Source organism: Alkalinema pantanalense CENA528, assembly GCF_050753345.1.
Lineage (GTDB): Bacteria > Cyanobacteriota > Cyanobacteriia > Leptolyngbyales > Leptolyngbyaceae > Alkalinema > Alkalinema pantanalense.
In genome coordinates this window covers 1-55,641 of sequence record NZ_JBLZFX010000035.1, presented here as the reverse complement: position 1 = coordinate 55,641, position 55,641 = coordinate 1, and the positions used below count along the sequence as shown (strand labels likewise).

At 49.8% G+C, this 55,641-nt stretch carries 53 protein-coding genes; 23 read left to right on the top strand and 30 right to left on the bottom strand.

The window, feature by feature from the left end:
- Positions 1-235: 235 nt before the first annotated feature.
- The 6 genes from ACN4EG_RS13400 to ilvA form a co-directional block, all read right to left on the bottom strand.
- Positions 236-982 (bottom strand): MORN repeat-containing protein, encoded by a 747-nt coding sequence (locus ACN4EG_RS13400; protein ID WP_431630087.1) that lies wholly within the window; start codon positions 980-982, stop codon positions 236-238.
- A 259-nt stretch (positions 983-1,241) separates the two neighbouring features.
- Positions 1,242-2,066 (bottom strand): M48 family metallopeptidase, encoded by an 825-nt coding sequence (locus ACN4EG_RS13395; protein ID WP_431630086.1) that lies wholly within the window; start codon positions 2,064-2,066, stop codon positions 1,242-1,244.
- 52 nt (positions 2,067-2,118) lie between these two features.
- The gene (locus tag ACN4EG_RS13390; protein WP_431630084.1) at positions 2,119-2,814 is read right to left on the bottom strand and encodes a TIGR00266 family protein; all 696 of its coding nucleotides are present in this window, start codon (positions 2,812-2,814) and stop codon (positions 2,119-2,121) included.
- A 54-nt stretch (positions 2,815-2,868) separates the two neighbouring features.
- The gene (locus tag ACN4EG_RS13385) at positions 2,869-3,546 is read right to left on the bottom strand and encodes a TIGR00266 family protein (RefSeq protein ID WP_431630082.1); all 678 of its coding nucleotides are present in this window, start codon (positions 3,544-3,546) and stop codon (positions 2,869-2,871) included.
- 111 nt (positions 3,547-3,657) lie between these two features.
- Positions 3,658-4,323 carry a TIGR00266 family protein gene (locus ACN4EG_RS13380; RefSeq protein ID WP_431630080.1) on the bottom strand — a complete coding sequence of 222 codons (666 nt, stop codon included), beginning with the start codon at positions 4,321-4,323 and terminating at the stop codon, positions 3,658-3,660.
- A gap of 266 nt (positions 4,324-4,589) precedes the next feature.
- Positions 4,590-6,152: a threonine ammonia-lyase, biosynthetic gene (gene ilvA / locus ACN4EG_RS13375; protein ID WP_431630089.1), complete on the bottom strand. Its 1,563-nt coding sequence runs from the start codon at positions 6,150-6,152 to the stop codon at positions 4,590-4,592.
- Between the two features lie 812 nt (positions 6,153-6,964).
- Here ilvA and ACN4EG_RS13370 point away from each other — a divergent pair.
- From ACN4EG_RS13370 to ACN4EG_RS13360, 3 genes are all read left to right on the top strand, one after another.
- Positions 6,965-8,092 (top strand): GH25 family lysozyme, encoded by a 1,128-nt coding sequence (locus ACN4EG_RS13370; protein WP_431630079.1) that lies wholly within the window; start codon positions 6,965-6,967, stop codon positions 8,090-8,092.
- 204 nt (positions 8,093-8,296) lie between these two features.
- Complete coding sequence (locus ACN4EG_RS13365; RefSeq protein ID WP_431630078.1) at positions 8,297-9,559, top strand: BaiN/RdsA family NAD(P)/FAD-dependent oxidoreductase; 1,263 nt, start codon at positions 8,297-8,299, stop codon at positions 9,557-9,559.
- Between the two features lie 149 nt (positions 9,560-9,708).
- Positions 9,709-10,170 (top strand): hypothetical protein, encoded by a 462-nt coding sequence (locus tag ACN4EG_RS13360; protein WP_431630076.1) that lies wholly within the window; start codon positions 9,709-9,711, stop codon positions 10,168-10,170.
- A gap of 37 nt (positions 10,171-10,207) precedes the next feature.
- Here the strand turns inward: ACN4EG_RS13360 and ACN4EG_RS13355 are convergent, their stop codons facing one another.
- Positions 10,208-10,969, bottom strand: coding sequence for a HEAT repeat domain-containing protein (locus ACN4EG_RS13355; protein WP_431630074.1), 762 nt, complete (start codon positions 10,967-10,969; stop codon positions 10,208-10,210).
- A gap of 195 nt (positions 10,970-11,164) precedes the next feature.
- Positions 11,165-11,539, bottom strand: a complete 375-nt coding sequence (locus ACN4EG_RS13350; RefSeq protein ID WP_431630073.1) for a c-type cytochrome — start codon at positions 11,537-11,539, stop codon at positions 11,165-11,167.
- A 331-nt stretch (positions 11,540-11,870) separates the two neighbouring features.
- On the opposite strand from ACN4EG_RS13350, the gene petG reads away from it, so the two are divergent.
- Complete coding sequence (petG, locus tag ACN4EG_RS13345; RefSeq protein ID WP_190572098.1) at positions 11,871-11,981, top strand: cytochrome b6-f complex subunit V; 111 nt, start codon at positions 11,871-11,873, stop codon at positions 11,979-11,981.
- Positions 11,982-12,398: 417 nt separating this feature from the next.
- Complete coding sequence (locus ACN4EG_RS13340) at positions 12,399-13,205, top strand: DUF1361 domain-containing protein (RefSeq protein ID WP_431630071.1); 807 nt, start codon at positions 12,399-12,401, stop codon at positions 13,203-13,205.
- Between the two features lie 37 nt (positions 13,206-13,242).
- On the opposite strand, the gene ACN4EG_RS13335 is transcribed toward ACN4EG_RS13340, so the two are convergent.
- The gene (locus tag ACN4EG_RS13335; protein ID WP_431630069.1) at positions 13,243-15,687 is read right to left on the bottom strand and encodes a putative PEP-binding protein; all 2,445 of its coding nucleotides are present in this window, start codon (positions 15,685-15,687) and stop codon (positions 13,243-13,245) included.
- Positions 15,688-15,998: 311 nt separating this feature from the next.
- Here ACN4EG_RS13335 and ACN4EG_RS13330 point away from each other — a divergent pair, with 311 nt between their 5' ends.
- Entirely contained in the window at positions 15,999-16,679 is a 681-nt protein-coding gene (locus ACN4EG_RS13330; RefSeq protein ID WP_431630067.1) for a ComF family protein, read from the top strand.
- Here ACN4EG_RS13330 and ACN4EG_RS13325 read toward each other — a convergent pair.
- The 3 genes from ACN4EG_RS13325 to ACN4EG_RS13315 form a co-directional block, all read right to left on the bottom strand.
- The gene (locus ACN4EG_RS13325) at positions 16,660-17,040 is read right to left on the bottom strand and encodes a hypothetical protein (RefSeq protein ID WP_431630065.1); all 381 of its coding nucleotides are present in this window, start codon (positions 17,038-17,040) and stop codon (positions 16,660-16,662) included. The two genes, ACN4EG_RS13330 and ACN4EG_RS13325, sit on opposite strands and share 20 nt — an antisense overlap.
- A 92-nt stretch (positions 17,041-17,132) precedes the next feature.
- Positions 17,133-18,665 carry a mercuric reductase gene (locus ACN4EG_RS13320; RefSeq protein ID WP_431630063.1) on the bottom strand — a complete coding sequence of 511 codons (1,533 nt, stop codon included), beginning with the start codon at positions 18,663-18,665 and terminating at the stop codon, positions 17,133-17,135.
- 70 nt (positions 18,666-18,735) lie between these two features.
- Positions 18,736-19,437: a TVP38/TMEM64 family protein gene (locus ACN4EG_RS13315; protein ID WP_431630062.1), complete on the bottom strand. Its 702-nt coding sequence runs from the start codon at positions 19,435-19,437 to the stop codon at positions 18,736-18,738.
- 96 nt (positions 19,438-19,533) lie between these two features.
- Between ACN4EG_RS13315 and ureE the strand changes: the two genes are divergently transcribed.
- From ureE to ACN4EG_RS13290, 5 genes are all read left to right on the top strand, one after another.
- A complete protein-coding gene (gene ureE, locus ACN4EG_RS13310; RefSeq protein WP_431630060.1) occupies positions 19,534-19,974 on the top strand; it encodes an urease accessory protein UreE in 441 nt (146 codons plus the stop codon).
- 40 nt (positions 19,975-20,014) lie between these two features.
- Positions 20,015-20,725 carry an urease accessory protein UreF gene (locus ACN4EG_RS13305; RefSeq protein ID WP_431630058.1) on the top strand — a complete coding sequence of 237 codons (711 nt, stop codon included), beginning with the start codon at positions 20,015-20,017 and terminating at the stop codon, positions 20,723-20,725.
- Positions 20,726-20,923: 198 nt separating this feature from the next.
- Positions 20,924-21,199 (top strand): hypothetical protein, encoded by a 276-nt coding sequence (locus ACN4EG_RS13300; protein WP_431630057.1) that lies wholly within the window; start codon positions 20,924-20,926, stop codon positions 21,197-21,199.
- Between the two features lie 41 nt (positions 21,200-21,240).
- A complete protein-coding gene (locus ACN4EG_RS13295) occupies positions 21,241-21,564 on the top strand; it encodes a clan AA aspartic protease (RefSeq protein WP_431630056.1) in 324 nt (107 codons plus the stop codon).
- Positions 21,565-21,580: 16 nt separating this feature from the next.
- Positions 21,581-22,513 (top strand): alpha/beta hydrolase, encoded by a 933-nt coding sequence (locus tag ACN4EG_RS13290; protein WP_431630055.1) that lies wholly within the window; start codon positions 21,581-21,583, stop codon positions 22,511-22,513.
- 47 nt (positions 22,514-22,560) lie between these two features.
- On the opposite strand, the gene ACN4EG_RS13285 is transcribed toward ACN4EG_RS13290, so the two are convergent.
- The gene (locus tag ACN4EG_RS13285; RefSeq protein WP_431630054.1) at positions 22,561-23,253 is read right to left on the bottom strand and encodes a hypothetical protein; all 693 of its coding nucleotides are present in this window, start codon (positions 23,251-23,253) and stop codon (positions 22,561-22,563) included.
- A 180-nt stretch (positions 23,254-23,433) separates the two neighbouring features.
- Here ACN4EG_RS13285 and ACN4EG_RS13280 point away from each other — a divergent pair, with 180 nt between their 5' ends.
- On the top strand, positions 23,434-24,633 hold the full coding sequence (locus tag ACN4EG_RS13280) for a sigma-70 family RNA polymerase sigma factor (RefSeq protein WP_431630053.1): 1,200 nt from the start codon (positions 23,434-23,436) through the stop codon (positions 24,631-24,633).
- Positions 24,634-24,729: 96 nt separating this feature from the next.
- Complete coding sequence (locus ACN4EG_RS13275; RefSeq protein WP_431630051.1) at positions 24,730-25,857, top strand: DUF1822 family protein; 1,128 nt, start codon at positions 24,730-24,732, stop codon at positions 25,855-25,857.
- Between the two features lie 271 nt (positions 25,858-26,128).
- Here the strand turns inward: ACN4EG_RS13275 and ACN4EG_RS13270 are convergent, their stop codons facing one another.
- The 3 genes from ACN4EG_RS13270 to ACN4EG_RS13260 all read right to left on the bottom strand — a co-directional run bounded on the left by ACN4EG_RS13270 (position 26,129) and on the right by ACN4EG_RS13260 (position 30,345).
- Positions 26,129-26,314, bottom strand: coding sequence for a hypothetical protein (locus ACN4EG_RS13270; protein WP_431630049.1), 186 nt, complete (start codon positions 26,312-26,314; stop codon positions 26,129-26,131).
- Positions 26,315-26,993: 679 nt separating this feature from the next.
- Positions 26,994-29,591: a DNA gyrase subunit A gene (gene gyrA, locus ACN4EG_RS13265; RefSeq protein ID WP_431630047.1), complete on the bottom strand. Its 2,598-nt coding sequence runs from the start codon at positions 29,589-29,591 to the stop codon at positions 26,994-26,996.
- Positions 29,592-30,186: 595 nt separating this feature from the next.
- The gene (locus ACN4EG_RS13260; protein WP_431630046.1) at positions 30,187-30,345 is read right to left on the bottom strand and encodes a hypothetical protein; all 159 of its coding nucleotides are present in this window, start codon (positions 30,343-30,345) and stop codon (positions 30,187-30,189) included.
- A 662-nt stretch (positions 30,346-31,007) separates the two neighbouring features.
- Between ACN4EG_RS13260 and ACN4EG_RS13255 the strand changes: the two genes are divergently transcribed.
- The gene (locus ACN4EG_RS13255) at positions 31,008-31,934 is read left to right on the top strand and encodes a histone deacetylase family protein (RefSeq protein ID WP_431630045.1); all 927 of its coding nucleotides are present in this window, start codon (positions 31,008-31,010) and stop codon (positions 31,932-31,934) included.
- A gap of 133 nt (positions 31,935-32,067) precedes the next feature.
- Here ACN4EG_RS13255 and ACN4EG_RS13250 read toward each other — a convergent pair whose 3' ends face one another.
- The 3 genes from ACN4EG_RS13250 to glyQ all read right to left on the bottom strand — a co-directional run bounded on the left by ACN4EG_RS13250 (position 32,068) and on the right by glyQ (position 35,376).
- Positions 32,068-33,108: an adenosine deaminase gene (locus ACN4EG_RS13250; protein WP_431630043.1), complete on the bottom strand. Its 1,041-nt coding sequence runs from the start codon at positions 33,106-33,108 to the stop codon at positions 32,068-32,070.
- A gap of 388 nt (positions 33,109-33,496) precedes the next feature.
- On the bottom strand, positions 33,497-34,438 hold the full coding sequence (locus tag ACN4EG_RS13245) for an ADP-ribosylglycohydrolase family protein (protein WP_431630042.1): 942 nt from the start codon (positions 34,436-34,438) through the stop codon (positions 33,497-33,499).
- 53 nt (positions 34,439-34,491) lie between these two features.
- On the bottom strand, positions 34,492-35,376 hold the full coding sequence (glyQ, locus tag ACN4EG_RS13240; RefSeq protein WP_431630040.1) for a glycine--tRNA ligase subunit alpha: 885 nt from the start codon (positions 35,374-35,376) through the stop codon (positions 34,492-34,494).
- Between the two features lie 343 nt (positions 35,377-35,719).
- Here glyQ and ACN4EG_RS13235 point away from each other — a divergent pair, with 343 nt between their 5' ends.
- Positions 35,720-36,445 (top strand): DUF1995 family protein, encoded by a 726-nt coding sequence (locus ACN4EG_RS13235; RefSeq protein ID WP_431630038.1) that lies wholly within the window; start codon positions 35,720-35,722, stop codon positions 36,443-36,445.
- A gap of 250 nt (positions 36,446-36,695) precedes the next feature.
- Entirely contained in the window at positions 36,696-37,451 is a 756-nt protein-coding gene (locus ACN4EG_RS13230; RefSeq protein ID WP_431630037.1) for a metallophosphoesterase family protein, read from the top strand.
- Positions 37,452-37,783: 332 nt separating this feature from the next.
- On the opposite strand, the gene ACN4EG_RS13225 is transcribed toward ACN4EG_RS13230, so the two are convergent.
- Positions 37,784-38,626, bottom strand: coding sequence for a M48 family metallopeptidase (locus ACN4EG_RS13225; protein WP_431630035.1), 843 nt, complete (start codon positions 38,624-38,626; stop codon positions 37,784-37,786).
- 261 nt (positions 38,627-38,887) lie between these two features.
- Between ACN4EG_RS13225 and ACN4EG_RS13220 the strand changes: the two genes are divergently transcribed.
- Both ACN4EG_RS13220 and ACN4EG_RS13215 read left to right on the top strand, forming a co-directional pair.
- Entirely contained in the window at positions 38,888-39,391 is a 504-nt protein-coding gene (locus tag ACN4EG_RS13220) for a DUF4330 domain-containing protein (RefSeq protein ID WP_431630034.1), read from the top strand.
- 42 nt (positions 39,392-39,433) lie between these two features.
- Entirely contained in the window at positions 39,434-40,384 is a 951-nt protein-coding gene (locus ACN4EG_RS13215) for a hypothetical protein (RefSeq protein ID WP_431630032.1), read from the top strand.
- A 105-nt stretch (positions 40,385-40,489) separates the two neighbouring features.
- Here the strand turns inward: ACN4EG_RS13215 and gndA are convergent, their stop codons facing one another.
- Entirely contained in the window at positions 40,490-41,899 is a 1,410-nt protein-coding gene (gene gndA, locus ACN4EG_RS13210; protein ID WP_431630030.1) for an NADP-dependent phosphogluconate dehydrogenase, read from the bottom strand.
- Between the two features lie 215 nt (positions 41,900-42,114).
- On the opposite strand from gndA, the gene ACN4EG_RS13205 reads away from it, so the two are divergent.
- Positions 42,115-43,146, top strand: a complete 1,032-nt coding sequence (locus tag ACN4EG_RS13205; protein WP_431630029.1) for a Ycf66 family protein — start codon at positions 42,115-42,117, stop codon at positions 43,144-43,146.
- A 143-nt stretch (positions 43,147-43,289) separates the two neighbouring features.
- On the opposite strand, the gene ACN4EG_RS13200 is transcribed toward ACN4EG_RS13205, so the two are convergent.
- Positions 43,290-43,673 (bottom strand): hypothetical protein, encoded by a 384-nt coding sequence (locus ACN4EG_RS13200; protein WP_431630028.1) that lies wholly within the window; start codon positions 43,671-43,673, stop codon positions 43,290-43,292.
- Positions 43,674-43,939: 266 nt separating this feature from the next.
- Here ACN4EG_RS13200 and ACN4EG_RS13195 point away from each other — a divergent pair, with 266 nt between their 5' ends.
- From ACN4EG_RS13195 to ACN4EG_RS13185, 3 genes are all read left to right on the top strand, one after another.
- On the top strand, positions 43,940-44,533 hold the full coding sequence (locus ACN4EG_RS13195; protein WP_431630027.1) for a Uma2 family endonuclease: 594 nt from the start codon (positions 43,940-43,942) through the stop codon (positions 44,531-44,533).
- Between the two features lie 143 nt (positions 44,534-44,676).
- Complete coding sequence (locus tag ACN4EG_RS13190) at positions 44,677-45,267, top strand: Uma2 family endonuclease (protein WP_431630026.1); 591 nt, start codon at positions 44,677-44,679, stop codon at positions 45,265-45,267.
- Positions 45,260-46,048, top strand: a complete 789-nt coding sequence (locus ACN4EG_RS13185; RefSeq protein ID WP_431630025.1) for a peroxiredoxin-like family protein — start codon at positions 45,260-45,262, stop codon at positions 46,046-46,048. The genes ACN4EG_RS13190 and ACN4EG_RS13185 overlap by 8 nt, the downstream gene beginning before the upstream one ends.
- A gap of 26 nt (positions 46,049-46,074) precedes the next feature.
- On the opposite strand, the gene ACN4EG_RS13180 is transcribed toward ACN4EG_RS13185, so the two are convergent.
- The 4 genes from ACN4EG_RS13180 to ACN4EG_RS13165 all read right to left on the bottom strand — a co-directional run bounded on the left by ACN4EG_RS13180 (position 46,075) and on the right by ACN4EG_RS13165 (position 48,167).
- Positions 46,075-46,977 (bottom strand): 2-hydroxy-3-oxopropionate reductase, encoded by a 903-nt coding sequence (locus ACN4EG_RS13180; protein WP_431630023.1) that lies wholly within the window; start codon positions 46,975-46,977, stop codon positions 46,075-46,077.
- 42 nt (positions 46,978-47,019) lie between these two features.
- Entirely contained in the window at positions 47,020-47,523 is a 504-nt protein-coding gene (locus ACN4EG_RS13175; protein ID WP_431630021.1) for a DinB family protein, read from the bottom strand.
- 62 nt (positions 47,524-47,585) lie between these two features.
- The gene (locus ACN4EG_RS13170; RefSeq protein ID WP_431630020.1) at positions 47,586-47,942 is read right to left on the bottom strand and encodes a nuclear transport factor 2 family protein; all 357 of its coding nucleotides are present in this window, start codon (positions 47,940-47,942) and stop codon (positions 47,586-47,588) included.
- A gap of 36 nt (positions 47,943-47,978) precedes the next feature.
- Positions 47,979-48,167 carry a hypothetical protein gene (locus tag ACN4EG_RS13165; RefSeq protein ID WP_431630019.1) on the bottom strand — a complete coding sequence of 63 codons (189 nt, stop codon included), beginning with the start codon at positions 48,165-48,167 and terminating at the stop codon, positions 47,979-47,981.
- A gap of 234 nt (positions 48,168-48,401) precedes the next feature.
- Between ACN4EG_RS13165 and ACN4EG_RS13160 the strand changes: the two genes are divergently transcribed.
- On the top strand, positions 48,402-49,847 hold the full coding sequence (locus ACN4EG_RS13160; RefSeq protein ID WP_431630018.1) for an aminotransferase-like domain-containing protein: 1,446 nt from the start codon (positions 48,402-48,404) through the stop codon (positions 49,845-49,847).
- 29 nt (positions 49,848-49,876) lie between these two features.
- Here ACN4EG_RS13160 and ACN4EG_RS13155 read toward each other — a convergent pair whose 3' ends face one another.
- The 4 genes from ACN4EG_RS13155 to ACN4EG_RS13140 all read right to left on the bottom strand — a co-directional run bounded on the left by ACN4EG_RS13155 (position 49,877) and on the right by ACN4EG_RS13140 (position 55,256).
- Positions 49,877-51,403, bottom strand: a complete 1,527-nt coding sequence (locus ACN4EG_RS13155) for a sensor histidine kinase (RefSeq protein ID WP_431630017.1) — start codon at positions 51,401-51,403, stop codon at positions 49,877-49,879.
- Between the two features lie 194 nt (positions 51,404-51,597).
- A complete protein-coding gene (gene nblB / locus ACN4EG_RS13150) occupies positions 51,598-52,260 on the bottom strand; it encodes a phycobilisome degradation protein NblB (protein ID WP_431630015.1) in 663 nt (220 codons plus the stop codon).
- A gap of 118 nt (positions 52,261-52,378) precedes the next feature.
- Positions 52,379-52,858 (bottom strand): CBS domain-containing protein, encoded by a 480-nt coding sequence (locus tag ACN4EG_RS13145; protein ID WP_431630014.1) that lies wholly within the window; start codon positions 52,856-52,858, stop codon positions 52,379-52,381.
- Positions 52,859-53,891: 1,033 nt separating this feature from the next.
- Positions 53,892-55,256 (bottom strand): GAF domain-containing sensor histidine kinase, encoded by a 1,365-nt coding sequence (locus ACN4EG_RS13140; protein ID WP_431630013.1) that lies wholly within the window; start codon positions 55,254-55,256, stop codon positions 53,892-53,894.
- Positions 55,257-55,641: the final 385 nt, after the last annotated feature.

Genomic DNA, 55,641 nt, shown 5'->3' with positions numbered 1-55,641 from the left:
ACCCAGGCTTGGTACACTGAACGTAATCAATTGCAAAAGGCAGTAGATTGGCAGTTTACTACTGCCGATGCTCGGATTCGACTGAAGCGCCTCTATCCACAAATTGAAAACTGACAGTCCACTAGTCTAGTCACTGAAAAACCTGAGTGATTGAAAAACCACGGGAAGAGATGCAGACCCATTTCTCCCGTGGTTTTTAATATTTAGCGGCTGAGTTGTCGCGATTGCTGGCCCATTATTTCTGAGTATTAGCCTCAGGCACAAAGGGTGTACCGTTGCGGAACTCTCCAGCAAAGCGTTTGCCGTTGGAGAAAACCATGACTCCTCGGCCTTCAGGCTGTCCACTCCGGAACTCCCCAGAATAGCTGCGATAGACGGATCCGGCAGGATAGGAACAGTTGCCTCGCCCCGAAAGTTGACTACTAAAAAAGACGCCCTGGCAACGGATCCCTTTAGATACAAAAACACCTTGGCCTTTGGCTTGCCCTAAATAGAAGGTACCGGAATAAATATTTCCGTCATTAAATGTAAAAACACCTTGCCCGTGGGGGCTACCTTCTTTAACAGAGCCAGTGTAGCGATCGCCATTTGCCATGGTAAATGCCCCTTGACCGTGGGGTTGGCCGTTTTTCATGCCCCCTTCGTAGCGATCGTTGTTGGCAAACAGAAACATTCCTTGTCCATTGGGAATACCATTCCGCACTTGGCCTTCATAGCGATCGTCATTGCTGTAGACAATCACCCCCCGACCGTTAGGCATGCCATTGCGCACTTGCCCCTCATAGGATTTGTAGGGAGAAGAGCCGGGATTTTCCTTAGTATAGGCGCAAATCCAGGTATCTCCGCCTCGGCGTTCACAGCGGGGTTTGACCATATCATCACTGGACTGGGCCTGGGCAATTCCCGCCCAACCACTCATCATCCCCACCCCTGCCAATGTCAGGAGCGAAACCCTAAACAGTTGCTTTTTCTGTGTAACCATAACGGTATCAACTCTTAATCAAGTAAACAGTGCTAACAAAAATCAAGGAATGGTGGAGTTGATTGAATGGGGTGATCTGGACGATTTTGCCCTAGTCAATCGCCGATTTTTTTAGCCAGGAGCGAACCCAGTTCACGGGTATAAGCTTCTTTCAGGGTACCCGCTCTCATCTTTCTGCGTACAAAAGATTTTATGCCCCATAGATTTTGTGCCCTAGGATTTGATGCCTCAACTTGGGTGCATCAATTTTGATGCACTATTACCGAAGGTCAGCGGGTAAAGGGGTTTTAGCCTCGACCTTATAGCCCCTTTGTTGAATCAGTTGCTGCAAGCGATCAACCCGACTTTTGGGTGCAGGGTGAGTTGCCAGAAAGTCGATTTGTTTGCGATCTTTCTTGCTGACCCGATCGAAGAAATCAACCGCTCCCGCTACATGACCATAGTAGGTATTCAATAACTGAAGTCCGACTTCGTCAGCCTGGGTTTCTTGGGATTGGGAAAACTGGGCGCGACTAAGGGCTGCGATGCTGGAGGCCCCGAGGGACACCAAGGATCCCCCATCTCCTGTAAATGCAGTAAAAGCAAGTTGAATCAGGAGCGCATTGCCCAAACCTCGCAGGTGATCCCGATTGGTAAAGTGACCCAATTCATGCCCCAGTACCATGACTAACTCATTTTCCGACTCTGCCTGGTTCAGTAATCCTTTATAAATCAGAATGCGATCGCCAGGAATGGCCGCCGCATTCACGATCGATTGGGGAATATAGAGGACTTGGTAATTGCGGCCTTTACGTTTGTCCGTAGGCAGTTTGGCTTCTAGCTGATCCAGAATTTGATTCAGCTTTTCTTGGGTGGCTCCCGCTTCGGCCATACGTTCATAGGTCGGCACGATTGCAGCTCCCAACCTTTGCTCAACGCTGGGAGGAATCCACCAGATAATTAAGTGGACAATCACAGAAATTAGCCAGATTGTGCCAATCACGAAGCCAATACCCAGCACTGCCAGCTTAAAGAGATCAAACCCGCTAGACTCGGGATTGCGATCGCTGTGGGAGGCGGTACCAGAGGGAATTTCGATCGGCATACAACAAGCACTCCTTCAGAACCTCGGGCTGGTTAAGGGATATCAAGCAGTCTTAGTCGCTCTTGACGGGACGGAAGGCATTGAGAAAGTTCAGTAAAGGATTGAGATGGCGGGATTGAATCCACAATTTTCCTTGGCCGCTAAATCGGCAAACCAAGCCTTCTCCACCAAAAATGCTGGTTTTCAAGTTTTTAAAGGACAAGCCCCCTAGCATTTCGACGTTGTAACTCAGGGTATCTTCAAAAGCAACAACATAACCGGTATCTACAACATAGGATCCATTGATAGGAATTTCCAGAATGGCCCCATAGGAACTAAACCAGATATCCCCAGGGCCGATCGCCTGCACTAGGAATAACGATTCGCCACTGAAGAAACCTTTAAAGCCTTGAAACTTGGTATTCAGTTCCACTGTAGGGCTACAGGCTACAAATCCTGAAGACTGCACCATGAGCGATCGGCCACTTTCCACGCGATAATAACAAATATCACCGGGAACGCCAGGGGCAATGTAGATTTCGCCCGGTTTGCCTTGGGCAGTAAATTCGCTAATGAACAGTGATTCGCCGCTGAACATGCGACCAATACTTTTCATCATGCCCCCCCGCATTTTGGATTTCATTTCGAGGTTGGCATCCATTGCGGCCATAGCACCCGCTTCCACTAGAATGGTTTGGTTCGTTTGGAGGTTGACGGTAAGCCCTGCGTAGGCTGGAGCATGTTCAATTTCGTAGGTATAGTCACTCATGACGTTTCAAACAGTAGGGTTGGCGATGGAAAAGCTGTAGCGAGGAGGAAAGCTTTAGCGAGGCGGAAGTTGACTGCCCACCATGCGACCAAAGGCACCGGGATTGTGGGTTTGGCAGTAGAGTTTGCCCCGGCCTTTGAAACGACAAATCAAGCCTTCTCCGCCAAAAAATGCGCCCATCCAACTTTGGTTGGCTTTTCCGATCGTGAAACTCAGATTTTTTTCAAAGGCAACAATATGCCCCGTGTCTACCACGTATTCCCCATCTACATCAATTTCGTAAATTCCTCCAAAGGCACTCAGCAGAACAAGTCCCGAACCGCTAGCAGTTAACCAAAAAATCGATTCGCCGGAAAATATTGACTTCAAACCTTGAAATCCCAATTCAATATCCACACCGGGCGTACTCGCCATGTAGCCCGTCGATTGGATCACCAGTTCAATCCCTTTGAGCTGGTAGGGCAGGATGTCCCCCATTAACTTAGGTGCTAGGTAGATTTCCCCCGGCTCCCCATAGGTGCGGAAGACGCTGAGAAAGAGCGATTCACCTGCCAGCATCCGCTTGAGCCCTCCCATGATGCCGCCGCCCTTGCCTTTACGCAGGGTCGTGCTGACGTTGAGGTTGCTGCTCATGGCCACCATCGATCCCGCTTCGGCAACCAATTCCTCATTGGGAGCCATGTCGATTTTGGCGATCGCGCTATCCGGTTGGTGCAAAATATCCAGTTTCATAGTGAATTACGCTAGACAACTTAATCATTGTGATTGGGTCAAATCATGGCTCCAGAAGGGATTGAGATGAACAATCCGTTTATTTATTGTCTGGATGCCTTACCTTGGGGACTACCAACGAATCTTGCTGCGGAGGAAACCTACTAAGCCACTGATGCTGCGGGACTGTAGATAGACTTCGCCCTTACCCGTTAGGCGGTTAACCAGCCCTTCTCCCGAGGTAACAGAGCCAATCAGTCCCCCGGCTAGCTTGATGTTCATTTTGATGCTGGGATCGTAGGCAACGAGGTGACCAGAATCGACAATGTATTCTCCATTGACTTGTCGCTTGCTGAGTCCTCCGTAGGCTCCCAGAAAGACAATGCCATTGCCACCAACCTTGAGTTTGAATAGTCCCTCGCCCGCTAACCAACTGGAAAATCCTGCCCAGTGCACGCCCAAATGCACATTTCCAGCATGGGCAATGTAGGCTCCGGGTTGGAGACAGAGTTCACGATTTTTCAGTTCAATACAGGTAACGTCCCCGATCGTGGATTGAGTTAGCACCACTTGGCAGGGCTTTTGGGTGGGATTGCTAAAGGTATTAATAAAGAGCGATTCCCCCCCTAAAAACGTCTTTAATAATGCCGGGATCAGTCCACCGGAAAAGGAAGTTGCGATCGTCACGCCACCGTCCATGCTGGCCATCGCTCCGGCTTCAGCGACCAGGCGTTCACCCGGATTGAGGGTAATAAAAACGGTGGCAAAGGTGGGTTTATAGCGAATGTCATATTTCACAAAGGGCACTCCTTCAGATGAATGAACCAGTGTGCATAAAAATTGCGCGGGGTACTGACTGCGCGGGGTACTGAGAGATCTCTAGCGAAGGTTGGCGAAGGTTATGCACTTAAACTCAGGCTACCCAACGCTACATTAGCGATAACTTCAGTGGTCAATTGTTAACTTCCCGATCGAATCCGAAGGTCGCTTCAATTGCGCCTTAGATTTTTTGATAATGGTATCCCTCTAGCTATATCGTCTGAGCTCAAGATGACTGTGGGAGATCAGCCTAAAAAAAGCTTGTAGGCCGGATTTTGGCTCTCGTCCCAATAGCGATAACCGAGGGTGTCTAGAAAAGCCTGCCACTCAGGCATTTCCTGCGGCGGGACTTGCATCCCTACTAGAATGCGTCCATAGTCAGCACCATGATTGCGGTAGTGGAACAGGCTGATGTTCCAGTTGGGACTCATGCAACTGAGGAACTTAATCAACGCGCCGGGACGTTCTGGGAACTCGAAGCGATAGAGCAGTTCGTGATCGGCCAAAGTAGAGTGACCGCCCACCATATGGCGCAGGTGCAGCTTGGCCAGCTCATCATCGGTTAGATCGATCGTTTCAAAGTGGTTCTGTTCAAAGATTTCCTTGATTTGCACCGCATCCGATCGCTGGCTAATCTGTACCCCAACAAAAATGTGGGCTTCCTTTGCATCGGAAATACGGTAATTAAATTCGGTAATGTTGCGAGTGCCTAAGCATTCACAAAACCGCCGAAAGCTGCCCCGTTCTTCGGGAATCGTCACTACAAAAACAGCCTCCCGCCGTTCACCCAGTTCCGCACGCTCCGCCACAAATCGCAACCGATCGAAATTCATATTGGCCCCACAGGCCACGGCTACCAGGGTTTGATCGCGAATGCCCGTTTTTTCCACGTAGGCTTTGACTCCGGCGATCGCTAACGCTCCAGCGGGTTCCAGGATCGATCGAGTATCTTCAAAGACATCTTTGATCGCCGCACAGGTAGCATCAGTGTCTACCAAAATAATGTCGTCCACGTATTGCTGGCAGAGCCGGAAGGTTTCTTCACCCACTTCCCGCACCGCCACACCATCGGCAAACAGCCCCACCTGTGGCAACCGAATCCGGTGCCCTGCTTTCAGTGATTGGCACATGGCATCGGCATCCACGGGTTCCACTCCGATAATTTTGGTTTCCGGGGATAGCCGTTTGATATAGGCCGCAATACCGGAAATCAGTCCCCCACCTCCGATCGCCACAAAAATAGCGTGGATGGGCTTTTGGTACTGGCGGAGAATTTCCATCCCGATCGTGCCCTGACCCGCAATCACATCGGGATCATCAAAGGGATGGATAAAGGTTAGGCCCTTTTCCTGCTCCAGTTGCCGAGCATGGGCATAGGCATCATCGTAGGTGTCCCCATAGAGCACCACTTCTCCCCCCCGTGCCGCCACTGCATTGACCTTCACCTGGGGCGTGGTCACGGGCATGACAATAATGGCTTTAGTTCCCAACTGTTTTGCACCCAGAGCCACGCCTTGGGCATGGTTACCAGCAGAGGCCGCAATGACGCCCTGAGATAACACCTCCGGCGACAGTTTTGCCATTTTGTTATAGGCCCCCCGCAACTTGAAGGAAAAGACCGACTGCATATCTTCCCGTTTCAGCAGGATAGTATTGTTCAACCGTGCCGATAGGTTATGCGCAACTTCCAGGGGAGTTTCCTGGGCAACATCGTAAACACGGGCAGTCAGGATGCGTTCTAAATAGTCGGTGTGCATTGTTGAAGAAAGCGCAGTTGAAGAAAGCGCAGGTAGAAAAAGGTGGCCGATCAAAGATGGTATGGGAACGGCAGTTCTTGAAAAGGAACCTTTCTTACTCTACAACTGCAAAGCGCCCACCTTAGGAGCGCAACCTTAAGGATAAACCCCTCATCAGCATGGCTGGATAGAGCCAAGGAGCAGAGAATGTCTCGTCACTACGGACAAACACTATCCCATCCCAAGACAAGCAGAGAACTGTAGAACCCCTAGAGAAGCACTCAACAAATATGTTAAAAAACATTAAAAAACTCAGCCAATGAATCGAAGTTCGAAACTAGCTGAGTTTTGTCAGAATTACCACTTGGGCGAAACCACCCTCGTACTAGAGAGCCTAACATTGAGGATTTTGAGGATTTATTCTTCCTCCGGAACTTCATACAATCTTTTTACCAGCTCCCTCGATCGATCAAGGACAATCAGGCGCTTGAAAATGGGAAGAAATGACGAAGATAGCAACAAATTCTGCGCTCTTTTCCCTAGGGTCTAGGAGCCTAGCTTTATAGTATTTCTAAATAATTTTTTATCTTAGACTTACATCCTAAGTGCCAATCCTAAAGCACCAATCCTAAAGCACCAATCCTAGTCTGTTGCAAGTTAGACAGGCCATAATTGCCAGTATCTTGTCCTGTCTGCAATCCATCAAGCAAATCATGTAGAGGTTATCGGCAGGAGCCCTGTAAGACAACCGTCAAAGCCCCTTCATGAAATTCTGACCCGAGTGTGGCTCTGACCCGAGGTGGAACCCGGATATGGCTCTAGCCTGGATGGCTCTAGTCCGATGACAAGCCGATCACAGCAGTAAACTTTATACAGAAATTATTATGGTGCTTCAAGGAATCGATATCTCAGAATATCAAGGTGAGATTAACTGGTCAGCCGTCAGCACAACCAATACCGTCTTTGGGGTGGCTAAAGCATCCGAGGGCGTCCAGTCTCGGGATCCTATGTTTCTGCGGAACTGGGCTGGGATGAAGTCCGCAGGTTTGATGCGCAGTGCCTACCATTTTTTCGTGGCGAATAAAGATCCCTTGCTGCAAGCCAAAAACTTTCTAGGGCTCACCCAATCGGTTTGGGAAGAGAGCGACCTCCCCCCTGTATTGGATTTAGAAAAAAGTTATGGCTTGGATCCCAACACGGTCATCGATCGGGCGGGCCAGTGGCTAGATGCGGTGGAAGCAGCTTTGGGGCGGCAACCGATTATCTACACCTTCCCGAGCTTTTGGCATGATGCCTTAGGAAATTCACCTCGCCTTGCCCATTACAAGCTGTGGATTGCCCACTACGAAACCAGTAATCCTTGGGTTCCCGGTGGGTGGAATACGTGGACATTTCATCAATATACGGAGTCTGGAAAGGTGTCTGGGATTGCCGGAGCCGTCGATCGCAATACCTTTAACGGCGATTTAGACTCCCTAGCCAAATTTCTCAAAGGCAAACCGCCCCTACGTCAGAGCTACGAAGGGCAAATTGTCTTGGAATTACAAAAATTATTGAAGACTAAAGGCTTTGATGTTGGCTCCCTAGATGGAGATTTTGGAGCAAAGACAAAAAGTGCTGTTCTTGCTTTTCAAACCGCGCAACAACTGGGAGCCGATGGCATTGTCGGTACTAAAACTTGGAATGCGTTACTGACGAGTAGTGGCATGGCTACGCCCCAGCCGCCTTCCAACTCGACGATGATTAATGTTTGTCGTAGTTATAAAGCTTTAGCCCACCAAGATAAAGCACTGCAATGGTTGCAAGCCAATATTGCACAGCCCATTCTCGATCAATTTACCCTGCAATGGCGACAAACCCAGTCTCTTGCAGGGCCACCGCTACTATTGATCAATGTTTGTAAAAGTTACAACGCCCTCCCTCACCAACAGCAAGCCTTGCAACAACTCCAACAAAAATTGACCCAAGCCACATTGTCCCAGTTCCTAACAATTTGGCGGAACCAAGGATGACATTAGGCCAGGAGGAGAGGGAGAGAACCCTGGGTCAAGTCGATGATTTCCGTCAATTTCTACCCAATATTCTGGGCTCTGCTCAAGATTCTGGTGAAGGGGACTGGGCCTAAAAGCGATAGAATCAAGGCCAATTCTAAAAAGCAACGCACTCCAGAAGGAGTCGATCGGTTTGCTTTCGTTTAAGTGAAGGAGCGATCGCGGTTGGTCATTCAAACACAGCAAACGGATAAGCCCCTCAGAGTAGTTGTGATTGGGGGTGGAGCAGCGGGCTTTTTCGGCGCGATCGCCTGTGCAGAAGCCAATCCCTCAGCCCAAGTCACTGTGCTAGAAACCAGTCGGGAAGTCCTTGCCAAAGTCCGCATTTCCGGTGGGGGACGCTGTAATGTGACCCATCACTGCTTCGACCCCACTGCCTTGGTGCAGCATTATCCACGGGGGGCAAAAGCGTTGCGTGGGGCTTTTTCCCGGTTCCAACCAAAGGATACGATCGCTTGGTTTGCAGCACGGGGCGTAGAACTCAAAACCGAAGCCGATGGTCGCATATTTCCTAGCACTGACGACTCTGGAACGATCGTGGATTGCTTGATGAATGCAGCTCGAAAAGCGGGCGTCAAACTGTGGTTAGGAGCCATGGTAAAAACCGTGGAAAAAGTGGGAGAGACCTTTCGGCTACAGTTGCGATCGGGAGATGAATTAGTCTGCGATCGGGTGTTAATCGCCACGGGCAGCAATCCCCAAGCCTACCAGTTGGCAAAAGCCTTAGGGCATACGATCGTGCCCCCTGTCCCTTCTCTATTCACCTTGACGATTCGAGATCCACGCCTACAGGACTTAGCAGGCGTCTCTGTCAGCCAAGCCCAGTTGAAACTGCAAATTCCGGAAGACACCACCAAACTGGAGCAAACAGGCCCTGTCTTGATTACCCATTGGGGGCTGAGTGGGCCTGCGGTGCTCAAATTATCGGCTTGGGGTGCCCGCATCCTGCATCAAACGCGGTACCAAGCCAAACTCCGCATCAATTGGCTGCCCAGTTCCACACCGGATAATCTGCGGCAAGAACTGTTGAAAGTAAAATCACAATTGGCCAAAAAAACAATTTCAGGGAATTGTCCCGTTATGTTGCCCCGACGTCTGTGGGAAAGCCTTGTGGCCCAAGTGGGAATCGCACCCCAAACCCGTTGGGCAGACTGTTCTAAAACCGCAATGAACGCTCTGATGCAGGAACTTTTTCAAGGAGAATATGTCGTTGTAGGTAAAGGTGTCTTTAAGGAAGAATTCGTGACCTGCGGGGGCGTGGAACTGAAAGAAGTGGACTTTAAAACCCTAGAAAGTCGGGTGTGTTCTGGCCTTTATTTCGCCGGGGAAGTGTTAGATATTGATGGGGTGACGGGGGGATTTAATTTCCAAAGTGCTTGGACTACGGGCTGGCTAGCTGGGCAGGCGATGGGGCAGATCTTGCATTGATCCTCTTGCATAGATCCTCTTGCATAGATCCTCTTGCACGATATGGATGCATAAATCAGCTAAATGCACCGTTAGAGTTCCGTATCAGGGTCTGTATGAGTTGAGTTTTAGTTGAATCACATCAAGACAACAGACTAGGAGGTCACTTAATGAAGGGACAAATCACGGGATTTGGCATCCTGATTGCGATCGCAGGGAGCCTGGGGGTCACCCCTATGGCACGGGCTGACTGGGCTGGGCAGATTTATTTTGACGGGGAACAACGCATTGTCGAACAATCCCGCACCATCATCATTAACGGTCAAAATAGCGAACCCACCATTATCTACGAAAAGTCGCAGCAATTACAACCTAGTCGCTGGGGGGGCACTGCCACGTATTATTCCCATGGAAATCGTCATGGGAATCGTGACAATTGGCCACAGCGCAGATTCCCAGTCAGTACTCCCTTCCCAAGCTATCCATCGGTGGTCTATCCTGCTGTCGGGCAACCGATCGTCATTAACAATCCCCAGAATGTCTATATTGCGCCCCGTCGACACTCAGGCTACCACTTCCGCACAAGAGTCTGTACGACTAGCTTTGAGGGCATTCGTACCTGTAATGACTGATCCAGTCGTGTTGATTTAGGTAGGCTGAATCCAGCTTTTACAGACCCCAGCCCTCCTGTTCTAGGTCTTCAATCACTTGCATTCCACGGGTATCCCCGAGCTTCAGCATGGCAGATTTAGCATCCTCTCGCACGCTGAGATCGTCATCTTCTGCAAACGCTTCGATCAGAGCGTCCACCGCCGTGGCATAGATGACATTAGAGGGCAGTTCCCGACACAGTTCCCCGATCGACCAAGCACAATTACTGCGCACCGCAGACACCGGATCCCGCCGTAACCCTTCAATCAGCAGGGGGATGGTAGCAATCATTTCCTCATAGCCGATCGAGGCCATCTGAGCTAGGGAACTCGCTGCCCACAGTCGCACCGCAGAGATGTCATTTTTGAGCGCTTCTAATAAGGTCGGCAGAGTTCGCTTGTCCCGACAGTTACCTAATGCCCAGACAATGCCTTTGCGCACATACCCATTCCAATCCTGGTTGTACTGATTAATCAACGGTTCCACCACATCTGGACTGGTATTGCGCCCCAGACCATAGGCAGCACTGACCCTTACCAAGGCACACCGATCGTTCAGTAATTGAATCAGAGGGGCGATCGCGCGAGTATCTTGCAGTTCACAAAAAACCCGTGCCGCAGTCATGCGCTGCTGGACATCGGGGGAACTGAGCAGTGGCAAAACCTCCTCAGGATTGGGCTTGGGAACCACTTCTTCTGGGGAGATAACCGGGAGCCGATCTAACGGATCTTCTAAATCGGCTTCTAAATCGAGAACGCTTAAATCATCATTGCTATACATAACTTTTAAGGGTATCGGGTAAAGGGTGCCTGGGTAAAGAGGCATTCAGTTCGCCGATGGCCAATGATAGACTCTAACCAGGGTAGGTCAGGAATGGTGACTCGATCATTGCGACTTGGTCACCACAACTTAGTAACTACACAACCTAGCAATTACACAACTTAGTAATTACAACTTAATAATTACAAGCAGTAACTACAAGCTTTCGAGGTAGCTTAGGAGATCTGCCATTTCCTGAGGACTGGGCTGAAACTGTGGCATGGGTGGCGTGTTGCCGCTAATGACTTGCTCAATCAGAGCTTGGCGGGATTTGTGGCTAGAAACCCCTTTTAAACTAGGGCCAACCTTGCCATCTGCCATTAAGCCATGACAGCCGGAGCAGTTCATTTGAAAAATGGCGTGACCTTGAACAATATTCCCTGGGCGAGTCAGGACACTGCGGATGTAGGGGTCAGGACGCTTGAAAGGAACCATTCCCATTAAGGCACAGCCACAGACTAGCAGTAACGCCAGAAGCCCTAGCGCCGCCTTACGATTAAAGCCTTCAGTTTTGACCAATTGCTCGTTCAAAGGTCTTCGCTATATATCGACAATCTAAAAGGAAAGTTACAAGACTCTCTACACAAACAGTAACAAATTTTAGTCGCCCCAGTCCATGCAAATCTACGGATAGCAATCAGGCGAAGCTTTATAGGGCTATATTCGATCGCTGCTTGATCACTATAAAGAGTATGGTTTTATGGGAATTTCTTCACACAAGGTGATGTTTTGACTGCGAAACAGATTACCATAGGACAGGGTCATGAATTGATACAAATCTGCTGCTCAAAAGCGGCATGATTGTGCAGTGTTTTTGTGCGGCATTTGTTGTTGTGTGGCATTGTTGTTAGGAGACAAGAACATGGTTGAACCGATTTTGTTGGGTATTGTCCTGGGTTTAGTTCCTGTAACGATCGCAGGTTTATTTGTGGCGGCTTACACGCAGTATCGCCGTTCTAACCAGTTTGAATAGTTTTGAGTGAGTTATTTCACTCAGGTGCTTTCACTGAGGTCAGAAAAATTTTCCTTAGGAATCTTGCTTTTTGTCAGGGTTCCCGTGAGTTATTGGAATTGGCAAATCCCTCTAGTTTGAAGCTTGGGAATGAAGGATCCTTAACCTCATTCAAACGGTTCTACTTGAGGGATCAAGACACCTAATTCAGCCCTCTCACCCCCTAGGGACAATATCGAGTCAAGGAAGCTTGACGATCGCGCTACAGATCGTCAAGCTTCGTTTTTAAGGGCCTAAGCCCAGTCAGCCTGCCTGGATCAACCTGTCCGTCATCACTAAAAATGTGAGAGTTTCGAAATAGAGTTGTCATGACCTTGCCATATGACCTGCCTAAGCTAGAAGGACTAAGCTAGAGCAGTGCACCTTTGGGACAATGTCATGGAACCCTCGCTAATTAAGTTTTTATTGTGGGATACCTTTCACATCATTTATGTCAATCGAACTTGGATGGGCTGGAATTTGTTTTTAGCCATTATTCCATTGGTTTTAAGTGTTGTCTTATTTCGGGGAGATGAGTCAGGTGCTGCGATCGTCAGGCGATCGCAGGTCACTCAGGAAAGGCTTGTTTCTCAACGAATACCATCACAAACTCGAACGAGAAACGATCGTCCTGCAGTTTTTTGGCAGCAATATACCGCAAAATTATCCACCTTAATTCAGAGTCATTCTGGGCTTTGGTGGGTAGGGTTCATCATCTTTGTAGCATTTCTACCGAACGCACCTTATATATTGACTGATGTGATTCACTTAGTAGAAGCAATTCGAGGTGAATCTTCCATTTGGCGTAGCTCGTTAGTGTTTATTCCTGTGTTTTTAGGATTTATGTTTTTAGGTTTCGAATCCTATGTTTTAAGTCTTATCAATTTAGGGTTCTATTTACATAAATCTGGAAGAGGTCGTTATATCTACTGTGCAGAGCTTATTTTACATTTCATGAGTGCGATCGGAATTTATTTAGGTCGTTTTGTTCGATTTAATAGCTGGGATATTGTGACTAATCCAGACGGTCTCGTTAGTTATGTGCTTGATGATTTACTTCGACATCAACCGATCTTGGCGATTGGGTATACCTTCATCATCATCACAATATTGTATTTACCTATGAAGGAAGTAACACTGGCCATGATCGCCTACCGTCAACTTAATCGTTCCAAAAAGTTCCACGATCGCTTGATTTTAGAATAAGTCATCAATTTTGAAAAACTAGCCTCAGAGGGATAAATTAGGGAGAGGATTGCGTAGGATGAGGGTGGAGGAGGAGTCGTTTTTCAATGCGGGCGATCGTGCGCCACGTTACTGCCAAGGCATCGGGATTGATGGACACACCTCTAATCCCATGGGCAATCGCTGTTTCCATCAGAATTTCATCCGGTTGGTACGAATGCAAACATAGAATAGTCGGAACCTGCTTTTGATTGGTAACGTGTAATAGATCAGTCATCACTTTGAGCATCACTGGATGATGGAGTGGATAGAACTGGTTAAGGTATACATCATCCCGATCGATGGCAAACAGCAATTGATGCAAATCGCCAGTCCCCATCAGTAAACCTTGAACACCAGCCTCAATAAACGATTCCAAGGCAAATAAGACGGACGGCACTTCTGCCATCATCCACAACTCCACCTGGGGTAACTGGAGTAAACCCAGGGCACTGATTTTTTGGCGACAAGCTCGAAACTCCTCCACAGTGCGCACAAAGGGAAGCACCAGTCTAAAGGGAGCAGCAGACTGCCGACAGACTTGGTCGATCGCCCGCAGTTCCAAATCAAACCAATCGGGGAATAACTGGTATCCCAGAGTTCCATGGGCTGTAAAGACTGATTCCAACGCTTCCCGTCGATAATCCAGGGTGCGATAAAACAGGGGTCGATCGCCCAACGCTTTCGTAAAGGCGGTTAACCGATCGACCATTAGATTATGCAATGCCTGTAGATCTGCCTGGGCCATAAGGTTCGGCAGCGAAGTATCCCTTAGCCAAGACGCCAGCATCAGTTCCGATCGCACCAAGCCAATTCCATCGATCGGCAATGCCGCAATTTCATCTAAGCCATCGCCTTGACTAAGACTGACAAACAATTGGGTTGCTGTGACGGGATAGCGCAGGGGATAGAGAGCAGGATCGACAAAGAGCGGAGAAGGAGAAAAGGGTGGCTCATCCCGCTTGTCTATCCCCTCTGGGCGATCGATTTGATACACCTGTTGATCCTCAATGCACAGCCAATCCCCCGTGCGAAACACTTGGCTGGCTCGAGGAACATTGACCACAATAGGAATGCCGATTTCCCTTGCCAAGATTGCTCCATGACTGGTGAGACTCCCTTCCTCTGTGACAAAGGCGATCGCGTGATTGAGTTGAGGAACCCAGCTAGGCTGTAACTTTGCAGTCACAATAATGCTACCTGGAGGGATATCCACTGGCAAAACATCTTGGGTAATGACCACCGCCGGCCCCCGACAGCGCTGTTGTCCAGTGGTTATTCCCATTAGTTTAATCGGTAGTCTAATCGGCGTTGCAGGACGAACTTGATCAACGCTTGCCTGTGGGGTAGACACTAAATCAATGATAGGAGGCTCGATCGAACTTGCAAGGGCAGTGGAGAGAGAGCAAACCGGGAAATCACTGGCGGCCCCATTGGCTACCGTAGCAAACCCTGACCGAACATCTACAATCCATTGGGGATCCATCTGACCGGGAAAGTGACTGGGCAAGTGACTGGGCGAGGGCATGCCCCATAGCAAATCCAGTCGTAGATTATCCCCCCACTCCCTTTGCAGCCGCAGTCCTAGATCGATCGTGCTGTGCAGTTGACTAGGAGATAACGTGCAGGGTTCTGGATCGGCACTGGACAGACCTAACAGGGATTGAGGCTTCAGATTAATGCTGAATTCTTCAACCACCCCATCCAACCGAGGATCGAGTGTTGGATCCCGCAGCAGAATCAATCCCTGGCTGGATCTGAGATCTAAAGTTCCGTAGGCTGCGATCGACGGTAACGCTTGCACCACTACAGACAGGGGAAGAGCCCTCAAGTCATCTTCCCGTGCGTGCCAATACAGGAGGTTTCTGGCCCGGAAGGCTTCTGACCAAAGTTCCTTCAGCGGTCGCAGGAGACTAGACAAGCTCCCATCGCACTGCACCACTTGGAATGGGAATAAATCTTCCTCAGCTTGGGCCCTGACAGAACAGGTGCGGGCAATAGAACTCCGCAACCAGAGCTGTTGAGGCGGAACAGATGCTGGAACACGATGTTCTGAAGCTGATGTTGAGATGGGTTGGCTGGCTGTTCCTTCGATCGAGCTTTGTGAGACCTGCTGTTGTGAGACCTGCTGTTGTGAGACCTGCTGTTGTGATAACTGTTGCAGCGCAGACTGTAATTCTGTCTGCCAGACATCTTTTAAAGAGGCGTTGAGAATGTGTTGACGACAACGTTGCGCTAAAGATTGCAGTTGCCTGGGATCGGAAATACCGTCGGAGATTGTCTGCCCGATCGTGGATAGCTCCATCGCCCCTAGCAAGTCCTGGAAAACACAGCTAGGAATCACAAAGCCGGGAAGACTAGGATATCCTCGCTGTTGTAAATCGTGCAACTGCCACGCCCGATCGCCGACGAAGTCCTGATCGTCTGGTGCAAGTTGACCCAACCAGTAAAATGCTTTAGACACGGGCAGAAGCTCAAAAAGGACAAGAATCGGAGATTCAGCACTTACTAAGATTCACTTGCTAAGATTCACTTGTTAAGATTCGCTTGCTAAGATTCAACCACTTTAAAACTCGATCGCTGGAAAACTCAATGCCTTTCAAAATCTCGATCGCTTAAAACTATGTCGATCTTAAACACTTAAGCCCTTTTATTCAGCATTGATTTGACAATCCTTGGAAGATTAGGTCTAGGATGTCACAAGCATGTCACAGAACTGGGCATCCTAACACAAGACAGGAGATCAGTCGCAACGGCAATAGGAAACTCAGGCCAGTGCAAATTAGCAATTTTCTCAATCTGTTTCTCCACAATACCTGTGGACTCTGCGATCGCGCGACGGCAGGTGCGCTCTGTTCCGCCTGTCAAAACCAAGTGTTAAACGATCGGGGCCGGAAGCAGTTGACCGAGATGGGGGGGCGAGTATTTGCCTGGGGAAGCTACGATCGCAGTGTCAAACGGGCGATCGCGCAGTTGAAGTATGGCAACCAGCCGCAGATCGGAAATTGGCTAGGCCTGCAACTGGCCGAGGCTTGGATCGACCATGGACTCTTTGCAGCCTATCCTCGGTTAATTGCGGTACCCATTCCACTAGCCCCCGATCGTCGCAAACAGCGGGGCTACAACCAAGCAGAACATATTGCCCGAGCCTTTTGCCAGCAAGTCGGATACCCGTTGCAGCCCCAAGGCTTGTTACGGGTGCGGGAAACGCAGGCGCAATACCAACTATCTGGACAAGATCGAGAACGCAATTTGGCCCAAGCCTTTGCCCTCAGTCCCCGGTGGCAACAATCGCTGCCCCAACATTCAGTCATACTCGTAGATGATATTTATACGACGGGAGCGACCATTCAGGCTGCAACTGATGTGCTACGGCGATCGGGCATTCGGGTATGGGGTTGTGCCGTGGTGGCACGGGCAGGTGATGGCTCGTTTACTAGGGACGGCGTAGGATAGTCGGTGGGGGAGAGTCGAGGGATTGGAAGACAGGCAGCGGATCTAGCCCGGTAATGTGATGAAATTCCTCTGGGGTGAGGGTTCGGGTAATGCCGTCCAGGGCCCAAGATTGGAGGCGATCGTCTAAACAACTGAGGAATTCGATGCCTCGGGGCATGGGAACTCTGAGCCACACTGCGGCCAAAGTTTCCGCTAAAGCCAACTCAATGATGGGAGGAGCATACACATCCATCAGTTCTTCTAAGCAACTCGTGAAGGCATCTGCTTCGGTGCCATCCAGTTGATAGCTACTGACAATATGCTTCACTCTCTGATAGCTGATTTTTTCCTCCAGCGCCATGGAAACCCCAGTTTTGGCCAATCCAATTTTCTCGTCTTTTTCCCAGCTTATACCAGCTTTCGGAAATCAGGACAATTTTCTGGAATCTCTCCATGGCCCGGGTTAAACCCTTGCTAACTCAACTTCGACAACACTTTAAGTAACTGTTGACTGCTGGGGGTCAGTAACGTCTTGCGGTAAGCATCAGCTGCTTTTTTGATGCCTTCCGCTTGGGTGGGATAGGGATGAATCACTGTAGACAGAGTATTTAAGCCTTTGCCAGCCACGATCGCCAACGTGATTTCATTAATCATCTCCCCGGCATGACGCGCCACGATCGTGGCTCCGAGAATTTGATCGGAACCTTTTTTATGGAGAATTTTGACAAACCCTGTGGTTTCGCTGTCGGTCATGGCGCGATCGACGCGATCGAACGGAATGGTAATGCTATCGGTAGCGATGCCCTGTTGCGCGGCATCCGCTTCGTATAAGCCAACATGGGCAACTTCCGGATCGGTATAGGTCACCCAAGGCATGACCAATTGGCTCAACCGCGATCGGCCCAAGCCAAAGGGGGAAAACAACATATTTTTGATAACAATTCGCGCCGCTGCATCCGCCGCATGGGTAAATTTCCAATCCATGCAAATGTCACCAGCTGCGTAAATGTTGGATTGAGTCGTTTGCAGGTAGTCATTAACCCGCACCCCCCGACGGGCATCATACTCCACCCCTACAGCTTCTAAATTGAGGCCCTCAAGATTAGGTTGCCGTCCCGCTGCCACCAGAATTTCATCGACTGTTAATTCCAACAATTTTTCTGATGATTGTAATTGCAAGACCTTGCCAGTTTCGGTTTGCTGAACGTGCTGAATTTTGCACCCTAAATGGAGTTCGACCCCTTCCGCAATTAAGGCATTTTGAACGATCTCGGCGGCGGCGGGATCTTCCCGATCGAGGACATGATCGTTTTTATGGAGCAGAATGACTTGGCTCCCCAATCGTTGGAAGGCTTGGGCGAGTTCACACCCGATCGGCCCTCCTCCTACAATCGCAAACCGACGGGGACGCTCCGTTAAGGAAAAGACCGTTTCGTTGGTTAAATAACCCGCTTCAGCGAGTCCTGGGACTTCGGGTTGAGCCGCCCGCGTGCCGGTCGCAATCACTGCTTTTTTGAACTTGAGCGCTTGGTTCTCCACAGAGATCGTGTGTTCAGACGTAAAGCAAGCATTGCCCAGAAAGACATCAATTCCTAAATCACGAAAGCGGGCAGCGGAATCATGGTGGCTAATGGTCGATCGAATGCTGCGTAACCGCTCCATGACGGCGCTAAAGTCCACCTCAATCCCCTCAGGAACATGGACGCCAAATTCTTGGGATTCCCGGACATCAAAGACCGATCGAGCGGCACGAATTAATGCTTTTGACGGAACACAGCCAAAATTCAGACAATCGCCTCCCATCAAATGCCGTTCCACTAAGGCCACCCGCAAGCCAAGTCCTAGCCCCGCTGCGCCTGCCGCCACCACCAAGCCCGCTGTGCCTGCACCAATCACTACCAAGTCATAGGTTGATTGGGGTTGGGGATTTTGCCAATCTGCGGGATGGACTTGATTGAGTAGTTCTTGATTATAGCGATCGTGGGGAAACAGTTGAGGGGAGGTCATGGGTTGTGGTCGCTCGGATGAAACATTGGATGAAACAACAGGAAAAACGGGCAGATCATCACCGGGGAAATTACGTCTCGATCGCCTCGTTTAAGGCCGTTTTGGCAAGGCGGGTAATATAAAGCGTGACGGCAACGGTGGCGGCAAAACCCACAATCCGAATTACCCATTGGGCAACTTGAGCTTCTCGATTCATGGCCACATCTCCCACCAGCGAGCCAATGTAGACGTACATTACCGTACCAGGAATCATCCCGATCGACGCTAAGGCATAGTCTTTTAAAGAGACCTTGGTTAGCGAGAGAGCATAGTTCAGTAAACTAAAGGGAAATACGGGAGAAAGGCGCGTCAGTAAGACAATTTTGAACCCAGCTTGGCCGATCGCACGATCAATGGCGACAAATTTAGCATTATCTGCAATCTTATGCGCAATCCACTGGCGGGCTAGGGAACGGCCCAAGAGAAATGCCAGCACCGCTCCCAGCGTTGCCCCTGCAAAGACGTAGAGAGAACCCAAGATGACCCCAAAGAAGGCCCCTGCCCCCACCGTGAGTACGGCTCCAGGAATGACCAAAACAGTGGCGATTGCGTAGATGGCAATAAACACTAGACCGCCCACAAACCCTAAATTCTGCGACCACTGTAAAATCTGTTCAAAAAATCCATTCATAGATAGATGGGTGGTAATGACGATCAGAACAGTCAGGATCAACAGTCCGATGAACCATTGTAACGTTGCAGACTGAGAAATTCGATGGCGAGGAGACGGCATGGGCTTGGCAGCGGACACTACACTCTATGTACGCCTTACCGCTATGCTTGGATTAAATTACCTTTGCAAGTTGTCTAGTCAAGCTGTAGTAAGCCTGTGTTGCCTGTTTTTACCCATCGATTAAAGGATACCCCTGCAAGAGATCCTGACTGGATCCTCTCCCTGACAGCAGCGGAGCGCACCCGATCGCGCCTCCACTGCACAACAGATGAAGGGCAAGCCATCTATCTACAATTGCCGCGTGGCACAGTTCTGCAAGAAGGAGATTGGTTGCAAACGGCCAATGGTCATCTTCTGCAAATTCTCGCTAAGCCCGAACCCGTCCTGACAGTAAAAGCGCAATTTCCCTTGGCGCTCTTACAAGCAGCCTACCATCTCGGTAATCGCCATGTGCCATTGGAAATTACCGCCACCTACCTACGGCTAGCACCGGATCCAGTGCTACAGCATTTATTAGAACATCGAGGTTTAACGATCGTGGAAGAGATTGCACCGTTCCAACCAGAAACCGGAGCCTACGGCGAGCATTCCCATTAACCCCCCTACCCCGCTACCCTCCTACCCCGCTACCCAAAAGATGCAAACTTCCGGATTACTACGGTTAATGCAATTAGTGAGTCCAAGTTTACCCGTGGGAGCCTATAGCTATTCCGAGGGGCTGGAAACGCTGGTGCAAACGGGAACGATCGCGCAGGTTGGGCAATTGCAGCATTGGCTGACCCAGGAGTTGACCTATGGGGCCGTACGCTTGGAGGCAGCGGTGATGCTGCGATCGTACCAAGCCAGCCAATCGGGCGATCGGGCAGCCGTCCAATACTGGAACCAATGGTTGACAGCGGCACGGGAAACGGAGGAACTACGATCGCAGAGTTTACAAATGGGTCGATCGTTATTGCGGTTATTTCAAGACGTGCAAGAGAGTTTAGAGAGCAATCAGATAACAGATACAGAACCCGTTTTAACAACACTGAAGGGTTTAAAATCCCAAGGTTGTCACTTTGCAGTCGCCTTCGGATTAGTGGCTGCAAGCTGGGACGTGGAAGAAACATCGGCGTTATTGGGATATTTGCATAGTTGGGCCAGTAATTTAGTCAGTGCCGCTATTAAATTAGTCCCCCTAGGACAAACGGAAGGGCAACGGTTATTGCTAACACTCAATCCCAAGATCGAACAGGCAGCACAAACGATCGTTCAGTTGGCTGATGACGATTTGGTGAGTTGCGGTTGGGGCTTATCCCTGGCCAGTATGCACCACGAGACCCTCTACAGTCGCCTCTTTCGCAGTTAGGTTTGCGAGGCTAAGTAACGAGGCTAACTAACAGTGATTGATTGCCACCAGCCAAACCCAGCGGGCCAAACTGTGTGAGAAGTGCTTCTGTCTCGTTGCCTAGAAAAAATTGAACGGATCTGATATCGGCAAATGCAGCTTCGCTTAAGTTTGGGTGGTTATAATGATAGTGACCATTACTGGTTGGAGGGAGTGAGCATGTCTGTACGATCGCCTCGCTACAGTAAAGAAGAATTTGCCAAACGGGGAAATGAGATCTACGAGTCTCAGGTGCGATCTCAAGTGGAACCCAAGAATCATGGCAAAATCGTAGCGATCGATATCGAAACAGGAGCCTTTGAAGTCGCTGATAATGTTGTTATGGCCTCAGAGAAACTCCTAGCGAAATATCCAGATGCCCAAACTTGGTTTATCAGAATCGGCTATCCCGCTGTCTATCATTTTGGTGCACGGAGCTTAAAACTTCAGCCATGATGTACGGTTCAGTGAATCAGAACTGCGAGGCAATACTTCCAGTGGTAGTAAAGAATAATACCCAGACAGAGGTTATTGATGCAGTCATCGATACAGGTTTTTCAGGATTTCTGACGCTTCCTTCTAATACGATCGCGGCTCTCGACCTAGTATGGAAAGGGCGGGATACAGCGACCTTAGGCGATGGGACATTCTGTATTTTTGAGGTTTACATTGCAACGGTAATTTGGGATGGGCAATATTGCACCATTGATATCAATGAGTCTGAAACAATTCCGTTAATTGGAATGCGATTGTTAAGAGGCTATGATCTGCACATTCAGGCGATAGAGGGTGGCTCTGTTAAACTCGAAGCATTAATGTAATGCAACGTAGAAAGTTGTGATTAGCCGATTAGGTCAGTATGCTAGGCAACGTAACAAACGGTTGATTGCGGTAGTGGGAGTCCTGACGATCGCCTATTGCTCAACCTGCCTATTTTTATTTCTGCGGCAACGGCACCTGATTTATCGTCCGGCTCCAGACTTCTCCCTGCACCCCGACGCCCCAGCCTTTAACCTGCCCTACGAAGACATTTGGATGCCGATCGCGAATTCTTCAGACACCCTCCATGGTTGGTGGATTCCTGCGCCACCCCCCCAAGAATCCTTTGCACCCTTATCCAATGAACCACAACGGATTCTCACCCGGCCCAAAGTCATGTTGTACCTCTGTGGCGTTGGCCGCAACATGGGGGACTACAATTACCTGGCTCGTGTATCGGCCTTTCGACAATTGGGCTTTTCGGTCTTGGTGTTTGACTATCTAGGCTACGGGCGCAGCAAAGGCGACTTTCCCACCGAAGCGCAACTGTATCAGGATAGCCAAGCCGCCTGGTATTACCTCCGCACCGTGCGCCAGATCCCCGCAGAAGACATTGTGATTTATGGCGAATCCTTGGGCGGCGCGATCGCCTTGGATTTGGCCATTCGCAATCCAACCGCAGCAGGTTTAATCATGCAGAGTTCCTTTACCTCCATGGCAGCGGTCATTCAATCCAAACCAGGGTTGAAACTGTTTCCGATTGATCTGCTTTTGACAGAACGTTTTGACTCGCTGACCAAACTGCGATCGCTGCGGATTCCTGTTCTCTTTATCCACGGCAGTGCTGATTCTGTAGTGCCCGTTGAAATGAGCCAACGTCTCTACACGGCAGCCCCTGATCCCAAACAAGTCTTATTCATTGCTGGAGCAGACCATGTCAGGATTTATCAACCCGGCAATCAGTCTTATCTGCAAGCAATTCAGAAATTTGTTGGGCAACTCTCGAAGTAAGGCCAATTGCGCGATCGTCGAGATTGGCAATGACAGGCGATCGGGTATCACTTAATTGGGCTTATGAATTCCTGGGGATAGGAATAAACTTGATTCGTGCGAAAGCTGGGAACGGTTTGGTTAGGCGTTGTTGAATTGGGAGAATTTGGGTTGGGGTTATACGTGCCTGGGCGTTGGGGTGGTGTTAGCACTTGTGGCGGTTGTAGCGGCGGCAATTCCACCGAAGGCACATGAGGTTGCGGCGGTTGCGGAACAACCACTTTTTCCTGAATCACCCGAGGCCGAATATTGATGAACAAAATATTGCGCTGGCTATCCACACAGCCCACGATATCCGGTTGCTGGGTGCCTTGGGGCAGTTGAAAAGTGCTAGCTGTCCCGATCGGGGCGGGATATCCCAACGAAGACGTCGCTCCACCCGGTCGGGGAAAATCAAAGGAACCCATGACGCCACCGGGTTTCGGAAAATCAAAGCCATCACTCAGGCCCACCTGGTTGAGGCTGAAGCGATTGCCACAGGTATCCTTGCCATCACCGATCGTGATGACAATTCGGCTATCTCCCGTGCGACTGACCGCTTGGGAAATTTGGGAAATTTGCGACAGCGATCGGGTTTCAAATCCTTGGGTTTGGGCTTGGGCAGTGGGCACCCATCCCAGCAGGGTCGTCAGAATTAGCCCCATTACGGTTCCATTACGAAGTTCACTCGTCCAATGCCGCGTCGCCACTGTAGACTTCATACAAGACTCCTCGTACTTTCAAAGTTAGGTCTTACGGCCTGCATAGGAGTCAAACTGAGAAATTATGCAAATCCGGAACAGAGGTCTGTGGCTGCGTAATTTCCATCAATGCTGGCATTTATAATCCCTGTAGCGGCAACTTACCGATCACAAGCTACTGGCTAACCCCCTCTGACAACTATGCGATCGCGTCCAACTCTCACTGACCGATTCTCGACCTTTTTGCAATTTGAAGGCGATCACCCCCAAACCTGGGTGCCCGATGGTCGGCTTCAGCGCAGTATGCAACGGTCATTGCAGCAGCACCCCAAGGAACTTTCGGAGAATTTCTGGGCGCTGTTTTGGTACAAAGTCTGGCACCAGGAAAAGGCTAAAGCCACGCCGAGTCGGTTGCTGTCTCGATCGCTCTCCACCAATCACCTAGCAGCCTACCTACAAGAAAGCTGCTACTGGGCTGCCAAGCGCATGTTGACCCAGTTTAGTGCGGTGCAGTATACCGTGGCCGATTGCTTCCAAGGAGCGATCGTGCGGATGCAGAAAATTCTGGAGGGGTTTGACCCCAATCAAGGCTTTAGCTTAGAAAGTTATGCCAGCGCCATTTTTAGCAGTACGATTCGCGATACCCTGCGCCAACGCCAGGAAATCGACATTTGCAGTAATTGGGCGTTGCTGCGGAAAGTGAGCCAGAAGCGCGTAATTGAAGCCCTGCAAACCGCTGGACAAACGGGCAATACCATTCAGTCCTATGTGTTGGCGTGGCAAGAGTTTAAGCGGCTCTACGTTCCCGTCCAAGCAACAGGCACCCGCAAACTCCCCCCTCCCAGCCCTGAAATTTGGCAAGCGATCGCCCAAACCTACGATCGTGAGCGGGGGAACCTCCCGGAAGCCTCGGCAGCCACCCTCGAACGCTGGCTCAATGCCACCGCCCAAGCAGTGCGGACGTATTTAAACCCCAACGTGGTTTCCATTAATACCCCCAAGCCAGGGCAGGACTCCGGGGAATTACTGGACGATCTCACCGATGAGGTTCGGGGTTCGTTGATGAATGACCTGATTGCCCAGGAGGAGGCCGAAGAGCGTAAAACCCAGCAGCAGGACGTGAATCAGGTGCTCATCGCCGCGATCGCGGATTGTGATGGCGAAATCCAGCAAATTCTGCAACTGTACTACGGCGAAGGGCAAACCCAGCAGCAAATGGCCGCTCAACTGGGCATCAAGCAGTACACCATTTCCCGCCGCCTCACCCGGGCCAAGGAGATTTTGCTCAAAAAACTTATCCTCTGGAGCCGAGATACCCTGCATATCGAGATCACCCCGGACGTAATAGACACCATGGGAACGGTGCTGGAAGAGTGGCTCCAAAAGCACTACCAAGCTTAGCAACCGCTGAATGAGCCATCCCATAGCCTATCCCAGGTTCGATCCCACCCATCCCTAACCCTGTTCAGTCTGATCTCAGCGAAGGAGTCGCCTGTTATGTTCTCAACTGCTACCCCGTTATCCCTTCCCCAACCGGAACAAGTTTGGCGACAAACCGATCGCTTTCGTGTCTCTCCCGATCGCTGGACGGCCTATCTCAATCAACTGGCGATCGCGGCAATTCAACCTTGGCTGCAAGCGGAATTTTCCCAGGTCAAGCCCGCCCTCAATCGCGCAGCTCAAACTAGTCTCTGGAGCTGCACCACCGGGACACCCTTACTGATTAACGGTCAACGCTGGGTGGTGATTCCGACGGAAACGATCGACCAGGATGAATGGAGCATTCCCCAGGAATGGATTGATATTCCCGATTGGGCAGCGGATTATTATGTGGCAGTGGATATCAATCCCGATGACGCAGGTGCAGAGATTTGGGGCTTTGCCAGCCATTACCAAATCAAAACCCTGGGAATTTACGAAGCCAGCGATCGTAGCTATCGCCTCAGTGCTAACCATCTCATCACAGATTTGGCCACCCTCCGCCTGCGCCAGGAATTCTGTCCCCAGCCCCTGCGAGCAGCCATTACAGACATTCCCAAACTGACGATCGCCCATGCCCAAAATTTAATCACCCGACTCGCTAACCTAAATCCTACGATCGCCCTACGGTTGGAGTTACCTTTCCCCACTTGGGCGGGCCTGATTGCCCACGGCGGCTGGCGGCAAGACCTACACCAACAACGACAAGGCTTGGAACGTCAACCGTCGATCGGGCAATGGCTACGGCAAGGCTTAGATCAACTGAGCAGTGAACTCGGCTGGCAGCAGGTAGACTTGCAATTTGCCGCTGTGGGAGCCAGGGGCAATGGCGAAGAACCCTCGGAGACAGTGGCCTTTGCGCGGCAGTTAACGATCGCGGGGCAATCCTACGAATTACAAATCTTCCCATTGGCTGATTCGCTCCGCTTTGAACTGCGCAATACTAATCCCGGTGGTTTGATTCCTGGCGGCTTTCGGCTTACGCTGCTAACAGAAGATTTGGAAATGTTTGAGGGAAATCAAGCATTTGCTGAATCGGCTATAGAAGCTATCACATTAGAAGTCGAATTAGATAATGGTGAAGGCATCGTTTGGGAGATTGAGCCCACACCCGATGCCTTTGAACGAGAAATTATTCGGTTTTAGGCAATATTTCGGTGGAGCGGGTGCTTCCCAGCAACCAAAATACTTTGGAAACGTATCAGCAAAATCAGCTTCCCTCACAGGGATTTAAGAGGCAGTTCAAGCGATCGTTGAATCTGTTAAACGGAATTCTAAATCGCTGAATGGGCTTTATACAATAGATTGTTTAGAGAGATTTTTACCAAGTAGCGTTTTGACAAACTAGACCGTTATTTTAGTTTGGCTGCTCCCTCATAAGGGATGACTTCACTGAACCTTGACTTCGTTCAATCGATTATTTCGATCGGTGGGCCTGCCGTTTCACATGGCCAAACACCAAAGCCTGCTTCAACATGACGACCGCTTCGAGATCGTCTCCATTGCACCCTTGACCCACAAGATTACGTAGCTGCCCCTCATGTTCTTTAGAGAGATAGCCCATTTCTAGTACACGATGAACTAGTAAATAGATTGCAGACATGCACAGACTCCCTTAGCTCGGTCGATCGGCTCACTCTGACTGAGTCTAGAGATTAGGGATCGATCGTGGAGAACTTGTGAAGAGTTCAACATTTATTTAAACTTTAAGTAAATAATATTGAGATCATCTAGTGAAATTGCAAACTCATACGAATAGATGTAACACAGACTACATATTTACAAGACTTAGGTTTTATTTGCAAAATTTTATTTTTTGATTTAAATAAAATTTCATTTTCCGCTGTGGGCTGCGGTGTGAGGGAGATTGCATCACCTCCCAACTTCACCCCGTATAAGAAAGTGACTTTTGGATGAGTCACCAGCCCTGCCAACTTGGCAGATGTAGGAACTCGCATCCCTGAGAACCAATGATCACAGTTAAAAGCCCATAAGAAAGAGGGTCAGCAGTCATGCTTCCCCTCCTTTCAAGTGACTCGTGAATTTTTGACTTACGTCTAATACCAAATCAACTGGTAATTGCAACACATAACGATCCCCCTAAATCCCCCTTAAAAAGGGGGACTTTGAAAGAATTTGCCTGAATTCCCCCCTTTTTAAGGGGGGCTAGGGGGGATCGGATCTGTAGCATTAATGAATCAATTTGGTCTAAGGGAGCGAGCTTGAGGGCGATCGCATCTACGATCTCACTCAAGCCTCGCGGAATCAACCTCGCGGTTCCATCACGACTCAGTGATTTCGCCCAGTTCCTCATCCCCTTCTGATAACTCGGCGGCTTCTCCCGTGACCGGAACCACAGCAACTGCTGTAATGGCATCATCTTCATCGAGCCGTTGTAACCGGACTCCAGTAGCTGGGCGAGATTGGGCCGAAATCGCATCCACTGCTTGACGAATAATAATGCCTCGATTCGTCACTAGCATCAGTTCTTCCCCTTCATTCACCATGATCAGTGCCGACAAGGTATCCCCTTTCCTGCGGAATTTTGTTGCAATAATGCCCATGCCACCCCGATTTTGTAGTCGGAATTGCCCCACAGGAACCCGCTTACCGAGGCCACCGGTGGTCACTACCAAAATCCAAGGGCCTTGGTTCTTGCCGTCGGTCAGTTCCTCGGAATCATCATCACTATCGGATTCCAGTAGGGCCGCCTGCTCCGCTAGGATTTGGCTGGAGACGATCGCCATTCCAACTAAGCGATCGCCTTCCTTCAGGTTCATCGATCGCACCCCACGGGTGGCGCGGCCCAGCGGACGTAGTTGTTCGTTGTTCACCCGGAAATGGATAGCACGACCTTGGCTAGAACCGATAATGATACTGTCGTGTACTGTTGCCAGTCGCACCCAACGTAACTGGTCTGCTTCTTCCAAGGAAATGGCAATCAATCCATTGGCACGAATATTACTAAAGGCAGACAGTACGGTCTTTTTAATAAAGCCCTTTTGGGTGAGCATCACAAGATAGACATCATCTCGGAACTCACTCACGGGTACGACAGAAGTAATTTTTTCTTCGTGGGTGACTTGCAGGAGCTGAACGATCGGGGTGCCCCGCGCCGTCCGGGAACAGGTGGGAATTTGGTACGCCTTAATGGCATAAACCACACCACGATCGCTAAACATCATCACCACATCGTGATCACAACAGGTGACAAAGTGATCAACTGCATCATCTTCTTTCATCTTTGCGCCAGCTTTGCCGCGAGTGTTGCGGCTTTGGGCTTCAAAGGAATCTACAGGCATCCGTTTGACGTATCCCTGTTCTGTAATCAGGATGATCGACTTTTCATTGGCGATCAAATCCTCATCCATTAACTCATCTTCACCTTGCTCAATATGAGTTCGGCGGGGTGTAGCATGAACTTTTTTGAGTTCGCTAACTTCTTCTTCAATGATCGCTAGAATGCGTTCGCGTTTTGCCAGGATATCTTGCAAATCGATAATTTGCCGTTGCAAGTCCTCATGTTCTCGCTGGATCTTTTCCGCTTCCAACGCCGTTAAGCGACGCAATTGCATTTGCAAAATTGCATCGGATTGATTTTCCGATAGATTGTAGGTATCGATCAGTTCCTGTTTCGCGATCGCGGCATCGGCGGCATGGCGAATCAGATCAATAATTGCATCCAAATTAGCCAAAGCTGTCAGCAAGCCCTGCAACAGGTGATCCCGTTCTTCAGCTTTACGCAGCAGATAACGGGTACGACGGGTAATGGTTTCAACCCGGAAGTCGAGGAAGGTTTTTAGGAAGACCCGCAGCGTTAGAGTTTGCGGTTCATTATTCACTAGGGCCAGCATGTTTGCCCCAAAGGTGTTTTGAAGGGGGGTTTGCTTATAGAGATTGTTCAAAACCACCCGAGGATAGGCATCCCGCTTCAGTTCAATAACGATCCGCATGCCATCCCGATCGCTTTCATCGCGAATATCAGAAATTCCATCTAATTTCTTGTCATTGACCAACTCAGCAATTTTTTCGATCAACGCTGCTTTGTTCGTCTGGTAGGGGAGTTCTGTAACGATGATAGCGTCTTTGTCCGGTGCACCCCGCCGCTCGATCGTTTCAATACTCGCGACCCCCCGCATGGTAATGGAACCACGGCCACTGGTGTAGGCTTCCCGAATTCCAGATTTCCCAACAATTAACGCCCCCGTAGGGAAGTCAGGGCCAAGGATATACTCCATCAAACCAGTATCGGTAATCTCTGGATTGTGAATCATGGCGACCAATCCATCAATCAACTCACCCAGATTGTGGGGTGGAATGTTGGTCGCCATCCCAACCGCAATTCCAGCGGAACCGTTGAGTAATAACTGAGGGATCCGAGACGGCAATACGGTGGGTTCTTGCTGAGATCCATCAAAGTTATCAGCAAAATCAACGGTCTCTGATTCGATATCCTGCAACAGGGCATTCATCGTCAGCGCAGTCAGCCGCGACTCCGTGTACCGCATAGCAGCAGGGGGGTCGTTATCGATCGACCCAAAGTTTCCATGGCCATCAATCAAGGGCGATCGCATGGAGAAATCCTGTGCCATCCGCACCAAGGCATCATAGACAGCCGTGTCGCCATGGGGGTGGTATTTACCCAAGACTTCCCCCACCACACGGGCACATTTCCGGAAGGGCCGATCGTGGGTTAATCCTAACTCGTGCATTGCATAGAGAATCCGGCGGTGAACAGGCTTCAGCCCATCCCGCGCATCCGGCAGAGCACGACCCACAATCACGCTCATGGCGTATTCCAGGTAAGACCGCTGCATCTCGTTACGCAAATCAGTCGGAACAATGCGCTCCTCGTTCGGCGGCTCTTGAGAAAAGGTCATAGCGTGAAATACTCCAAAAGCAGCAATTTTTCGTGACACCCAGGTCGGGCGATTAATTATAACCGACTAGGGATAAGTTGACTCATAAATTTTAGCACAAAATCCTCTTTTTAGAGACCCCTCAAACCCAAGCAAAGTGAGCTTTTGAAGGACTTTTTGGGTTATGCATTGTTAGGCTCTCAGAATTCATTACGTCCTGGTATTATCAATTTACTAATGTGCATATTGTCATAGCTGTTTTCTCGATTTTGAATGATTCAAGTTTTGAATTCTATTTTATTTTAATTCTTATGATTATTTTTTGATTTCTTATTGATATTTAAATTGATTTTATTTCTTTATTTTTTTGATTCTATTATTAATCTAAAAGCTATATGGTAAAGCATTGGAACTATCAGCTAGATGACCTTTCATAGTTTTTTTGAGTGATGGGACGGAGCACAATCTTGTAGAAAAGGCTTTCCTAGATCACTCGTCAGTTTCCCAAATCAAAGAGTTCTCAAGATCACACTTTTTCAGAAAAAAGACAATTAAAAAGGCGATCGAATCGATCGCCCCGTCACAACTCGAAAATATTAACAATCCAACTTCATTCTCAACGCCAACTCATTAAGTTCTGGGTGAAGGAGCGCGTCTCCGATGTAGTCAAATTCACCGCAGACATCATCGCCGTTCCAGACAGAAACAATCCACTAATGACCACAAACACCAGCAGTACTTTTAAATCTGCTTCAGACGAAGGACATTTACGCATAGAGCTTAACTCCTAACAGAGGATCAAAGGGGGTAACGATCGTATTGGATGGGAATCCTATAGAATGGCCAGGTAATTTACAGGGGCAGCCTGCGCAATCTATGCAGATGGCAAGGTTTGGAGGGATTTTTACACCCCCCTACCCCCGCGAATCACCCAATCAATCACTCAATGTCGTGAGACGATTAGCGTCGTAAGACGATTAGCAGAGTGCTGTCAAATGTAGTGTTGTCAAATGTAGTGTTGTCAAATGTAGTGTTGTCAAATGTAGTGTTATCAAAGTGTTGTCAAACTCAGCGAGCGCCCCAAACAGCCGTTAGGCAACGCTAACCATCCCAACCAACATCCACCTAGACCAGATTTCTCTACAGGTGGATGGGTATTCAGAATACGTCTTATACCGGGGTATAGATTCGGGTAAGGCATACTTTTTTACAAATATGCAATCTTTCTTTACAGAAAGATTATGGGAATTGTACCTGCCCAATTTTTCCAAGCGACCTCAAGGTTCCCTCACCAAAATTCGCGTTATCCTGACAACATAGCTTGCGCTAAAGTAGCCCGCTCCACCTTCAAGCCCGCTCCACCTTCAAGCCCGCTCTACCCAGCCCTACTTCATCCTAGTCCTCTTCTAATCTTTGAGCCTTGCCCAGACTTGAACTATGCTGCCAGTCATCTACTCCGATCGCTTTTTGTGCCATGAAACTGGGACTTTCCATCCAGAAAAACCAGAGCGGTTAACAGTCATCCGATCAGGGATTCAAGCAGCACCCTGGGCTAACCAGATTGAATGGCGTGAGCCAACCCCGATCTCAGCCCGATCGCCCCTGCCCTGGATTCAGAAAATTCATACCCAACACTACATCGAGGCTGTACGAGAACTTTGCAAGGATGGCGGAGGGCAGATTGATGCGGATACCCCGGCGTCTCCCGCAACCTATGAAGTGGCTATGCTGGCGGTAAATGCTTGGCTGGATGGGGTCAATTTTGCCTTAGAGACGGGGAAGCCCATTTTTGTCCTCGCTCGGCCTCCGGGGCACCATGCCATTGCCCATCGTGGGATGGGGTTTTGTGTGTTTAGCAATGCCGCGATCGCGGCTACCTATGCACTATCCCAAGGGTGCGATCGAGTTGCGATTCTCGATTGGGACGTCCATCACGGAAACGGCACCCAAGACATTGTGGAATCTAATCCCCAAATTGCTTACTGTTCTTTGCATGAATTTCCCCACTATCCCGGTACAGGTCGTAAAACTGAGCGAGGCTTCCACGACAACGTGCTGAACATTCCCATGCAAGCGGGAAATGACATCACCCAATATGCCGTCGCGTTTGAGCAGCAAGTGATGCCATTCCTAAGCCACTTCGAGCCAGATTTATTAATTGTCAGTGCGGGCTATGACGCCAATCAGGATGATCCCCTATCCGATACAGCCCTTCTGCCAGCGGATTATGGTTGGTTTACTCAACAATGTTTGGATCTAACTTCTAAAATCGTCTTTGGACTGGAAGGAGGCTACGATTTTCCCTCCTTGCGAGACTCCGTTTTAGCCACACTCCAGCCTTGTCTTCGCTTGAGCGATCGGTGATTCGTTGACGACTAGGGCATTTGCGCCGGGGAGTCGCGTCAGAATCCTGCATTCTTAGACACAACATCCCCGATAAATTAGCACCCACGAATTAGCGCCAACGAACTAGCACCAACGAACTAGCGCCAACAAATTACACCATCTGCATCGATCGCTGGGATTGGGCTTGCAACAACCCATTTAACAATGCCACTGGGCGTTCTCCATAGGACCAGGCAAAGGCGTGACGGAAGGCTGCTTCCTGACAAGTCTGGAGTTCCTCAAAGCCGATAATATCCAAGGTCAACAGGTTTTCGTATTCCTGGGTTAAGCGAACATTGTGCAAACCTGCATTATCGGTGCAAATGGCAATATCCACACCAGCATCAAAGCAACGATCGAAGACTTGCTTCAACTCAGAGAGATCCGGCAATGTCCCGGTCTTTGGATAAGTTGAGGGACACACTTCTAAACATTGTCGATTCGCAGCAACATCTTTGAGTAACTCAGGATGGCGCAAGGGAATCTGAATGCCATGGCCAATGCGCATGAGGTAGGGCAGCAATTCGGGGTAACAACCATTGGGGGTCTCGTACAGATGCCCCGTAGTGTTAATGCCATGGGATCGGGCATAGGCATAGAGTTTAATGAATTCCTCCATGCGTTCTCCATAGAGTCGATCGCTGCCTGCAAGGTCGATCCCGCAGATAAAATGGCGCTGTTCGATCGCCAAATCCACGATCGCGCGATTCACCTCATAGGGTAACTGCGCGTGCATACAGACAATTTGGCTAGTCACGATCGGATATTCCACCTGTTTACTGGCTTGGCCAACAATGTTGACAATCTCAGCCATTTGCCCAATCCGATCGGATTGGCTGAGGTGTTCATCGGTGCGTAAGTAAGGCGTGTAGCGCAGTTCTAAATACGCCAAATTTTCAAACACATAGGCCCCGCGCAGCAGGCGATAGACAAAGTAGGGCAAGGTTTCTGCCGTTTGCACACTTTCCACTAAGCTGTGCAATTCTAAATACTCTTCCAGGGTATTGCGGGGGCGAGTGTAGTAGTCTTCAAAATTGGGATAGTCGATAAATCGCTCCAACAATTGGGATTCGCTGCGTTGTAGATAGCGCCAGAGAATTCTAGGTACAACAGAGCCACCTAAGTGGCGGTGAAGTTCTGCATACAGAGCCACGATGACCTCTCGGTTAATTCAAAAATATAGGGTCTAGTTGGCAAGATCCGCAGACCGACGGGTTAGCCGAAGCAGACGATTCGCAATCTCAGCGATCGTCCAGCCCATCGTGAATCAGAGTTGCCAAAGGTTCAGTTTGCAATGGCAAAGTTTTCTTTGGCCTAATGGACAGAAGCCATTCGTCGCACTTCTGTCAAAAACTCTGCTGCAAACAGTTCTGTAGACGAAAACTGAATAATCTCTTGGTTAGTAATTGATCATAATCAAAATTTTTGATTTTGACCGTCTACCAGAAGACAGCAACCCCTATCCGCCTCCGGTAATGTATTGAAGCAATTGTGGTTAATTGAACGGCAAAAATTGACTGTTTGCCCCCCTCTACTTGACCTTACCAACGGCGCAAGAGAGTCTGTAGCAACGGTTGTAGCAAATTTTCGCCCCGGAGTTGCTGCCGCCAATGGACTGGAATCTCAGCGATTCCATGGCGCAAGCCTGCCAATCCCCCCGCAACACAAGCCGTAGTATCCGTATCATGACCCAACCCGATCGCCGTTTTGACTACAGCAGCAAAATTATCTTCTTGCAACGCTAACCGAGCCGATCGTAAACAATCCACGACATAACCAGTTCCGGTTCCGGTGATATCTTCCTGTGGTCGCACTGATTCTTCCAGATCAGCCAAATACTCCAACCAGTCTGGGGAATTCTCGATATAAATTTGCCGTAACCTTGCCACGGCACCCTGCCAGGGATGGGCCACCTGTTCCAAAATGCCTCGCCCCCATAGACAATACAGCGCACAACAAACTTGGCAGGTAATTGCACCATGGGTTACTTGAGATTGGCCGTGGGCGAGTTCCACCAGTTCCCGATCGCTGCCCTGACACCACAGTACGATCGGCAACGATCGCATCAACGAACCATTCCCCTTGGCATTCAGATCGATGCCGCCTGCCTGCACCGGAGGCACCCCTCGGCGAATCTGGCTGAGCACTCGGCCCGTGTGAATTCCCACGTCGAACACATGGCCTTCCACCGCCATATAACCCTCGTCGTACCACGCCACCAGACGACGGCCAAAGTCTTCGGGATCAAACCGATCGCATTCCAACAACGAAGCTAGTAAACACAGTGCTTGGGCTCCATCATCTGACCAAGTACCGGGCGGAATTCCGGCATAGGTGCGGCGAAATCCCTGGGGAGGTGTGAACTCAATCTGCTCGATCGGCGGCAAGTTTTCCGGCAAATGGAACTCGTAGGGCACCCCCAAGGCATCCCCCACCAGTAGGCCCACTAATCCTCCTGCAATCCGATCAGCGCGATCGACCATCTTTCGCTCACCCCAGGGCACGCCATTCATTACATTACGAATTGAATCGCGGGCTACACCTTGGCCACTTCATCCTTCAGCAAGGGAAATCCCAAAGCCTCCCGCTGCTTGAGATACAGCGTAGCCACCTGACGGGACAGATTACGCACCTTGCCAATGTAGCGAGTCCGCTCCGTCACAGAAATCACACCCCGCGCATCCAACAGGTTGAACGTATGGGAACACTTCAACACATACCCGAAGGCAGGCAGCACCAATTCCCGCTCCATCAAGCGCACGGCTTCCTGCTCGTACAGCTTAAACAGGTTGAACAGCAGATCGGCATCGGAGGCTTCAAAGTTATAGGTCGATTCCTCAATTTCCCCTTGCAGGTGCACGTCGCCGTAGGTCAGCTTGTCGTTCCACTGAATGTCAAAAATCGAGTCCACCCCTTGCAGGTACATGGTTAGCCGTTCCAACCCGTAGGTAATTTCGACGGAAACAGGCTTGCAGTCGATACCACCGCACTGCTGGAAATAGGTAAACTGGGTCACTTCCATGCCATCGAGCCAGACTTCCCAGCCCACACCCCAAGCCCCCACGGCGGCATCTTCCCAGTTATCCTCCACAAAGCGGATATCGTGATCCTCCGGCTGAATGCCCAGAACCCGCAGGGAGTCGAGGTAAATTTCTTGAATATTTTCTGGAGAGGGTTTGATCAGCACTTGGTATTGGTAGTAGTGCTGCACGCGGTTGGGATTTTCGCCATAGCGGCCATCTCCTGGGCGACGGCAGGGTTCCGCATAGGCCACTGACCACGGTTCCGGCCCGATCGCCCGCAAAAAAGTGTGGGGACTCTTGGTTCCAGCGCCCTTTTCGGTGTCGTAGGGTTGCACAATCAAGCACCCCCGATCGCTCCAAAATTGATGCAATGCCGCAATCACCGACTGGAAATTCACAACCAAACCTCTCGAGCAACGCTAACCGCCAATTTTTGACATCCACTTATTGTGACGTAAATCGTGACGTAAAATCTTGTGACGTAAAATCTTACCCTCACTCGCCCACGGAGGAAATTCAACCTAGAATTCAACCTTGAAATTGAACCTGGGAAACTCAGCCCTAGAAAACCGAAAAGGCCAGCCCATTTTCCGGATCGAAATCGGGAACCTGACCCAAACCTGACACAATGGATTTGGTAATTCTCTCGATCGGGATAGCAGCTTTTCAAGGCAAAACGCAATCCCAAACGATATTCCTTTTTTCAATTCCTGACGATTCAACGTTATTCAACTAGCCGTTATGACCGCACTGCCCAATACCCTCGAAGACGCGATCGTCCAAGCCCAAGATGCCACGAAAGCTGCCATTACGGCGGGATACACTCGCCTATCCGTTGAGTTTCTCTTTCCGGAACTGAAGGTCATGCCGATCGCTCAGACCTTTGTGGAAGCGTTCAGCGAGTTTGGGGAAGGGATTAAGGTTTTCTTTACAGATGCGGGAACAGCAGCCTGGGCCAAACGCAATTGGGGTGACGTGCCCTACCAGTTCCGTAGCATTGATGTGGCAGGATCGCGGCAAACCACGACGGTTCAGGAACAGGTTGCCAGCGAAGACAAGCTCTATCTAGTCGTGTCGCCCACTTCGGTGGAAGTCAATCCCCTAGAGGAAATTTGTAATGCGGCTCCAGGGGTGCCTGTCATTTTGTTAAACCCACGGCTAGAGGATATCAGTATTGTCGGTATTGGTTATGCGGGACGGATGCTACGGGAACGGTTCCTCAACACGATCGAACCCTGCTATTACCTGCGACCGTTAGATGACCAAACAGCCCTGACTCGGTTTTATCCAACACCCTGGCAAGTTTGGCTAGAGCAGGAAGGCACCTGGCAAGCGATTGCCGAAGAACGGGAAAAACCAGATTCTGAACAATTGGAAGCGATCTTAAATTCCGCCACTGGCAGCACTCGTAAAAAGATGGGTTGGGCTGCCGAATTACAACAATTTTTGAAAGCACTCGGTCGATAACGCAAAAACGGAACCAGGTTCTGGCTCAAAGTTCTGCCAAATGACGGAGTTTTTTCTGCCAAATCCTCATATTAGAATGCTTTCAGGGGATAGCCGTAAATCCCTGAACTCTTCCGGGAACAATGGATTAGCCAGAGTAGAATTGCTAGCCACCAGATTGCGTTCAAGAAGTTGCGTTCAAGAAATCGCGGTACAGGTTGCGCTACGTTTCTCAGTGTTCCAGTTGTCATCCCGTTTTGTGCAAAATTGAATGAGTCAGGTTCCTCGACGTATTGTTATTGGTGATGTGCACGGCCACTATGATGGGCTGATGCAGCTTTTCGAGACTTTCGCACCCACAACCCTCGATGAAATCTATTTTCTAGGCGATTTGATCGATCGTGGGCCTAAAAGTTATCAGGTAGTGGAATTTGTGCGCAATCAAGGCTATGGCTGCGTCTTAGGGAACCATGAGCAAATGCTCTTGGAAGCATTTCCCCAGGGGCAGGTGTTTGCACCCGCGCTTCAGGCATGGCTCCAGAGTGGCGGTAAAGCGACTATGGCTAGCTACGATAATGCCGAAACCCTATTGGATCACCTCGCTTGGCTCCAAACCTTGCCCACCCATTTGGACTTAGGGGATCTTTGGCTAGTCCATGCGGGGGTGCATCCAGAAATTCCGCTCCGACAACAGACGACTCAGCAGTTCTGTTGGATTCGAGATGAATTCCACACTAGCCTAAAGCCCTATTTCCCCAATAAATTAATCATCACAGGGCATACCATTACCTTTACCTTTTCTGGGGTGTCCCCCGGAGAGGTGGTCGGGGGCAATGGGTGGCTTGATATTGACACAGGAGCCTATCATCCCAAAAGTGGTTGGCTAACGGCCTTGGATACCACCTCCCAAAAGGTGTATCAAGTCAATGTCCAAACCTTTGCGGTTCGAGTCAGACCCCTTGCGGAAATTCTGGTGCAAATTCAGCCAGAGAAAATTAACCGGAGTCGATCGGTGTTGGTTCTCTAGCCTTGCAAGGAGGTTCTTGGTCTAGTGCCTCACTTTGATCTACTCAATCTTTTTAATCTGCTCAATTTTTAAGCGGCGAAGTTGTTGAATTTTCCATGAACAACTTCGCCGCTTATCATTTTGCTGCTGATCTGACCACTCCGAAAGTTGTCGCAACGTAAGTTCGACAAGCAAAATGTCCCTCACAAATCCCCTGTGCATGGACGGAGAAGTCACTTGGGTGTCAGGGGACTCTACTCCCCCGACATTGCAGGGAGGCGGGGAGAAGTTCCCCGATCTTCGCTGCGGAGCAGCCCCAACGATCGCGCCGCACCCCGAATTCATCGATCACGTTATCGCAGAGCTTGTAGTTTGGTTTTATAGCTAGCCCCGTCTAGACCGTCTTTGCCACTGGTCGGGGATTTGTCAATTTGTTTTTTCAGTTCTGCCACCCGATCGGCAGTATTGGGGTGAGTACTTAGGAAAGTGGGAACGCTGGACTTGCCGCTGAGCAACTTTTGCATAAAGGCCACCATTTCCGATTGGGCATACCCGGCCTTACTGAGGTTAATCAAGCCCCGGCGATCGGCATCAAACTCATCCCGGCGGCTGTGGGGACGACGGAGCGCCAACTCAACACCAATTTGCACCGCAGCACTTTTCTTCAGACCGGCTGCCCCAATGAGTCCCTGGGCCACAGCAGCTTCTTTCATTTGCTTGAGCGCGTGCTTCCCAGTAATGTGGCCGATTTCATGGCCAATCACACTCGCCAATTGGGCCTCATTATCCGCCGTTTTCAACAACCCTCTATTGACATAGACAAAGCCCCCCGCTGTTGCAAAGGCATTGATCCCATCATCATCAACCACTTGGAAGGTGTAGGGCAAATTCGGTCGATCGCTCTTTGCCGCCAGTCGCTGACCAATTTGATCCACATAGTTGGTAATTTCAGCATTTCTGAGAATGCGGACTTCCTGGGTCACCTGGTCATTTATCTGTTTACCCAGTTCCACTTCCTGCCTATCGGACATGCTAGACAGTTGGACGACTTGGATACCTTTTAAAATCAGTTCAGCCCAATTCAAGGCATGGGAAACGGTGGGTGTCGCTAGGGTAAACGTGACTGCGGACAAAAGAGCCAGAACCGGATAGAACCAACGGCGGGAAAAACGGCGATTGAGTGGAGTAGCTAACATGGCTTATCAGAGCAAATTTCTAGAGGAGTGAGGAATTTTGAGCAATGCGATCGGTAGAAGCTAGTTGAAATTAATAGAAGCTAGTTGAAACATGAGACGCGATCGAACATAACTTAGTTTCAGGGATACCCAAGTTTTTCATTCATCGCTCATGCTCCCCGATCATGGTAATCTGTCTCATGACGATCGGCGATGAATGCTACAAAAGGCTTAATTTCTTGCCCAGCGTGCTTTCCGCCTGCCTCTCAAAGGATTTCCGGTATGGCTATTCTCGACTCTCAAGGGCGCTTATTTGGTAAGTTCAGCATCCTCGATGTGGGGGCAGCGCTCATTATTTTGATGGTCATTGGTGGAATTTTCCTGCTCCCTGGAAAAACCAGCAGTTTCGCCCAAGGCACCCCGATCGAAGTAGATGTCTTGGTGCGGGGTCTCAGTTCGGCTGCGCCTAAAGAACTCTTAAAGGAAGGGCAACGGATTAATGTCATCATTCGGAATGAACCTTCTGGCACCGTGGACTTGAAGAAAGTCGAATTTCTACCGCGCACGGTAGCAGTTTCCCAACCCGATGGATCCGTGAAAGCTTTACCCGATCCTCGACCTGAGATGGTTTTTTCTAACGATCTGCGCATGACGTTAAGTGGAAATGCCAAGATTACAGAAGATGGCCCTGTGTTTGGCAACAAGAAAGTCAAAGTGGGTACCTCCTTGGAACTGGAAGGCCCGGAGTATAACTTCAACAGCACTGTGATTGCCATCCGCAAATAAGCGCTTTGCCCTTCATTTATTATTCTCGCTAGGAGATCCATCGTGGCCCCCGCTTCCCGATCGCATACCCAGCAGTTTCTGCGCCACTTGCTAAGGGAGATTGCTGAGCTAGAAATTTCGCCGAAAGCCCTTCAGACCTTACAGCGTCATTGGTTCTCTGGGGCGAAGGGGTGGAGCTGGGTGGCGGTGGGTACCACAGCTCTAATCTTTTGGAATGGGCGGCTGGTACTGGCCACGACGATCGGGGCGGCGGTGATGATGGCTGTCTACTATGGGCAAACGGCTTGGCAAAATGCCGCTTGGCAACAGCAATTGGCTAGTTGGAAGTCCACGCTGGCTGGCTGGAACAGGACGTTCCTCCTGGCAACCGCTAGTGGGGTTGGGGCAACGTTTTTGGCGTACCTCGGGTTTTCCGTGTGGGCGGAAATGGAGCAGCATTGGGTCGCTACGGCTTTGCTGTTACAGGGCATGACTTCCCTGGGGTTACTGGGATTGTGGTTAGGGCAGCGTGTGAGGCTCGCACCCGATCGACCGGAATTTAACTATTCCGATCGGATCCATGACTTAGTCGATGCCGATGCAGTACGGCGACTCATAGCAGTGCGGGAGTTAACCGCAGCGATCACGACCCAAAGCTTAACACCAGCGCAAATCCACCAAGTCACCGATTATTTTCGGCTGATGCTGAATCAAGAATTGGAAGAAATTATTGTCGAAGCCGTTTGGGAAGGACTGCAAACCGTCAGTCAAGGCCAAGCATTGACCGATCGCCAGCAATTGACCGATCGCCAGCAATTATCCCCCAGTGGGCTGAAACCTCTCCATAAAGTTGCGCAGTCCCAGCAGCAAGCTCAACCCGGTCAACCAGTCGCTGAACCAGTTGCCGAACAGCCCCTAGAACTCTCGCCAGCGGAAATCTTAAACGAACAGCCCATCTCGGCAAATCCCAAGAAACGCCAAAGACGGGCTGTATTGATGGAGGATGAAGGCTAGACAATCCATTCCACGATCGCCCCCTGCGATCATTGGGGTAATCGTTTAGCGCGATCGCCTAGTCAGCCCTCACTCTAAGAAATTTGGGTCGGCACTGTCAGGAAACTATGACTGCCATTCCGTATGGAAGACCCCTGCTTTGTCGATCCGTTCGTAGGTATGCGCCCCGAAGTAGTCCCGCTGAGCCTGGGTCAGATTTTGCGGCAGGCGATCGCGGCGATAGCTGTCGAAGTAGTCCAACGAAGCACTAAAGGCCGGAACCGCGATCCCAGACTTCGCCGCTTCGATAATCACATCCCGCCAAGCCGACTGGCGATCGAGGATGCTTTGCTTAAACTCCGGAGCCAGCAGCAGGTTCGCCAAGTTGGGATCGTCGCTAAAAGCGGCCCGAATCTTATCTAAGAATCCCGCCCGAATGATGCACCCCCCTTTCCAAATCCGCGCACATTCGCTCAAGTTCAAATTAAAGTTATAGGCCGTGGACGCCGCGCTGAGTAAGGCCATCCCCTGGGCATAGGAACACATCTTGGAGCAGTAGAGGGCATCCCGTACCTTATCGACAAAGGCCGCTTGATCTCCGGTAAAGTTCGCGATCGGGCCTGAGAGAATTTGCGCAGCGCTGATCCGTTCCTGCTTAATTGAAGAGAGGATCCGCGCATTCACTGCCGCCGTAATCGTCGGGATCGCCACCCCCAGTTCCAACGCATTGTTCACCGTCCAGCGCCCGGTGCCCTTTTGCCCTGCGGCATCCAGGATCACTTCCACTAGCGGCTTACCGGAACCGTTATCCGACTTGCGGAAAATATCCGCCGTGATCTCAATGAGGTAGGAATTTAACTCATCGGTGGCATTCCAAGCGGAAAAGACCTCGTGTAGCTGCTCCCCATTCAAGCCTGCTACGTTTTTCAGCAGGTCGTAGGCTTCGGCGATCAACTGCATATCGCCGTACTCAATTCCGTTGTGCACCATCTTGACGTAGTGACCGGCACCACCGGGGCCAATGTAAGTGACGCAGGGGCCATCGTCCACCTGGGCGGCAATTTTGGTCAAGATCGGTTCGAGGTACTGGTAAGCACTTTGGGTGCCCCCTGGCATCAGACTCGGCCCATTCAGCGCACCTTCTTCACCGCCGCTGACCCCCATACCAATAAAGGTAAACTTCGCCGATTCCAAATCCTTGGCGCGACGTTCCGTATCCGTGAAGAGAGAATTGCCTCCATCAATCAAAATATCGCCTTCATCCAACAGCGGCTTGAGTTGTTCAATCACCGCATCCACGGGGGCACCCGCCTTCACCATGATCAAAATCTTGCGGGGACGTTCTAGTAACCCCACAAATTCTTCCAGGGTGTATCCCGCTTTCACATTCTTACCCACGGCCCTTGTCGCCATGAATTCGTCGGTTTTTTCCCGACTGCGGTTATAGACTGCGATCGGAAATCCGTTGCGCTCAACATTCAGCGCCAAGTTTTCGCCCATCACAGCGAGTCCAATTACTCCAAAGCTCTGAGTCATAAGTTTTGTTTCACTCTATAAACGTTGGGTACGATCGCAATTTAATTTCAGGGTAACGTGCCCTTTAAGGGACAACGCTGAAGAGAGGATTAAATCTGATCGAGAGAGAAGGTCGATCGGGCGGTTTGGGAACCCTATTTTTCGGAAACCTCTACTGTGCCCCAGAGTCTTTCCTTCGACATCCTTTAAGAAATGACCGTTTTAGGAGCAGCGATATGCTGACATATCTTTTAGCATTGGCAGTGGGTCTTGGCAGTCTTGGGCTATACGGTGCATCGTTTGTTGTACCCGCGATCGCCCGCAAAAATGACATGATTTGGAGTGGGGTGGGGCTGTTCTATGCCCTGGTTCTCTGGGTCTGTGCGGGGCGAATTACGGGGGGCGTCTTGCTGGGCCAAATCGCTAGCGTTGCGCTGATCGGCTGGTTTGGTTGGCAAGCGATGCAGGCTCGCTGGGAGGACGTGCCGGAAGATCAACGGGCCAGTGCTGAAAAAGTGTCACAAATTCGCGATCGTATTCAGGGCTTAGTGGATCCTGAGAGCTTGAACAAATTGAAGGATCAAGCCCAGGGAGCCTTCAGCAAAGTGCAGGAAAAGGTTCAAGAAGTTGCCAGTAAGGTAGAGAGCGATAAAACGGATACTTCTAGCGAGGCTGCCCCTACGGTTGCAGAAAAACCCCTAACCCGAGAAGATTTTGCTAAGCCGCCGATCGTTCAAGACGCTTCCAATGGGCCGTCCAATCGCGAGGGAAAAGCTAGTTCATTTGGATCCATGCTAGACAAGGCAAAATCCTTTGCGGGAGGACTCAGCACACCGAAGAACAAGGAAACCTACGTGCGGAAGGATTTCCAGGAGAAGGAGCCCCCAGCAGCCGATGTGGATGATGACTTCGATTTTGGTGACGTGTCGGAAAAAGCGAGTGAAGCCGCTGAAACCGTCACGGACAGCCTCAAAGACGCCCAAAGCACCCTACAAGCAAAAGCCAGCGATACTGCTGAAACCGTCAAAGAGGTCGTGACGGAGAAAGTGGAGCAGGGGGCAACCACCGTTGAGGCGATTTCGGAAACCGTTTCAGAAAAAGTCGAGACAGTGGCTGAAGACATTACGGACGTTGTTGAAGATGCAAGTGAAGTGATTCAAGACAAGCTTGAGGAAGTGGCAGAAACTGCTCAAGCAGTCGAGGCTGAAGTAGTCGAAGAACAACCCAATCTGAACCGTCCAAAACCCCGTCCTCAAACTGATGCTTAATCTGTTGAGGCCGAATCCCTTAAGGTAAGGCCATACAGATCATTAGCCGCATAATTGAATTTACAGAAGAGCGCCGATCGAATCTAGTGAGATCGGCGCTCTTGTTGTCGGCACAGTGTGGAGTCAATGGTCAGACTTGACGCTTATTGGGCTGGACAATCCTGAGCCCGGAGGGAGTCAAAAATCATCGTGACGCGATCGACTGCCGCTACAAATCCCGATCGATCCATGGCATGCCACGCCTGATCCATTTCTTCGACTGCATCATGGAGAGCTTGATTATTTTCAATTTTGGCCGCATCAGACAGCGCATCCACCACCGATCGCAGGGCTTGGTCTTCCGGGCCATCTTGTTGGATTTCTACGCCAGATTCCATGGCATTAGAGAGTTCATCCAAGCTATTCGCCATTTCAACCAAATCATCACAGGCAAACTTTTCGGCTCGTGCAGGGCTGGCCAAGGGCACCAGCAGAGCACCCACCATCACCCCAGCGATAACCAATCTCGGCAAAACACGCATTGTCATAGAATTCCTTAAAGTGCGTTTTAAGGGATCTCAGTGAGAATGATCCCTACGGTTCTAAGGTGGTTATAGGTCAGGGAAGTGGGGCTAGTCACCCGTAGAACTGCTGTTTATTTTTTGCGATCGTAAAAGCTGAAGTAACGAATAAATGCCCGCCATAGCTCCTCAATATAATGATGACTGAGGCAACTGTTGTGCAGTCTGTGCGATCGTAGGAGATCCCCTGTGCAGGACTCAACTTCTAAACTGTATATAACTGGAGGGATGCCATGGTTGCAGCAAGAGAGAACGATCGGTACTTTACGCCGGAAGAATATTTCGCCTGGGAGGAGCAGCAGTTAGAGCGGCACGAGCTCATTGATGGCCGCGTTTATGCGATGACGGGTGGGACTCGCAATCATAGTGATATAGCGGGAAACTTTTTATCTATCATCAAACCCCATCTTCGGGGTAGCGGGTGTAAAACTTACAATTCTGATTGTCGAGTTAATATCCTCAATACCCCTAACTATATCTACCCTGATCTCAGTGTGACTTGTGACGATCGTGATAGAGAGAATGCCTTTTATATTACTTACCCCTGTTTAATTGTGGAGGTTTTATCAAGTAGTACTGAAGCATACGATCGAGGCAAAAAGTTTGAAAAGTATCGCCGCAACCCAAATTTAGTGGATTATGTTTTAGCAAGCTCAGAGGAAGTCGCAATCGATATTTACCATAAAAATGAGGCGGGAGATTGGTTGATTTTGAGCTCTCGATCGGGCGATCTCGTAGAGCTAAAAAGCATTGATTTAAGTTTACCGATCGAACAATTTTACGAGGAAATTGTGTTTGATATTCAGCATGAAGAAGCAATGTCTTAATGAATAGGTACAAGTTCTTTGGTTCTTTGGTTCTTTGGGAAGTCTTAGTGATTTTCAATTGTGCTTCTGCGCAGTCTGTGAAATTGCAGGAGATCCCCTGGGCAGGGCTCAACTTCTAAACTGTATATAACTGGAGGGATCCCATGGTTGCAGCAAGAGAGAACGATCGGTACTTTACGCCGGAAGAGTATTTCGCTTGGGAAGCGCAGCAGTTAGAGCGGCACGAACTCATTGATGGGCGCGTTTATGCGATGAGTGGCGGGACTCAAAATCATAGTGCGCTTAAGTTAAATATTGCTACTTTAGTCAAATCCCATTTGCGAGGCAGTCAGTGCAGTGTTTTTAATTCAGATTTAAAGGTTAACATTCTCAATACACCTAACTATACTTACCCTGATCTCAGTGTGACTTGTGACGATCGTGATAGAGAGAATGCCTTTTATATTACTTATCCCTGTTTAATTGTGGAGGTTTTATCAAGTAGTACTGAAGCATACGATCGAGGCAAAAAGTTTGAAAAGTATCGCCGCAACCCAAATTTAGTGGATTATGTTTTAGCAAGCTCAGAGGAAGTCGCAATCGATATTTACCATAAAAATGAGGCGGGAGATTGGTTGATTTTGAGCTCTCGATCGGGCGATCTCGTAGAGCTAAAAAGCATTGGTTTAAGTTTACCGATCGAACAATTTTACGAGGAAATTGTATTTGATAGTTCAGGTGTAAGTAATGGGTAATCTCTATTCTCAATTCCAATCGTTACAACTCCAGCGGGTTAGTGATGGCGCGATCGTGCCTGTGTTAGACGTGCCTGCATTAGAATCAGTGACTTCGCGGGTGTTGGTGCTCGTGTGGCCGCAGTTGGGGGATTTTGATAGCGTTGAATATGCGGGGTGGTTACAACGGGAACAGGAATTGTTCGTTCAACGGAAGATTGTCGTTCGTGCGATCGCGATCGGTGATCTTGAAGGTGGAAAACGCTTTTGTCATTACACAGGGTTTCCGGCTGAACAGTTGTTTCTCGATCCCGTTGCCTCCATTCATCAAGACCTGGGACTGTATCCAGGACTCACGTTGAAAATTCCAGGACTTTCTTCGGCGGGTAATGCTTGGGCAAACTTTTTGCTAATGTGCGCAGGCATTGGCAGTCCAGGGACGTTGCGAGAGGTGTTTCGTGGATATTTGGGCGATCGATCGGCTCCCCAGTTGATTGCGGATGATGAGGTGATTCATGCCAAACCATTGCCGCCCATTAGGGGACGTTTTTTCCAAACGGCGGGAGGCAGTGGGTTTCAGCGTCCCTTTGAACTGGCAACGGTGCGGCTAAAAAATATGGTAGAGGTATTGGGGCATTGGCAGACCTACGTTCCCGATGTGCAGTGGATTACGCAACGGGGAGGCACTTTTTTATTTGACAGCGATGGCACGTTGATTTACGAACACCGCGATCGGGGCATTCTCGGCTTTGCAGAAAATATGAGTCGGCCTTTATCATTTTTAGCGTCGTTAGACCTATAGAAAATTGGATCAATGGATCAATATTCTTACATTCCACTAAGCATTTCATAGAGTGTTAGAACGGATAGGAAGTCCAAGTCTCCTTTGCCTTGGGCTTGCAATGCATTCATTAATTCTGTGACTTGTGCGCTGCCCATGAGGGCTAGCTTTTCTTGCCGTGCTGTTTGCAGAACTAAATTCATGTCTTTGCGAAACAGATCGAGCTTGAAGCCAGGATTGAAATTACGATCGAGCATTTTTTGGCCGTGGACTTCCAGGACTCGACTTTGGGCAAACCCACCCAGCAGCGCCTCCCGGACTTTGGCGGGGTCTACGCCGGATTTCTGCGCTAGGGTGAATGCCTCGGCAACAGCCTGCACCGTGAGCGCCACCACGATTTGGTTGCAAGCCTTGGTGATTTGTCCCGCGCCCGCATCGCCAATCCGCACGATATTTTTGCCCAGAACTTGCAAAATTGGCAAAGCCCGATCGAAGGCCGCTTGATCACCCCCGACCATAATCGACAAGGTGCCCTGCTGCGCACCAATATCTCCCCCGGAAACTGGCGCATCCAACGCACTCACACCTTGGTCTTGTAAAGCAGTGTAGAGCTTGCGAGAGGTGGCTGCCGCGATCGTGGACATATCAATGTAGAGCATTCCCGATCGTACGCCGTGAATGATTCCCCGATCGCCTAGGACAACAGCCTCCACATCCGGCGAATCTGGTACACAGGTAATCACCACATCTACCTGTTCCGCAAGGTGTTGGGGGGATGAAGTGGCGATCGCACCTTCTGCAACCAATTCCGCGATCGGCTCTGGGCTGCGATTGTAGACCGCGACGGAGTAACCCGCTTTCAGCAAGTTGCGCGTCATCGGTTTGCCCATAATGCCTAAGCCAATAAAGCCAATCCGTTCCATCATTTGCTTGCGCCAAAGGTACAGCAATAGCCTATCGCAGAAATTAGAACGAAAGGGAGGGGAGAGTTGCTATTTCTCCAGAAAACTCGGCATCCAGGGTAAATCCGTTGAGCCGATGTCGTGGCCCAATTGGGTGAGGAGGGTTGTGACTTGACCGCGATGGTGGGTTTGATGATTAAAAAAATGGGTGACCAAAATCCAAACCGTATGAGATCGTACCTGACCATCTATCGCACTCCGCCAAGCGACCGTACTATTGAGCCATTCCGGGGTTAAGCAACTGGCCCAAGCCAAAATCGTCCGATCGGTAAGCCTACGCTGTTCCTGAAGGTCAGCAAAATTGGGATAGAGCAACTCCCCCAGCTTAACCGTTGGTGGCGCTGCCTCAGCTAGGCGAGAGAGCCACATTCGATCGCCCCACAAAATATGATCTAACGTGCCGTGGATTGATTTGAAAAATACACCTCGATCGGCATTGCGATCGGAATCAGAAATGGACTCACAAGCGCTATAAATCTTTTGGTTCATCCATTGGTTATACTCCGCCATCGTAGTGTAGTAAGTTCTATCCATAATGCATTCTCAGAAACAGAAAAACACAACTGACCCATAATCAAGAATCACAAGCTGTCCAATCATGAACTGTAATGGGCTTTCACCTGAATCACTAACCCCTGTTCATTCAATACCATCAACTCTGCAGCTGATAGTTGATTCACACTCCGGTAATACAGCACGATGCTATCTAAACCCAACAAAGTTTGGATTGGCTCAAAATGGAGATCGGGGTAAGCTTGTAACCCCTTGTCAAAATAAGCTCTCAGCGCTTCCTTGCCGACAATCTTTCCCGATGGATCGCCCAATAGCTTTGTGATAAACGGAGATTGAAATTCCACGTCCTCCGCATAGTGGGACAAAATTGCATCTAAATCGTGGTTATTCCATGCCTTGAACCATTCCTGAGCTAATTGGCTTGCCATTGCATGATCCATAGATATTCTCAATCCTTTGAATGCCTAATGACGGTGCTATAAGTGATGTTGATCCAGCCAGATTTGAATTTCCCGTGACGAACTAAAAGAACTGACCTTCCGATCGACGGGATCATACAATTCAAAATAGCGATCGCCGGATGAATTTTGCTTCTTTGCCACTTGAGGACTGCGATCGCCTTCCAGCGATCGACGTAGGCTTAACCAAATCTGCTTGAGATGCATGGGTCACCTCCTAACGGTTGCCCCGATCATGACAAATTTTTCAGCCGCCAAACAGATGCAGTTTTGCTAAATTGTAATGGGTACAGTTCAGAAAAAATAAACTGTACTGGTTGAAAATCGCTGCAACTGTGTCGTTAACTCAGTGGTGATATGCGGTTAACTGCAATTAACAGCGCGGTTAACGGCGCTAATTAACGACGCTGTTCATCAGTCCCCTGGGAGGAACCCCGCCCCATGAACCTGCAACTGATTGCCCCTTCCGCCACCAAAACGTTGTACGAACAAGTCGCCCAGCGCATCCAGGACTTAATTACCGAAGGCACCCTACAACCCGGCGATCGCCTCCCCTCCGTCCGCAAACTGCATCGGCAACTGTCCGTCAGCATTTCCACCGTGCTAGAAGCCTATCGGTTACTGGAAGATCAGGGTTGGATTCTGGCACGGCCCCAGTCCGGATACTTCGTCAAGCGATCGCCCCTCACCGTCCCCGCAGAACCCGACGCGATCGCCCAACCGAAAGACATCGCTCCTGTCAAAATTTCCCTGGCCTTTCGCATCAGTGCCACCCTGCGCGATCCACAAAATGTCACCTTGGGAGCCGCCGTTCCCTGCTTGGATTTACTGCCGACTCCGGCCATTAACCGCTTGATGGGGCAGGTGCTACGGGCCAATTCCACGATCTCCCATGGTTACGGGCAGCCCGATGGTCGGCCAGAACTGCGGCAAGCGATCGCCCGTCGGTTGCTCAATGCAGGCTGTTCCCTAACGCCAGAGGATGTGATTATTACCAATGGCACCGCTGAGGCGTTGTACCTGTCCCTACGGGCAGTAACCCAACCAGGCGATACCGTTGCGATCGAATCTCCCACCTACTACGGTTTACTAGAAATCCTGGAATCCCTACACCTGCGCGCCTTGGAAATCCCGACCCATCCCAAGGAAGGCATTTCTCTAACACATTTGGAAACGGCATTGCAACAGAAACAAATTGCCACCTGCGCGATCGTGTCCAACTTCAGCAATCCCCTTGGCAGTTGCATGAACGATAGTCAGAAAAAGCAATTACTGGATTTATTTAATCGCTACAACATTCCGTTAATTGAAGATGATGTCTACGGCGATCTGGCCTTTGATGGAATCCGTCCCAAAGCCATTAAAGCCTTTGATACAGAAAATCGCGTCCTCTACTGCGCCTCCGCCAGCAAAACCATGTCCCCCGGCCTGCGAATTGGCTGGGTGGTTCCGGGGCACTACCACTTGCAAATCGCCCAACTCAAAATGGCCATGAACTGGACGACGGCCATCCCCCCGCAACTGGCGATCGCGGCATTTTTAGCCAACGGGGGCTACGATCGGCACCTACGACAAATGCAACGCACCTACCAACAGCAAGTTGCGCGGATGACCCAAGCGATTTGTGATTATTTTCCCGCTGGCACGAAGGTTACCCGTCCTAAGGGAGGCTATGTTCTCTGGCTAGAGTTACCCCCTGTATTTGACACTATGCAATTATTTGAAGATGCTCTGAGCCATCACATTAGCATTGCCCCAGGTAACCTATTTTCGCCCACGGGGCATTTCCAAAACTGTCTCCGGCTCAGTTGCGCGTCTCCTTGGTCGGAGACAATCGATCGAGCCATGCAAACGTTGGGGCAACTGACTCAGCAACAAGTTAAGTGACGGAACGTTGAACTCTACGGAAGTGGTGACTAAACCAAATGAGTCGGTTGCTGCTCTAGCCTACCAAGATTAATACTTTCCGGTTGCAGCGGCAGGAACACCGTAAAAATTTCCCCCTGGTGGGCGGATTTTTCCTTCACCGTCAGCTTGCCACCGAGGGCCTGGAATAGATTTTTCGTCACAGTCAGATTCAGACTTAAAACCCCGGTTTCCGGCTGGAAGGTCAGCATTTGCCCCAGCGACTTGAGCAACGGTTGGTAGGGACAACTGGATTCATTCGCAATGGTTTCCACCTGCAACTTCAGTTGATCGCCCGCCAAACCAACTTCAATTTGAATCCGACTCCCCGAGGGCAGGCTACGCGCCGATCGCTCAATCAAGCTGGTCAGCGCCTGATCTAACATGCTTGGATCACTCACCACATGGGGCATGGTATTAGGCAAGCCAACCTCCAAGGCCAATCCCCGCTGTTGGGCTTGCTTTTGCCAACGGGGAATACTCTGGTTAAACACCTGCGTCAGACAGGTGGGCGTCAGAGAAACACCTTTGTTATTCGAGGTTTCCAATTCCACCGCCCGGAAAATCAGGCCAAAGCGATCGATCTGTTCACTGCATTCCCGATCGATCACTTCCAGCCGCTTCAGCGCATCCGGCACCATGTCCTTGCGCTTCATCAGTAACCGAGTCAGGGTACGAATGGTCGTCAACGGCGTGCGAACCTCATGGGCGATCGCCTGCAACAACTCCACATCCAAGCTCGATGTCGCCAAACTAGCCGCTGCCAAATGGGCCGAGGGCGAGAAATCAGCGGGAACTTCAGGGTGCTGGAGTGGGGAGAGCCCCTGGGAGCCCGCTCCGTGGGTGTAGGAAATTTCGCAGGGCAACTGGGCCAGTAAGCGATGGCTAAACTGGGTCACGGTTTTGTAGTGGGGAATGACCGTAGGGAACTGCTCCATCAGGTCATCCCAAGTTTTCACCTGGGAGGGACTCAGCATCACCACCCGCAGGCGCAGAATTTGACAAGCCCGTTCTACCTGCTCCGGCTCAAAGGAAAACCAAAAGCCCGGTGTGCCTTCCGGGGTTTCACCCAGTACCATCACCAAGCTAAATTTCGACGTTAGTGCAATGCAGAATTGCTCAGCAGCCAACGGGTCACCGGGTAGGAGGGGTAGCGGCGTACTCGTATTTTGCGCTGGAGCTTCACCCGTTTCGCAGGGAGGAAGTTGGAAAAAGTTCGCGATCGTTGCCAGAGAAGTATCGGCGGTAAATGTCCAACTGCGATAGCGATCGAGTAATTCCGATTGGCTTAAAACCGGAAATGGCCCCGATAAAACTAAACCTTGAGGGATATTCCATGCATCGGAATCGCTGGAATCAGGATGATTCAGCTCGCCCGTTTGCTGCAACATAGCTTCTAGTGCAGCGATCGCCGCTGCCCAGGATTTCTCAGCTTTGACACGCTGGGTGGCCACTGAGCCAGAGGAAGTGACAAATTCATCTTCCCCTTGGCCCAGCATTAGCACGTAACTCAATGTTGGTAAAATCCACTCACCCATAACCAAAGTTCGATCGCGAGGTTGCTAACAAGTCTGTATCGCTGGTCGTATTACGAGAGTACCCTGATTGCAAAATCAGTAATGGTGTGGAACCGAACCGAATCATGGCGCAATACCCGCTACCATAGCAAAACCCGTCCTGTCTTTTGGGATTCAAGGACGGGTTCGCCGATGTGGCGTTGCCGATGCAGTTTTTAGGAATGTACCAGTCCAGCTTTGGCCTGTTCTGCAACTTGGGGAACCGCATCCTGGGCTAGGGACGCGAGGAGGGTTTGGGCTTCGGGGCTGGTGTAGTGGGCCAGGGCCAGGGCCACCCGATAACGCACCTGCCAGTCAGCATTTTGCACAAACGGAGCCAGCAGCCCGATCGCTCGATCGTCCTTGATTTCGCCCAGTGCGCCAATGGCAGACATTGCTAAGAGTTCATTGCCGGACTGTAGGGCATCTTCCAACAGTTCGAAAGCACGGGGATCTCCAAATTCTCCCAACGGCGCGATAATGCTGAGCTGAACGATCCATTCCTGAGTCGTTTCGTAGAGGGCTTTCAGTTCGTCGAAGGCTTCGGTCAGTTGTAAAGCCCCGATCGCATCCGCCGCCGCCGCTTGCACATCCGGTTCTTTATCTTTCAGTCCAACTCGCAACAAAGCAAGGGTACGATCGCGATCCTGAGTACCCAGCGTTGCCAATTGGGAGACTGCTGCATATCGCACCCGAACGTTCTTATCCTGAACCGCAGGCTGAATTAGCTCAAATCCAACCGCAGGATCCAGTCCTCGGAGTTGGTTGAGTCCCTGTAGGCGATCGCCGAAATCAGAGGAGTTGAGAAGTTCTTTTACCGATTCCGCATCAACGCTCATGCTTTTCTCAGTGTCTTGTTATCTGGGTTGGTCAATATGCTCCCTATTTTCGCACCTAATGATCCCCACCCAAAACACAGATTCTACTCCCAGCACGTTGTGATCGACCTAGCTCGATTTAAACGGTCGTAACCGCCAGTTCTTGCGCCATGGTGCGCAGAATATCACCCTGGGTCAAGATCCCCGTTAAGCGCCCTGTGGAATCAACGACGGGCAAGCGATGGATATGCCGATCGTGCATCAACCGGGCTGCATCTGCGACGGATTGACTTTCCTGAATCACGATCGGGTGGGGGGTCATTACTTCCACCACAGTCACGCCTAAGGCCCGGTGTAAGTCCCGTTCATAGGTCGCTGGATTTTTGAGATAAATGATGCTGTCCAGGATCATGACGTAGGGAGGAGGCGTCACCCCCGTTTCCTGCCACATCAAATCAGTTTCTGACACAAGGCCCACCAATTTTCCAGAGTCATCCACCACAGGCATCCCGCTGATTCGGTTTTCGGCCATGGTGTGAATCACCTGCTTGAGTGGCGTTGTGGGATGGGCCGTGATGGGATTACGGGTCATGACATCGGCAACCATTTTCCGAATCATAGGAATCTCCCTCATGTGAAATGATGAAATGGGCTCAATCAAAATAAAATTGCAGCAGAGAAAAGACGAGACCAGTCACCCCAGGAAAAGGTCTCCAGAAACACGTCTCCAGAAACATGTCCCCAGAAAATATTTTCAGAAAAAGCTCGAAGGGATCAAAAAAGAGGTGGAGAGCATCGGTTCAATCGAAAATTCAATCGCAGAATCAACGATCGAGTACAGGGGTGGAATATCTTTATTATCCTTACCGATGGCCCATTTGACCGTTGATCTACACAGGATTTAATGATTGAGAGAGGTTGAATGATTGAGAGAGGTTGAATGATTAGATTCAGACTCGATGCAGGATGCTTGAAATATTAATTAATTCTGAATTTTTAAAGCCGTTAGGCAAACCAAATAACGATGATGAAATCATTGAATGTAGCCCGATCGAACCATCCGATCGGCAATTTAATTGAGATTTTATCTGGTTTACTCTAAAGATCCTCAAATTGTTAATTGATGCATTTCTTACATTAATTCAATTTTCTTAACTCTAGAATAGTTTTTTGATTGTTGTTTCTAAATTTAGAATGCAATTTTAAGCACACCTCCTTATTGCATTAAATCAACACTAAAAATATTTTATTAACGCTAAATAGATGGCCCTAGAAACATTTCGAGGTAATAGAATCTCGATAAAAAGCCTCTTCTAGACAATCCTAGAAGAGGCTTCAGGGGTTAAAAATTGTGTGTCAGAATAGCAAAGAACGATGCAGAAGAAAAAGAATGTACAAGAGTTACGGTTTAGCCAAGAGTTACAGTTTAACCAACGAATTTTGCTGACTCGCGATCTAATGACTCGTGATCAATGACTTGTGATCAATGACTTGTGACACCTCATTATTCATGACTAGTTATTGATGACTAATGAGGCATGACTGACTAATACAGGTCAACCACTGTACAACTACTGTGCAACTACTGTGCAACTACTGTGCAACCACTGTGCAACGGCTGTTTCGAGTTCACAGCATTCGAATGGGTAGCATTAATTATTCACCACATCCTGGCTCGCCAGCGTTTGCCGAGGGAGCGTAATCACGTAGCGATGACCCGGATCGGAGCCCTGAATCAACAGTTGGCCGCCATGGATTTCTGCCAGTTGACGGCTCAGGCGCAAGCCTAAATTAGCACTGCTGTCGATCGCATCTCGCTTGGGCTGGGCAGGTGCATTGATGACAGCTGTTTTGCCATTCGTAAACACGCCAGCTTCTGAATAATCGTTGCCATTCAGGCTATTACTCGCATTGCTGTTATAGAAATCACCAAGGGGTAAGCCTTCACCCAGGCAAGGGTGGGATACCCAAATGGTCAGCTTTAGCCCATTACTCTTGTTCGAAACATGCAGCCGCACAATACTGCCAGCATTGGACGACTGAATAATGCTGAACATCAAATGGTAGAGCATTTGACGAATTTTTTCTTTGTCCAGCATCCAAATGCGATTTCCGGGTTCCACGGAGAGACGAATTTGTTGCTCTCGGCGATTGGCGGCCTGCTCCAGCGTACTAATCGACTGCTGGCAGAGCATTTCAATGTCCACTGATGATAGGTTGAGTTGATGGGAGCGATCGTCGAGTTCCGAAAGCTCCAGAATTTCCTTCACTAAAGACAGAAGGTACTGTCCACTGTGGTGAATGATATCGAGATATTCCCGTTGTTTGCCCGTTAAGGGGCCATAAATTTCTCGGGTCAGCACACTCGCCATTCCCATCACCGATGTGAGCGGGGTTCGTAACTCCTGGGTCAATTGGGCTAAGAGCTCAAACTTGAGCGAGTTAGGGGCGTGATTGGGGTGGACAACAAGGGAAGAGAGACTGGCCGATGGAGAAGAAGTTTGTTGAATGCATTGAAGGCGCTCATACTCACTCATACTGAGCCGAGCAATGAGGGTCAAAAATTCGACATCCTTTTGGGTAAATTCCCGAGGACGGAGATCCATGACTGAAAGCACGCCAATGCATTGACCTGCTGCCGTAATCAGGGGAACCCCGAGGTAAGAACGGAGGCCGTACTGCTGGCTGAAGGAGCTACTGCTAAAGGCTGGGTGGTTGAGCGTATCTGGAATCACCAGGCTCTGGCTACTATCCGTCACGTAAATCCCGAAGGACTCGTCCAAGGAAAGTTCTCGCTGGATAGATAACGGATTCATCAAACCTAGTCTCGATAGGCCGATCGCCGCTTTCATCCGTTCCCGATCTGCGTCCATCACACTTAGCCAACAAATGGGCGCATCCACAAAATTGGCTGCCGTTTGGACGGCTTCTTCAAATACTGGAACTGTTTCGGTCTCAAGTAATCCTAATTCCGTCAAGACTAACTGACGCTGTTGCGTTCTTGCAATCGCTGTCATACCATCGAGACGACAATATAGCCGACTTTCAGGACACACCATCCTAACCCCGCTCTAACCTAATTTAAGACTCATGGAATGATCTGGTTGCGACGGGCTATATAGAGCACCGTAGTTAACCATCCCCATCATTCCCGCCTTGTCTTTGGGATCAACGATGAAATAGGTAGCGAGTTTACTGAAGTTTTACACCGTTTGGGTGAGACTGCGATCGATTCTCGGAAAGATTACTGAGAATTCCTAGGAATTTGGTAACTTTAGACAACCTGTAACTACTCAGGCTTAAAAAAATAAAGAGTTTTACCAAGAATCGTGAAAAAGCAGGTAATTTAGCATCATATTAGGGATTAGAGATTGAATCAGTGAGAGAACCAGGGCTTCAACC

What these genes read in the sequence shown, in the direction of transcription:
- ACN4EG_RS13400 (WP_431630087.1), bottom strand. Translation starts at nt 982, where the DNA reads ATGGTTACACAGAAAAAGCAACTGTTTAGGGTTTCGCTCCTGACATTG.
- ACN4EG_RS13395 (WP_431630086.1), bottom strand. Translation starts at nt 2,066, where the DNA reads ATGCCGATCGAAATTCCCTCTGGTACCGCCTCCCACAGCGATCGCAAT.
- ACN4EG_RS13390 (WP_431630084.1), bottom strand. Translation starts at nt 2,814, where the DNA reads ATGAGTGACTATACCTACGAAATTGAACATGCTCCAGCCTACGCAGGG.
- ACN4EG_RS13385 (WP_431630082.1), bottom strand. Translation starts at nt 3,546, where the DNA reads ATGAAACTGGATATTTTGCACCAACCGGATAGCGCGATCGCCAAAATC.
- ACN4EG_RS13370 (WP_431630079.1), top strand. Translation starts at nt 6,965, where the DNA reads ATGGTGCTTCAAGGAATCGATATCTCAGAATATCAAGGTGAGATTAAC.
- ACN4EG_RS13360 (WP_431630076.1), top strand. Translation starts at nt 9,709, where the DNA reads ATGAAGGGACAAATCACGGGATTTGGCATCCTGATTGCGATCGCAGGG.
- ACN4EG_RS13355 (WP_431630074.1), bottom strand. Translation starts at nt 10,969, where the DNA reads ATGTATAGCAATGATGATTTAAGCGTTCTCGATTTAGAAGCCGATTTA.
- petG (WP_190572098.1), top strand. Translation starts at nt 11,871, where the DNA reads ATGGTTGAACCGATTTTGTTGGGTATTGTCCTGGGTTTAGTTCCTGTA.
- ACN4EG_RS13340 (WP_431630071.1), top strand. Translation starts at nt 12,399, where the DNA reads ATGGAACCCTCGCTAATTAAGTTTTTATTGTGGGATACCTTTCACATC.
- ACN4EG_RS13320 (WP_431630063.1), bottom strand. Translation starts at nt 18,665, where the DNA reads ATGACCTCCCCTCAACTGTTTCCCCACGATCGCTATAATCAAGAACTA.
- ACN4EG_RS13315 (WP_431630062.1), bottom strand. Translation starts at nt 19,437, where the DNA reads ATGCCGTCTCCTCGCCATCGAATTTCTCAGTCTGCAACGTTACAATGG.
- ACN4EG_RS13305 (WP_431630058.1), top strand. Translation starts at nt 20,015, where the DNA reads ATGCAAACTTCCGGATTACTACGGTTAATGCAATTAGTGAGTCCAAGT.
- ACN4EG_RS13300 (WP_431630057.1), top strand. Translation starts at nt 20,924, where the DNA reads ATGTCTGTACGATCGCCTCGCTACAGTAAAGAAGAATTTGCCAAACGG.
- ACN4EG_RS13285 (WP_431630054.1), bottom strand. Translation starts at nt 23,253, where the DNA reads ATGAAGTCTACAGTGGCGACGCGGCATTGGACGAGTGAACTTCGTAAT.
- ACN4EG_RS13280 (WP_431630053.1), top strand. Translation starts at nt 23,434, where the DNA reads ATGCGATCGCGTCCAACTCTCACTGACCGATTCTCGACCTTTTTGCAA.
- ACN4EG_RS13275 (WP_431630051.1), top strand. Translation starts at nt 24,730, where the DNA reads ATGTTCTCAACTGCTACCCCGTTATCCCTTCCCCAACCGGAACAAGTT.
- ACN4EG_RS13270 (WP_431630049.1), bottom strand. Translation starts at nt 26,314, where the DNA reads ATGTCTGCAATCTATTTACTAGTTCATCGTGTACTAGAAATGGGCTAT.
- gyrA (WP_431630047.1), bottom strand. Translation starts at nt 29,591, where the DNA reads ATGACCTTTTCTCAAGAGCCGCCGAACGAGGAGCGCATTGTTCCGACT.
- ACN4EG_RS13260 (WP_431630046.1), bottom strand. Translation starts at nt 30,345, where the DNA reads ATGCGTAAATGTCCTTCGTCTGAAGCAGATTTAAAAGTACTGCTGGTG.
- ACN4EG_RS13255 (WP_431630045.1), top strand. Translation starts at nt 31,008, where the DNA reads ATGCTGCCAGTCATCTACTCCGATCGCTTTTTGTGCCATGAAACTGGG.
- ACN4EG_RS13245 (WP_431630042.1), bottom strand. Translation starts at nt 34,438, where the DNA reads ATGGTCGATCGCGCTGATCGGATTGCAGGAGGATTAGTGGGCCTACTG.
- ACN4EG_RS13235 (WP_431630038.1), top strand. Translation starts at nt 35,720, where the DNA reads ATGACCGCACTGCCCAATACCCTCGAAGACGCGATCGTCCAAGCCCAA.
- ACN4EG_RS13230 (WP_431630037.1), top strand. Translation starts at nt 36,696, where the DNA reads ATGAGTCAGGTTCCTCGACGTATTGTTATTGGTGATGTGCACGGCCAC.
- ACN4EG_RS13225 (WP_431630035.1), bottom strand. Translation starts at nt 38,626, where the DNA reads ATGTTAGCTACTCCACTCAATCGCCGTTTTTCCCGCCGTTGGTTCTAT.
- ACN4EG_RS13220 (WP_431630034.1), top strand. Translation starts at nt 38,888, where the DNA reads ATGGCTATTCTCGACTCTCAAGGGCGCTTATTTGGTAAGTTCAGCATC.
- gndA (WP_431630030.1), bottom strand. Translation starts at nt 41,899, where the DNA reads ATGACTCAGAGCTTTGGAGTAATTGGACTCGCTGTGATGGGCGAAAAC.
- ACN4EG_RS13205 (WP_431630029.1), top strand. Translation starts at nt 42,115, where the DNA reads ATGCTGACATATCTTTTAGCATTGGCAGTGGGTCTTGGCAGTCTTGGG.
- ACN4EG_RS13200 (WP_431630028.1), bottom strand. Translation starts at nt 43,673, where the DNA reads ATGACAATGCGTGTTTTGCCGAGATTGGTTATCGCTGGGGTGATGGTG.
- ACN4EG_RS13195 (WP_431630027.1), top strand. Translation starts at nt 43,940, where the DNA reads ATGGTTGCAGCAAGAGAGAACGATCGGTACTTTACGCCGGAAGAATAT.
- ACN4EG_RS13190 (WP_431630026.1), top strand. Translation starts at nt 44,677, where the DNA reads ATGGTTGCAGCAAGAGAGAACGATCGGTACTTTACGCCGGAAGAGTAT.
- ACN4EG_RS13185 (WP_431630025.1), top strand. Translation starts at nt 45,260, where the DNA reads ATGGGTAATCTCTATTCTCAATTCCAATCGTTACAACTCCAGCGGGTT.
- ACN4EG_RS13175 (WP_431630021.1), bottom strand. Translation starts at nt 47,523, where the DNA reads ATGGATAGAACTTACTACACTACGATGGCGGAGTATAACCAATGGATG.
- ACN4EG_RS13170 (WP_431630020.1), bottom strand. Translation starts at nt 47,942, where the DNA reads ATGGATCATGCAATGGCAAGCCAATTAGCTCAGGAATGGTTCAAGGCA.
- ACN4EG_RS13165 (WP_431630019.1), bottom strand. Translation starts at nt 48,167, where the DNA reads ATGCATCTCAAGCAGATTTGGTTAAGCCTACGTCGATCGCTGGAAGGC.
- ACN4EG_RS13160 (WP_431630018.1), top strand. Translation starts at nt 48,402, where the DNA reads ATGAACCTGCAACTGATTGCCCCTTCCGCCACCAAAACGTTGTACGAA.
- ACN4EG_RS13155 (WP_431630017.1), bottom strand. Translation starts at nt 51,403, where the DNA reads ATGGGTGAGTGGATTTTACCAACATTGAGTTACGTGCTAATGCTGGGC.
- nblB (WP_431630015.1), bottom strand. Translation starts at nt 52,260, where the DNA reads ATGAGCGTTGATGCGGAATCGGTAAAAGAACTTCTCAACTCCTCTGAT.
- ACN4EG_RS13145 (WP_431630014.1), bottom strand. Translation starts at nt 52,858, where the DNA reads ATGATTCGGAAAATGGTTGCCGATGTCATGACCCGTAATCCCATCACG.
- ACN4EG_RS13140 (WP_431630013.1), bottom strand. Translation starts at nt 55,256, where the DNA reads ATGACAGCGATTGCAAGAACGCAACAGCGTCAGTTAGTCTTGACGGAA.